At 66.9% G+C, this 54311-nt stretch carries 59 protein-coding genes (1 of these 59 cut by a window edge); 30 read left to right on the plus strand and 29 right to left on the minus strand.

Features of this window, described 5'->3' with window-relative positions; translation table 11 throughout:
* Positions 1–1053: the 5' portion of a hypothetical protein gene (locus ACQUQR_RS10770; RefSeq protein ID WP_435196476.1), read on the minus strand. 45 nt of this gene lie to the left of the window's left edge; only the first 1053 of its 1098 coding nucleotides appear in the window; the start codon lies at positions 1051–1053; the stop codon falls past the left edge of the window.
* Positions 1054–1342: 289 nt separating this feature from the next.
* Here ACQUQR_RS10770 and ACQUQR_RS10775 point away from each other — a divergent pair, with 289 nt between their 5' ends.
* On the plus strand, positions 1343–1546 hold the full coding sequence (locus tag ACQUQR_RS10775; RefSeq protein WP_435196477.1) for a hypothetical protein: 204 nt from the start codon (positions 1343–1345) through the stop codon (positions 1544–1546).
* A 6-nt stretch (positions 1547–1552) separates the two neighbouring features.
* On the opposite strand, the gene ACQUQR_RS10780 is transcribed toward ACQUQR_RS10775, so the two are convergent.
* Positions 1553–2017 carry a DUF7384 family protein gene (locus ACQUQR_RS10780; protein ID WP_435196479.1) on the minus strand — a complete coding sequence of 155 codons (465 nt, stop codon included), beginning with the start codon at positions 2015–2017 and terminating at the stop codon, positions 1553–1555.
* Positions 2018–2112: 95 nt separating this feature from the next.
* Positions 2113–3207: a putative sulfate/molybdate transporter gene (locus ACQUQR_RS10785; protein WP_435196480.1), complete on the minus strand. Its 1095-nt coding sequence runs from the start codon at positions 3205–3207 to the stop codon at positions 2113–2115.
* Between the two features lie 132 nt (positions 3208–3339).
* Here ACQUQR_RS10785 and ACQUQR_RS10790 point away from each other — a divergent pair, with 132 nt between their 5' ends.
* From ACQUQR_RS10790 to ACQUQR_RS10800, 3 genes are read left to right on the plus strand one after another with little or no spacing between them, the layout of a single operon-like run.
* Complete coding sequence (locus ACQUQR_RS10790) at positions 3340–4272, plus strand: substrate-binding domain-containing protein (RefSeq protein ID WP_435196481.1); 933 nt, start codon at positions 3340–3342, stop codon at positions 4270–4272.
* Between the two features lie 22 nt (positions 4273–4294).
* Positions 4295–4969, plus strand: coding sequence for an ABC transporter permease (locus ACQUQR_RS10795; RefSeq protein ID WP_435196482.1), 675 nt, complete (start codon positions 4295–4297; stop codon positions 4967–4969).
* Entirely contained in the window at positions 4966–5715 is a 750-nt protein-coding gene (locus tag ACQUQR_RS10800; RefSeq protein WP_435196484.1) for an ATP-binding cassette domain-containing protein, read from the plus strand. The genes ACQUQR_RS10795 and ACQUQR_RS10800 overlap by 4 nt, the downstream gene beginning before the upstream one ends.
* Positions 5716–5896: 181 nt before the next feature.
* On the opposite strand, the gene ACQUQR_RS10805 is transcribed toward ACQUQR_RS10800, so the two are convergent.
* From ACQUQR_RS10805 to ACQUQR_RS10825, 5 genes are read right to left on the minus strand one after another with little or no spacing between them, the layout of a single operon-like run.
* Entirely contained in the window at positions 5897–6559 is a 663-nt protein-coding gene (locus tag ACQUQR_RS10805) for a potassium channel family protein (RefSeq protein ID WP_435196485.1), read from the minus strand.
* Positions 6560–6608: 49 nt separating this feature from the next.
* Positions 6609–7202: a DUF7411 family protein gene (locus ACQUQR_RS10810; protein ID WP_435196486.1), complete on the minus strand. Its 594-nt coding sequence runs from the start codon at positions 7200–7202 to the stop codon at positions 6609–6611.
* Positions 7202–7552 (minus strand): DNA-binding protein, encoded by a 351-nt coding sequence (locus ACQUQR_RS10815; protein WP_435196487.1) that lies wholly within the window; start codon positions 7550–7552, stop codon positions 7202–7204. The genes ACQUQR_RS10810 and ACQUQR_RS10815 overlap by 1 nt, the downstream gene beginning before the upstream one ends.
* 42 nt (positions 7553–7594) lie before the next feature.
* Positions 7595–8050 carry a 30S ribosomal protein S19e gene (locus ACQUQR_RS10820; RefSeq protein WP_435196488.1) on the minus strand — a complete coding sequence of 152 codons (456 nt, stop codon included), beginning with the start codon at positions 8048–8050 and terminating at the stop codon, positions 7595–7597.
* 49 nt (positions 8051–8099) lie between these two features.
* The gene (locus tag ACQUQR_RS10825) at positions 8100–8447 is read right to left on the minus strand and encodes a hypothetical protein (protein ID WP_435196489.1); all 348 of its coding nucleotides are present in this window, start codon (positions 8445–8447) and stop codon (positions 8100–8102) included.
* 86 nt (positions 8448–8533) lie between these two features.
* On the opposite strand from ACQUQR_RS10825, the gene ACQUQR_RS10830 reads away from it, so the two are divergent.
* The 3 genes from ACQUQR_RS10830 (at position 8534) to ACQUQR_RS10840 (ending at position 12038) form a co-directional block, all read left to right on the plus strand.
* On the plus strand, positions 8534–9631 hold the full coding sequence (locus ACQUQR_RS10830) for a tRNA (guanine(26)-N(2))-dimethyltransferase (protein WP_435196490.1): 1098 nt from the start codon (positions 8534–8536) through the stop codon (positions 9629–9631).
* Positions 9632–9883: 252 nt separating this feature from the next.
* On the plus strand, positions 9884–11152 hold the full coding sequence (locus ACQUQR_RS10835; protein WP_435196491.1) for a YhjD/YihY/BrkB family envelope integrity protein: 1269 nt from the start codon (positions 9884–9886) through the stop codon (positions 11150–11152).
* Between the two features lies 1 nt (position 11153).
* On the plus strand, positions 11154–12038 hold the full coding sequence (locus ACQUQR_RS10840) for a phosphatase PAP2 family protein (protein WP_435196492.1): 885 nt from the start codon (positions 11154–11156) through the stop codon (positions 12036–12038).
* 304 nt (positions 12039–12342) lie between these two features.
* On the opposite strand, the gene glnA is transcribed toward ACQUQR_RS10840, so the two are convergent.
* Positions 12343–13713, minus strand: a complete 1371-nt coding sequence (glnA, locus tag ACQUQR_RS10845) for a type I glutamate--ammonia ligase (protein WP_435196494.1) — start codon at positions 13711–13713, stop codon at positions 12343–12345.
* Positions 13714–13841: 128 nt separating this feature from the next.
* On the opposite strand from glnA, the gene lrp reads away from it, so the two are divergent.
* Complete coding sequence (gene lrp, locus ACQUQR_RS10850) at positions 13842–14297, plus strand: HTH-type transcriptional regulator Lrp (RefSeq protein ID WP_435196496.1); 456 nt, start codon at positions 13842–13844, stop codon at positions 14295–14297.
* Between the two features lie 86 nt (positions 14298–14383).
* Positions 14384–14773 carry a DUF6276 family protein gene (locus ACQUQR_RS10855; RefSeq protein WP_435196497.1) on the plus strand — a complete coding sequence of 130 codons (390 nt, stop codon included), beginning with the start codon at positions 14384–14386 and terminating at the stop codon, positions 14771–14773.
* Between the two features lie 22 nt (positions 14774–14795).
* Here the strand turns inward: ACQUQR_RS10855 and prf1 are convergent, their stop codons facing one another.
* Positions 14796–16040, minus strand: a complete 1245-nt coding sequence (gene prf1, locus ACQUQR_RS10860; RefSeq protein WP_435196498.1) for a peptide chain release factor aRF-1 — start codon at positions 16038–16040, stop codon at positions 14796–14798.
* Positions 16041–16199: 159 nt separating this feature from the next.
* Between prf1 and ACQUQR_RS10865 the strand changes: the two genes are divergently transcribed.
* On the plus strand, positions 16200–16331 hold the full coding sequence (locus ACQUQR_RS10865) for a hypothetical protein (RefSeq protein WP_435196499.1): 132 nt from the start codon (positions 16200–16202) through the stop codon (positions 16329–16331).
* A 5-nt stretch (positions 16332–16336) separates the two neighbouring features.
* Here the strand turns inward: ACQUQR_RS10865 and argS are convergent, their stop codons facing one another.
* A complete protein-coding gene (gene argS, locus ACQUQR_RS10870) occupies positions 16337–18088 on the minus strand; it encodes an arginine--tRNA ligase (RefSeq protein ID WP_435196500.1) in 1752 nt (583 codons plus the stop codon).
* Positions 18089–18207: 119 nt separating this feature from the next.
* On the opposite strand from argS, the gene twy1 reads away from it, so the two are divergent.
* The 4 genes from twy1 (at position 18208) to ACQUQR_RS10890 (ending at position 21657) form a co-directional block, all read left to right on the plus strand.
* Positions 18208–19176: a 4-demethylwyosine synthase TYW1 gene (twy1, locus tag ACQUQR_RS10875; RefSeq protein WP_435196501.1), complete on the plus strand. Its 969-nt coding sequence runs from the start codon at positions 18208–18210 to the stop codon at positions 19174–19176.
* Between the two features lie 144 nt (positions 19177–19320).
* Complete coding sequence (locus ACQUQR_RS10880; protein WP_435196502.1) at positions 19321–20016, plus strand: DUF120 domain-containing protein; 696 nt, start codon at positions 19321–19323, stop codon at positions 20014–20016.
* Positions 20003–20677: a 3,4-dihydroxy-2-butanone-4-phosphate synthase gene (gene ribB / locus ACQUQR_RS10885; protein WP_435196503.1), complete on the plus strand. Its 675-nt coding sequence runs from the start codon at positions 20003–20005 to the stop codon at positions 20675–20677. Before ACQUQR_RS10880 ends, ribB begins: the two co-directional genes overlap by 14 nt.
* Before the next feature lie 44 nt (positions 20678–20721).
* On the plus strand, positions 20722–21657 hold the full coding sequence (locus tag ACQUQR_RS10890; protein WP_435196504.1) for a branched-chain amino acid transaminase: 936 nt from the start codon (positions 20722–20724) through the stop codon (positions 21655–21657).
* 201 nt (positions 21658–21858) lie between these two features.
* Here the strand turns inward: ACQUQR_RS10890 and ACQUQR_RS10895 are convergent, their stop codons facing one another.
* Entirely contained in the window at positions 21859–23424 is a 1566-nt protein-coding gene (locus ACQUQR_RS10895; protein WP_435196505.1) for a DUF4382 domain-containing protein, read from the minus strand.
* Between the two features lie 150 nt (positions 23425–23574).
* On the opposite strand from ACQUQR_RS10895, the gene rnz reads away from it, so the two are divergent.
* From rnz to ACQUQR_RS10910, 3 genes are read left to right on the plus strand one after another with little or no spacing between them, the layout of a single operon-like run.
* Entirely contained in the window at positions 23575–24498 is a 924-nt protein-coding gene (gene rnz / locus ACQUQR_RS10900) for a ribonuclease Z (protein ID WP_435196506.1), read from the plus strand.
* Positions 24499–24547: 49 nt separating this feature from the next.
* A complete protein-coding gene (locus tag ACQUQR_RS10905; RefSeq protein ID WP_435196507.1) occupies positions 24548–26530 on the plus strand; it encodes a DUF460 domain-containing protein in 1983 nt (660 codons plus the stop codon).
* Positions 26527–26706, plus strand: coding sequence for a hypothetical protein (locus ACQUQR_RS10910; protein WP_435196508.1), 180 nt, complete (start codon positions 26527–26529; stop codon positions 26704–26706). Before ACQUQR_RS10905 ends, ACQUQR_RS10910 begins: the two co-directional genes overlap by 4 nt.
* Here the strand turns inward: ACQUQR_RS10910 and ACQUQR_RS10915 are convergent.
* Both ACQUQR_RS10915 and ACQUQR_RS10920 read right to left on the minus strand, forming a co-directional pair.
* Positions 26703–26891, minus strand: a complete 189-nt coding sequence (locus tag ACQUQR_RS10915) for a DUF7470 family protein (RefSeq protein WP_435196509.1) — start codon at positions 26889–26891, stop codon at positions 26703–26705. The genes ACQUQR_RS10910 and ACQUQR_RS10915 overlap by 4 nt on opposite strands.
* Before the next feature lie 41 nt (positions 26892–26932).
* Positions 26933–28000, minus strand: a complete 1068-nt coding sequence (locus ACQUQR_RS10920; RefSeq protein ID WP_435196510.1) for a zinc-dependent alcohol dehydrogenase family protein — start codon at positions 27998–28000, stop codon at positions 26933–26935.
* 179 nt (positions 28001–28179) lie between these two features.
* Between ACQUQR_RS10920 and eif1A the strand changes: the two genes are divergently transcribed.
* The 7 genes from eif1A to thsA all read left to right on the plus strand — a co-directional run bounded on the left by eif1A (position 28180) and on the right by thsA (position 34153).
* The gene (eif1A, locus tag ACQUQR_RS10925) at positions 28180–28476 is read left to right on the plus strand and encodes a translation initiation factor eIF-1A (protein WP_435196511.1); all 297 of its coding nucleotides are present in this window, start codon (positions 28180–28182) and stop codon (positions 28474–28476) included.
* Positions 28476–29318, plus strand: coding sequence for a serine/threonine-protein kinase Rio1 (gene rio1 / locus ACQUQR_RS10930; protein WP_435196512.1), 843 nt, complete (start codon positions 28476–28478; stop codon positions 29316–29318). The genes eif1A and rio1 overlap by 1 nt, the downstream gene beginning before the upstream one ends.
* A gap of 128 nt (positions 29319–29446) precedes the next feature.
* Positions 29447–30307 carry an ArsR/SmtB family transcription factor gene (locus ACQUQR_RS10935; RefSeq protein WP_435196513.1) on the plus strand — a complete coding sequence of 287 codons (861 nt, stop codon included), beginning with the start codon at positions 29447–29449 and terminating at the stop codon, positions 30305–30307.
* Between the two features lie 25 nt (positions 30308–30332).
* The gene (locus tag ACQUQR_RS10940) at positions 30333–30824 is read left to right on the plus strand and encodes a GNAT family N-acetyltransferase (protein ID WP_435196514.1); all 492 of its coding nucleotides are present in this window, start codon (positions 30333–30335) and stop codon (positions 30822–30824) included.
* A gap of 108 nt (positions 30825–30932) precedes the next feature.
* Positions 30933–31646: a hypothetical protein gene (locus ACQUQR_RS10945; protein WP_435196515.1), complete on the plus strand. Its 714-nt coding sequence runs from the start codon at positions 30933–30935 to the stop codon at positions 31644–31646.
* A gap of 142 nt (positions 31647–31788) precedes the next feature.
* Positions 31789–32346: a KH domain-containing protein gene (locus ACQUQR_RS10950; RefSeq protein WP_435196516.1), complete on the plus strand. Its 558-nt coding sequence runs from the start codon at positions 31789–31791 to the stop codon at positions 32344–32346.
* A gap of 136 nt (positions 32347–32482) precedes the next feature.
* Positions 32483–34153 carry a thermosome subunit alpha gene (gene thsA / locus ACQUQR_RS10955; protein ID WP_435196975.1) on the plus strand — a complete coding sequence of 557 codons (1671 nt, stop codon included), beginning with the start codon at positions 32483–32485 and terminating at the stop codon, positions 34151–34153.
* A 100-nt stretch (positions 34154–34253) separates the two neighbouring features.
* Here the strand turns inward: thsA and ACQUQR_RS10960 are convergent, their stop codons facing one another.
* The 10 genes from ACQUQR_RS10960 to ahaH all read right to left on the minus strand — a co-directional run bounded on the left by ACQUQR_RS10960 (position 34254) and on the right by ahaH (position 44397).
* Positions 34254–35519, minus strand: a complete 1266-nt coding sequence (locus tag ACQUQR_RS10960; protein WP_435196517.1) for a hemolysin family protein — start codon at positions 35517–35519, stop codon at positions 34254–34256.
* Positions 35520–35562: 43 nt separating this feature from the next.
* The gene (locus tag ACQUQR_RS10965; protein ID WP_435196518.1) at positions 35563–36252 is read right to left on the minus strand and encodes a V-type ATP synthase subunit D; all 690 of its coding nucleotides are present in this window, start codon (positions 36250–36252) and stop codon (positions 35563–35565) included.
* Between the two features lie 118 nt (positions 36253–36370).
* Positions 36371–37783, minus strand: coding sequence for an ATP synthase subunit B (locus tag ACQUQR_RS10970; protein WP_435196519.1), 1413 nt, complete (start codon positions 37781–37783; stop codon positions 36371–36373).
* A gap of 2 nt (positions 37784–37785) precedes the next feature.
* Complete coding sequence (locus tag ACQUQR_RS10975; protein WP_435196520.1) at positions 37786–39543, minus strand: ATP synthase subunit A; 1758 nt, start codon at positions 39541–39543, stop codon at positions 37786–37788.
* A 1-nt stretch (position 39544) separates the two neighbouring features.
* Positions 39545–39868, minus strand: coding sequence for a V-type ATP synthase subunit F (locus ACQUQR_RS10980; RefSeq protein ID WP_435196521.1), 324 nt, complete (start codon positions 39866–39868; stop codon positions 39545–39547).
* Entirely contained in the window at positions 39865–40923 is a 1059-nt protein-coding gene (locus tag ACQUQR_RS10985; RefSeq protein ID WP_435196522.1) for a V-type ATP synthase subunit C, read from the minus strand. The genes ACQUQR_RS10980 and ACQUQR_RS10985 overlap by 4 nt, the downstream gene beginning before the upstream one ends.
* Positions 40920–41504 (minus strand): V-type ATP synthase subunit E, encoded by a 585-nt coding sequence (locus ACQUQR_RS10990; protein WP_435196523.1) that lies wholly within the window; start codon positions 41502–41504, stop codon positions 40920–40922. Before ACQUQR_RS10990 ends, ACQUQR_RS10985 begins: the two co-directional genes overlap by 4 nt.
* Positions 41505–41525: 21 nt before the next feature.
* Positions 41526–41783, minus strand: a complete 258-nt coding sequence (locus ACQUQR_RS10995) for a hypothetical protein (RefSeq protein ID WP_435196524.1) — start codon at positions 41781–41783, stop codon at positions 41526–41528.
* Between the two features lie 156 nt (positions 41784–41939).
* Positions 41940–44078 (minus strand): V-type ATP synthase subunit I, encoded by a 2139-nt coding sequence (locus ACQUQR_RS11000; protein ID WP_435196525.1) that lies wholly within the window; start codon positions 44076–44078, stop codon positions 41940–41942.
* The gene (ahaH, locus tag ACQUQR_RS11005) at positions 44065–44397 is read right to left on the minus strand and encodes an ATP synthase archaeal subunit H (protein WP_435196526.1); all 333 of its coding nucleotides are present in this window, start codon (positions 44395–44397) and stop codon (positions 44065–44067) included. Before ahaH ends, ACQUQR_RS11000 begins: the two co-directional genes overlap by 14 nt.
* A 145-nt stretch (positions 44398–44542) precedes the next feature.
* On the opposite strand from ahaH, the gene ACQUQR_RS11010 reads away from it, so the two are divergent.
* Positions 44543–45184 carry a methyltransferase domain-containing protein gene (locus ACQUQR_RS11010; RefSeq protein WP_435196527.1) on the plus strand — a complete coding sequence of 214 codons (642 nt, stop codon included), beginning with the start codon at positions 44543–44545 and terminating at the stop codon, positions 45182–45184.
* Here ACQUQR_RS11010 and ACQUQR_RS11015 read toward each other — a convergent pair.
* The gene (locus ACQUQR_RS11015; RefSeq protein WP_435196528.1) at positions 45181–45642 is read right to left on the minus strand and encodes a type IV pilin; all 462 of its coding nucleotides are present in this window, start codon (positions 45640–45642) and stop codon (positions 45181–45183) included. The genes ACQUQR_RS11010 and ACQUQR_RS11015 overlap by 4 nt on opposite strands.
* 31 nt (positions 45643–45673) lie before the next feature.
* Entirely contained in the window at positions 45674–46912 is a 1239-nt protein-coding gene (locus tag ACQUQR_RS11020) for a DUF7096 domain-containing protein (protein WP_435196529.1), read from the minus strand.
* A 154-nt stretch (positions 46913–47066) separates the two neighbouring features.
* Between ACQUQR_RS11020 and ACQUQR_RS11025 the strand changes: the two genes are divergently transcribed.
* The 5 genes from ACQUQR_RS11025 to ACQUQR_RS11045 all read left to right on the plus strand — a co-directional run bounded on the left by ACQUQR_RS11025 (position 47067) and on the right by ACQUQR_RS11045 (position 51437).
* Positions 47067–48128, plus strand: a complete 1062-nt coding sequence (locus ACQUQR_RS11025) for a helix-turn-helix transcriptional regulator (protein WP_435196530.1) — start codon at positions 47067–47069, stop codon at positions 48126–48128.
* Between the two features lie 108 nt (positions 48129–48236).
* Positions 48237–49031, plus strand: coding sequence for an electron transfer flavoprotein subunit beta/FixA family protein (locus ACQUQR_RS11030; protein WP_435196531.1), 795 nt, complete (start codon positions 48237–48239; stop codon positions 49029–49031).
* The gene (locus tag ACQUQR_RS11035; RefSeq protein WP_435196532.1) at positions 49028–49993 is read left to right on the plus strand and encodes an electron transfer flavoprotein subunit alpha/FixB family protein; all 966 of its coding nucleotides are present in this window, start codon (positions 49028–49030) and stop codon (positions 49991–49993) included. Before ACQUQR_RS11030 ends, ACQUQR_RS11035 begins: the two co-directional genes overlap by 4 nt.
* 102 nt (positions 49994–50095) lie before the next feature.
* On the plus strand, positions 50096–50935 hold the full coding sequence (locus ACQUQR_RS11040; protein WP_435196533.1) for a polyprenyl synthetase family protein: 840 nt from the start codon (positions 50096–50098) through the stop codon (positions 50933–50935).
* A complete protein-coding gene (locus ACQUQR_RS11045) occupies positions 50925–51437 on the plus strand; it encodes a GrpB family protein (RefSeq protein ID WP_435196534.1) in 513 nt (170 codons plus the stop codon). Before ACQUQR_RS11040 ends, ACQUQR_RS11045 begins: the two co-directional genes overlap by 11 nt.
* A 170-nt stretch (positions 51438–51607) precedes the next feature.
* Here the strand turns inward: ACQUQR_RS11045 and ACQUQR_RS11050 are convergent, their stop codons facing one another.
* From ACQUQR_RS11050 to ACQUQR_RS11060, 3 genes are all read right to left on the minus strand, one after another.
* Positions 51608–52225, minus strand: a complete 618-nt coding sequence (locus tag ACQUQR_RS11050) for a hypothetical protein (RefSeq protein ID WP_435196535.1) — start codon at positions 52223–52225, stop codon at positions 51608–51610.
* Between the two features lie 435 nt (positions 52226–52660).
* Entirely contained in the window at positions 52661–53647 is a 987-nt protein-coding gene (locus tag ACQUQR_RS11055) for a winged helix-turn-helix domain-containing protein (RefSeq protein ID WP_435196536.1), read from the minus strand.
* 6 nt (positions 53648–53653) lie between these two features.
* Positions 53654–54283, minus strand: coding sequence for a hypothetical protein (locus tag ACQUQR_RS11060; RefSeq protein WP_435196537.1), 630 nt, complete (start codon positions 54281–54283; stop codon positions 53654–53656).
* Positions 54284–54311 lie beyond the last annotated feature (28 nt).

A 54311-nucleotide genomic window follows, 5' to 3' on the forward strand; every position in this document is an offset into this window, starting at 1 on the left:
ACCGTGGCGGGACAGGTCTAGTTCGTTCTGGAATCCGCCGTACGAGCGGAACTCGAGGAGATCGTACTGCCCGCAGGAGTGTTCATCCACCTCGCAGGTGCTTCCAGGTTCGAAGCCCATTGTACTCTCTCGGTACTGATTGCCCCAGATCTGCCACTTCCATTCAGCTCTGGGAACTGTGAAGTCTGTGTTCGTGTGCAGATCCGTGTTGTTGACGGGGAAGCTCCAAGAGAGTGGCTCCGTCGACGTACCGATAGAGATATTGTAGCTGGAGCCGTCTTGAGTGTACGGGTCCCACTTTCTGAGTTCGGGGTTCGTTTGCTCACCCCGGTTCCACCAATGGTACGCTTTCGCGTACTCGTTCTGCCACTCGCTCTCACTGCCGCCCCACTTCGACTTACCCGGAATCATGGCGTGATACTGGTGGATTGCGTGCGTGTCGCGGCCGTACTCCTCTTGGGAGTTCGTGAGTTTCCACCAGTCGAAGTTGTTCTGGACGGCCCCGTAGGGATACTCCGAGTAGTATCCCTCGTCGTCGGTTGGGGTGACATTGTTCCACCCGCTTCCGGTTTGCGAGATCGACACCAAGCCATCCGAGCCGTCGGATGAGCTTCCGCCTTGATCCTGACCTCCGTTCTTGAAGGCTTGTGCCTTCTCTTGAGCACGGGCATGAACGTCATCGACGGACTGAGGATTACCAGCAACACCGATGAATTGCCGCGGTATACCGTTTCCACGAGGAGTGACGATATAGTCGACAATTCGACCATTCTCAGGGAAGGCTGGATTGGCCGATCCCTTAACCTTCTGACTATTCCCTCTCTGGGCAGCTTTCTGGCGAGCTTCACGGATACGCTCAAACGGAACGGGACTATCGTAGCTTCCGCGGAGGTAGATGATGTTCTCTGACGAGATCCCACTCGCGAGTCCAGGAACCGTGGTTCCGATGACTGCGGTCGCACCGAGCGCTTGAAGAACTGAGCGGCGAGTTGGTCTTCGCCTTAGTCGCTGGCTATACGGCTGGTCCGTGGCGTTAGCGTTTTGTTCTCTCATGATGACACCGCACTCTCCAGATTAGGCCACAGTAATTTCACATTAATTACTGAAAAATATATCATAAAATGAAATAGTTCTCAATTGTGGAAGAATATTAGCATTACAAATATATGTTCTGGCAGTTGAAATGAGACCACGTTTCGGGACTCATCTCAAAGAGTGAGATCATCCCAAAGCGTACCTGCTCTCGCTGTCCGAAGCGCTCGCGGAGGAGTTCGACGGTGAAATTCGGGTCTCCGCGCTCTGTCCCGGTCCCGTCGCCACGGAGTTCCAGTCGCGCGCGGGGATGGGAGACGCGACCATCGGGAACCCCGATTCGGGACTCATGCGCTGGCTCGACGCCGAGACGGTGGCCGAGGCGGGGTATCAGGGGGTGATGAACGGGAAGCCGGTCGTGGTTCCCGGTATCGAGTACAAACTGCTCTCCGTGGTGACGCGGCTGCTGCCCCGGGGCGTCGTGCGGAAGGTCGCAGGCGCGATCAATCGCTGACCCGACTCAGGCCCGCGGGTCCCGGTCCGGCCCCGGATACTCCCCACCCACGATCTCGGGGTACATCCGCTCGGGATCGAACAGCTGGACGTAGGCGTCCGGGTGCTTCACCGACACCTCGACGTACTTTCGGATCGTCACCCCGCCCTTCGCGCTCGTCAGGCGGTCGTCGAAGGAGAGCAGTTGGACGGCGTCACCGTGGAGCGCGGAGGCGAGACCGGGGTGGTCCCCCGGCGGCTGCTCGACGGGCGTGCGCAGGTCCTCGATGGCCTCGCGCCAGTCCGCGGCGAGGCCCGGGTCCGCGAGGTCGGCGATGACGGCCTGTGCGTCGTCGAGGAGTTCGTCGGAGGCCACGAGCTGAAGCCACGAGTGGCTTCGCACCAAATCGAGCGCGTCGCGGGCGGGGCCTCCAATGAGGAGGTCGGCGGCGAGCACGTCCGCGTCGGCGACGACCTTCGAGAGGTCAGTCATCCCGGACCCTCTCCAGTGAGGCCTCGATCTCCTCTACCGTCACCGCGTACGACTCCGCCCGGCGAAACAGTGCGTCCCAGCTCATGCGTCCCAGCTCATACTCCTGCTTCGCGCAGGCGGGGCAAAACGCCTGCGGCGCGGTGGAGGGCGAGGCCGACGACGAACGCGATGCCGACGTTCGTGGCGAGCGCGAGGACACCCATCCCGGTGACGAGCGCGAGCACGTCGGTGTCGAGCGCGACCCGGGCGAGGGAGGCCGCGACGACCAGCAGGAGGACGCCCAGCATGGCGAGGGGGAAGCCCGTCCAGAGCCCCGCGACGAGCGCCGCGGCGAGATACAGCACCCCGAGGATGACGTTCGCGCCACCCGTGCGCGCGCCGAAGGCGTGTTTCCCGGCGAGGCCGCCGGAGCCGTGGCACATCGGAATCGCCCCGAACGGGACGGCGAGCAGGTTCATCACGCCCATCGAGCCGGCGAGCTCGTCGGGCGACACGTCGGCGTCGTAGAGGTCCGAAAAGAGGAGGGAGGTGGCGACCGCGGCGTTGCCGACGGTCATCGCCAGCTGGCCGAGCAGGCCGTCGAACGCGGCGACCGAGAACCGGGGAGCGGTGGGAAAGAACGTTAGCGAGGGCAGGGCGACGGTGGGCACGCCGTCGACGGCCAGCAGGGTGCCGACCGCGAGGACGGCGAGCGCGCCGGCCTTCGGGTAGACGAGCGCGGTGAGGCCGGCGACGGCGACCCCGAGGAGCGCCAGCGGGAGGTCGCCGCCCGCGAGGCCCAGCCCGGCCTGCGCGAGCAGGAGGGCGACGGCGAGTTGGACCCCGCGGACGACGGGGCGGCCGACCAGCGAGCCGATGCGGCCGACGACGCCCAGCCGGGACGCGCCGAGGAGGACGACCCCCGCGAGGAGGCCCGCCGCGACGAGCTCGCCGTAGGTGAGCGTCCCCGCGATGGCCAGCCCCGCGAGGGCCTTCATCGGCTCGACGGAGACGGGCAACCCGTATCTGAGCCCCCAGACGATCTGAAAGACGCCGAAGCCGACGAGCGCGCCCGCGAGCGACACCTCCGTCAGCGCGGCGAGCGCGACGACCACGGGGAGGACGGTAACCGAATCACCCAACGCGCCGAGCAGTTCCGAAGCCGAGAGCTCGACGGCCCAGCCCTTCCGGTGTACGCGCGTGACGGCCACGGTACGGTGTTCGTGGGAGGCCACTTCGTTCTTGTCAGAGATCAGAAACAGTCACGAATCCGCGAGAGATAACTGATTCCAGTTACCCTCTCAGTCGGAACGGCTAAGTGTCCTACTGCGTTTGATATGTCCATGTCGACACAACGTAGGGACGTCCTGCGGGCGGCGGGTGCGGCCGGTGCGCTCGCGCTCGCTGGCTGTCTGGGTACACAGGTCGAGGGAAGTTCGAGCGACGAACAGGGAAGCCAGTCTCAGTCGGCCAGCATCGGTGACGGCGAGCTCGTGCTGGCGACGACCACCTCTACCTACGACACGGGGCTGCTCGACGCGCTCAATCCCGTCTTCGAGAAGCAGTACGACGCGACCGTGAAGACGCTGCCGCAGGGCACCGGCGCGGCCATCCAGACCGCGGCGAACGGCGACGCCGACGTGATTCTCGTGCACGCGCGCGGCGCGGAAGACGAGTTCCTGAAAGCCGGTCACGGCGTGAACCGGCGGGACGTGATGTACAACGACTTCGTCGTCGTCGGGCCCGCGGACGACCCCGCCGGCATCTCGGGGATGGAGAGCGCCACCGAAGCGTTCGCCACCATCGCGGAGACGGAGTCGCTGTTCGTCTCCAGGGGCGACGACTCCGGAACGAACAAGAAGGAGCTGAACGTCTGGGCCGAAGCCGGCATCGACCCCTCGGGCCAGTGGTATCAGGCGGTCGGGAAGGGGATGGGTGACACCCTCGTGCAGGCCGACCAGTCCGGCGGCTACACCCTCTCCGACCGCGGGACCTATCTGGCGACGAAGGACAACATCTCCCTGGAGATTCACGTCCAGGGCCCCCTCGAGGGCGGCCCCGAGATCCTGAAGAACCCGTACGGCGTCATCCCGGTGAACCCCGCGAAACACGAGGACACGAACTACCAGCTGGCGATGGCGTACGCCGGCTTCCTCACCAGCCCGCAGGGACAGGAGCTCATCGCGAACTACGAGGCGAACGGCTCACAGCTGTTCTTCCCGAACGCCCTCTCGGAGGACCCCGGGTTCGACGAATACGTGCCGCAAGACTCTTAGACGCCCTCGATTCCCTACCACTGTGGACCTCACGCCCGAGACCGTTCGCTACGTCCTGAGCGTACTCGTCGTCTCGCTTCGCGTGAGCGGTGCGGCCGTCGCCATCGCCACGGGGATCTCGCTCGTCACCGCGGTCACCGTCGCCTTCACCGACTTCCCCGGCAAGCGCGCCGTCACCACCGTCATCAACACCGGGATGGGCTTCCCGAGCGTCGTCGTGGGACTCGTCGTTCTCCTCGCCCTGTCGAACTCCGGGCCGCTCGGCTCGCTCGATCTCCTCTTTACCCAGCGCGCGATGGTCATCTCGCAGGTCATCCTCGCGACGCCCGTCATCACGAGCGTCGCACTCTCGGCCATCGAGGGGGTCGACGACACCCTGCAGGACGCCGCGTTCGCCGCCGGAGGAACGAGACGCGACGTGCAGCTCGTCACCATCTCCGAGGCGCGCTACGGCATCGTCACCGCGATCCTGGCCGGGTTCGGCCGCGCCATCAGCGAGGTCGGCTCCGTCCTCATCGTCGGTGGGAACATCGTCCTCTCCGACGGCACCTCGCTCACCCGCACCCTCACCACGGCAATCACCGTCGAGGCCCGACAGGGGAACTTCGAGGCCGGCATCGCCCTCGGCGGGGTGCTGCTCGTGCTCGCGCTCGGGGTGAACGCGCTCGGCTCGTACGTCGGGAGGCTGGACCGATGATCCGCGCGCGAGAAGTGACGTTCGGCTTCGACGCGCCAGTCCTCGAGGACGTGACCCTCGGGGCCGAACCGGGCGAGACCCTCGCGGTCATCGGTCCCTCCGGCACGGGGAAGACCACCCTCCTCCGACTCATGGCGCTCTTCTCGAGACCCGACGAGGGGACCGTCGAACTCGACGACGAGGACGTGTGGACGCTTCCGGAGGCGAGACGCAGAGCGCTCCGACGACGCGTGGGCTACGTCGCACAGGACCGCGCGCTCTTCTCCGCGACCGTCGGGGAGAACGCGAGCTACGGCCTCCGCGTCCGCCAGTCGTGGCGCGAGCGGGTGCGCGGCTGGCTCGTCCGCGAGGCACCCCCGGCGACCGTCGTCGAGGCGCTCGAGACGGTGGGGCTCGCCGACCGCGTCGACTCCCCCGCGAGCGACCTCTCATCAGGGGAGGCCCAGCGTGTCGCGTTCGCCCGCGCGCTCGCAACGGACCCGGACGCCCTCCTCCTCGACGAACCGACCTCGAACCTCGACCCGCGGAACACCGCGGTGATCGAGGCCGCCGTCGACCAGGCCCGCGCGGAGGGGATCGCCGTCGTCCTCGCCACCCACGACATGGCGCAGGCCCGCCGGGTCGCCGACCGCGTGGCCGTCCTCCTCGACGGCGAGTGCATCGAGCGCGGCCCCGCGAGCCGCGTGTTCGAGCGACCACGAGACGACCGCGCCCGCGCGTTCATCGAGGGGGAGCTGGTCTACTGATAAAGATACGAGCGCATATCCCCGTCTGGGATGGCACTCACCCGCGATAGCGCTTCCCTCGTGCGATCGTCGCACAGTCGTCTGACGCAGGTTTATACGCCCTCGTGAAGAGGGGACCACTGGGCGCGCACTGACGGCCTCGAACTCCCCATCCTCCCCGCGCGCCCGGACCGTTCTCACCTCAGGCAGCGCCGCCGCGGACCGCCTCCTGCACCGTGCCGATGGCGTCGTGTGGCGCGAGCACCGCGAGGTTGTCCCCCGCCTCGATGACCGTCTTCGGCAGCGGGATCTCCATCGGCTCCTTGTCGTGGCCGTGGGCGTAGATGCGGGCGTCACCCGGGAGCTCCACCTCGACGACGCGCTTCCCGATGAGCGGCGACCCGGGATGCACGTCCAGGGTCGCGACGGTGAACTCCTGGGTGAGGTCCGCGAGGACGTTCAGGTCACCACCCAGGAGGGCGGTCTTCGCCCCCGCCGCGCCCAGCCGCTCGGGGTAGACGATCTCGTCCACGTCGGCCGCGTACCGCTCGTAGATCTCCTGGCGGTAGTCCTCGTCGATGCGCATGACGGTCCGGCAGCCGAACCCGTTGGCGATGACGCAGGCCGCGAAGTTCACGTTCAAATCGCCGGTGAGCCCGCCGACCGCCTGTGCGTCCTCCAGCCCGGCATCGAGGAGCACGCGCTCGTCCTCCCCGTCACCCTCGATGGCGTCGAAGCCGTCGCGCCGCGCCCACTCCACCCGCTCGGGGTCGTGTTCGACGATGACGACCTCGTGGCCCTCCGACTGGAGGATGTGTGCAGTCCGGCGGCCGACGCGCCCATAGCCGACGATGATGAAGCTCATATCCGTGTGGTACGTCACCACGGGTCAAAAACGTACGCCCGCGTTCGGACTACTCCCGCCGGCCGGTCACGCGCGTCTGGACGTGGTCCGGGAACGTCTCCCTGACGGCCTCGGGACCCGCCTGCTCGCGGATGAGCGCCCGCAGGTCGGCCTCGTAATCCCCCTTCTGCAACTCCTCGGAGGGCGCCTCCTCTACCTCCAGGGTCGCATCGACCATGTCGTCGACCGCGCGCCGCCCGAACCCCGCGAGCGGGGAGAGGTAGTCGATGTCGTGGCGGTCCTCCAGCGACTGCGCCCACGCCCGCGAGATGGTGGGTACCCGGTCGTCGCGGCGCGTCCCGTCCGCGACGGCGTCGTACCCCTCGGCCGCGACCCGTTCGAGCGCGTGCTCGTGGACGGACTGGATACCGTTGCGTGGGAACCCGTCCTCCAGGATCGTCTCTACGGCTCTCTCCGCGACGACGCGGTCGAGTTCGATCGCCTCGAAGGGGAACCCGAGCGCCTCGGCCGCCGCCTCGGCGTGGCTAGCCGCGTCGCTCACGCCGAAGCCGGCGTGGACGAGCGTCACCTCGTAGAACGGGTCGAGCAGCAGCGCGGCGAGCGTGGAGTCCTTCCCCCCACTGAACAGGACACCCGCGCGCATCAGCGCCGCTCGATGTTGAACTCCGTCTTGTCGGGCTGGAGCTCCTTCAACAGCGACCGCATCTGGTCGTCGTCGATCTGCCCCTGCAGTCGCCCGGACTGCGCGAGCGCGACGACCTGCTGTTCCACCTGCTCCGCGAACTGCGGCTTCGACATCCGGACGGAGTTGAGCCGCTTGCGCGCCGAGTCGGTGAGCGCCTGCCGGAGCAGCGCCTTCTTCTGGGCCTCCTGCTTTTGACGCTGGGCCTCCATGGCCTCCTCGTCGGCCTGCCCGCCCTGTTTGTCCTGCAGCTGCTGCATCTTCTTTTTCCGGAGCTCTTCGAGTTCGTCCTCGTTGGGCTGACCGCTCATAGTAGTGTGTTTTGGATGCGGGAGAAAAACCGTTTCGCCGCGTTACGCGTAGCGTTCGAGCTCGGGACGGTCGAGCGCCTCGATGACCTCACCGGCCGTCGTGTCGAGCAGCGAGCGACCCTCGCCGGTGACGGCGCGGCCCTGGCCCTCCTGCGTCAGGATGTAGCCGGCCTCCTCGAGCTGCTGGAGCAGCGTGCGGATGACCTTCCCCGACGCGTTCGTCTTCTGGTACGGGCGGACGCGGTAGCGAGAGGTCCCCTGCTTCGCCCCACCGTAAGCGTTCTGGAGGCGGTCGACGCCGACCGGGCCGTCCATCGCGACCTTCCGCAGCAGCGAGGCGCCGCGGATGGCCCAGAAGTTCTCCTGCTCCGGGGGCAGCTCTCGCGAGGCGCCGGTCTTCGCGAACTCGGCCCACTCGGGCGTCTCCAGTTCGTCCTCGAGCTTCTCGGCAACCGCCGCGATGAGCTCGTCAGCGGGTGCGTCGTAGAGTGTCGCCATTACCGTTCTGTTCCCCAGCGCGGCGTTTAACTCTGTTGTTCTTCCCCCGTTAGAGGAACTCCCTGACCTCCGAATACCACATATCGTGGTGGTCGACGGCACCCACACGCCGGGCGATCGCGACGGCGATGACGTGCCAGCAGAGCTGGTCCGGGTCCTCGCTGTCGAGGTTGTACTGCGCGTCCCGACACTCACACGCGCCGTCCTCCACGATGTACTCCTCGGCGTGGCCCACGACGACGGTGAAATCCCGGTACTCCTTCACCCGGCTCTCCCCCACCGCCTCGATGGCGGTGGCTCCCCGCTCCCCGTGTGTCGTCAGGATGGCGTCGACGGCGGCCGGCGAGAGGCGCCCCTCCTCGGCCAACAGCGCCGTCCACTCGTCGACCCCAGTCACGTCCCTCGGTTCAGTCGGTGCGGGGAAAAGGGGTTCGGTGCGCACGCTTCCGCATCCCTTTTCGCCCTCCCCGACCGCCAACGAGTATGCAAGTCAGCGAGGGTGCGGTCCACCTCGACGTGCCGGAACAGGACGGCACCGCCGACGCCGACGTCTTCTTCAATCCCGTCCAGGAGCTGAACCGCGATCTGACCGTGGCCGTGCTCCGCGCCTACCGCGAGCGACGCGACGTGGACTCGTATCTCGACGCGATGGCCGCCTCGGGCATCCGGGGGCTGCGCGCCGCACGCGAGGGGTACGAGGTCACCGCCTGTGACGTGGACCCCGAGGCCGTCGAGCTCGCCGAGAAGAACTTCGAAGCCAACGACCTCCCGGGCGAGTGCCTCCGCGCGGACGCGAACGCCCACATGCACGAGCAGTGGTACGACGTGGTGGATATCGACCCGTTCGGCACCCCCATCCCCTTCGCCGACGCCGCGTTCAACAGCGCCCGCCACCTGCTGTGTGTCACCGCCACCGACACCGCCCCCCTCTGCGGCGCGCACTTCGGCTCCGGGGTCAGGAAGTACTCCACCGTCCCCCGGAACACGGACTTCCACGCCGAGATGGGCGTTCGGGTCCTCCTCTCCGCGCTGGTCCGCACCGGCGCGCGCTACGACGTGGCCGCCACGCCGGTCCTCACCCACGCGACGAACCACTACGTCCGCACCTACCTCGAGCTCGACTCGGGGGCGAAACGTGCGAACGCCCAGATCGACGAGCTGGGGTACGTCGACTGGTGCCCGCAGTGTCTCTGGCGCGAGTCCTCGACGGGGCTCATCGCGGACCCCCACGCGTCCTGCCCGAACTGCGACGCGAACGTCAAGACCGCGGGACCGCTCTACCTCGGCCACCCCCACGACCGCGAGTTCGTCGCGAGCGTGCGCGAGCAGGTCACCGACGAGATGGGGTCGAAGAAGCGCGCGCTGAAGCTGCTCGACCGGCTGGAGGGCGAACTCGACACCCCGACCCACTACGACCAGCACAAGCTCTACAAGTCGTGGACGGAGCCCGCAATCGCGCTCGACGACTTCTTCGACCTCCTCGAGGAGGGTGGGTTCGAGGCCTCCCGGACCCACTACGGGGGAACGACGTTCAAGTCGGACGCGTCGGTGTCGGAGATCGAATCGCTCGTGGTCGACTAAGCGTCTCGCCGGCACGACAGCGCGCCCCCGTGGCGCGCTACTCGCTTGCGGCGGGCGGAAGCGTCTCGCCGGCACGACAGCGCGCCCCCGTGGTGCGCTACCCGCTTGCGGCGAGCGAAAGCGTCTCGCCGGCACGACAGCGCGCCCCCGTGGCGCGCTACCTGCTTGCGGCGAGCGGAAGCGGCTCGCCGGTCCGAGGCCCCGCCACGAGGTAGCGCCGCCTATATGTAGTTCTCTCGTGAAACGCAGGGCGTGAACCGAACCGCTGGCGTCGTGGACATCGCCAAGGCCGTCGTCCACGGCGTCCAGTCCGACCGCATCACGTTCATCGCCGCGAGCCTCGCGTACTACGCGTTCATCTCGCTTCTCCCCCTGTTGCTGCTCGCGCTCGTCGCCGCGGCCGTCTTCGGCGGGCCGACGCTCGTCGACGCCGTGGCCGAGCGCGTCACCGAGACGCTCGGGCCGCAGGCGGGAACGCTCGTCATCGGCGCGCTCACCAACGCGGCCGGCCGCGGGGGCGCGACGCTCGTGGGACTGGCCGTCCTCCTGTGGTCCGCGCTGAAGCTGTTCCGCGGGCTGGACGTGGCGTTCTCCATCGTCTACGGGGCCGCGGAGGGGAGCTTCTTCCACCAGCTCCAGAACGCGACCGTCACGTTCCTCGCGGTGGGCGTCGGCGTCGCGGCCACCGTCGTCGTCGGCGCGCTCATCGCGCTCGTCGACCTCTCCGTCGTGGTGGCCGGTATCGACCTCCTCGACATCGCCGCGACGCTCCTGCTTCTCGCCGGGCTGACCGTCACCTTCCTCCCGCTGTACTACGTGCTGCCCGCCCGCGGCGTCACCGTCCGCGAGGCGCTTCCGGGCGCCGTCTTCGCTGCGCTCGGCTGGACCGCGCTCCAGACCGGCTTCCGGCTCTACGCGAGCATGGCCGGGAGCTACGAGGCCTACGGCGTGCTGGGGGGCGTGTTGCTCCTCATCACGTGGCTCTACTTCGGGGCGCTCGTCCTCCTCGTGGGCGTCGTCCTCAACGCCGCGCTCGCCGGGCGCATCTCCGACGACACCGACCTCGACAATCCTGCAACACCCATGGGCGACGACACCGACTCCGACAACCGCATCGACCGAGAGATCGACCGTGACCGCGCTCCCGACGAGCTCACCGACGAGGAGCTCGCCGACGAGCTCGAACGGCTCCGCGTCCGCGTGGCCACCTTCGAGGAGCAGGTCGACGACCGCACCGTCCACCGCGACGAGATCGAACGCGACCTCAAACGCTACGTCCGTCGCCGGGTTCGGAGTGGAAAGGCCCGCGGCTGGGGGCCGTATCTCGTGCTCCTCTACGGGACGGCGATGACGCTCGGCGCGTTCTACTGGCTCTCCTCCGGCTGGGCCGTCCTCGCAATGCTCGTCATCTGGCTCTCCACGCTCGGGCTGTACGCGCTGATGCTCATCGTCGGCGCGGGGCTCTCCGTCGCGGGCGTCCCCGGACGCCTGCGTGACCGCATCCAGGAGCGACGGAACTGACATGGGACACGGCATCGGTGAGGAGGCGTTCGTCGAGGCCGTCCCCGACGCGATCTACCTCCTCTTCGCGATACTCACCCAGCTCGGCGACGTCTGGTTCTACGTCCTCGCGCTCACGCTCGCGTACGCGCTCGGGGAGACGATAGACGAGGACGCGCTCTCCCGCGAGCGCGTCGCCGTCGTGATGGCCGTCGCGCTCGGGGCCATCGCCGTCTCCGCGCTGTTGAAGGAGACGTTCGCCCACCCGCGGCCCCCGGGTGCGGGCTCGCTCCGGGAGATCGCGTGGCTCCCCTCGATACTCGTCCCCCTCTTTGCCGACTTCGCCACCGCGGACGGCTTCTCGCTCCCCTCGGGCCACGCCACCGGGAGCGCCGCCACCTACGGCGCGGCCGCGCTCCTCCTTCGGTACGGCCGTGACCGAATCCGGTATCTCCTCGCCGGCCTCGCCGTCCTCGTCATCGCCGCCTCCCGCGTCGTCATCGGCGTCCACTATCTCGGCGACGTGCTGCTGGGCGTTCTCGCCGGGAGCGCCTACCTCACCATCGTTTACTGGGCCACCGACCGTGGCGCGCGCGTCAAACGCGCGTTCTCCTTGGCCGTCCTCGTCGCCGCCGTCGGCGCGGCCGCCCACTTCTCCTTCGAGACGATAGCCGCGCTCGGGGGCGCGCTCGGCGGGCGCGTCGGCTGGACGCTGTTCGGCCCGCGCGCCACGGAGGGCACGGTCACCCGCCGCGAGGGCACGCTCGCCGCCGCCATCGCTATCCCCGTCGGTGGCGGCCTCGTCGGCGCGGCCTACGCTCTCGACGCACCTGTGTCGGGCTTCCTCGGGAGCGCGCTCGGTATCGCCGTCATCCTCAGCGCCCCGCTCGTCGCGCGGCGGCGCTGAGCCGTCGCTCCTCGGTTTCTGAGCCCGCCCCAAGCGGGGCGGGCGGACACTCGCGGGAGCACGACCATCGCGAGTGCCGGGCGCAGGGCTGAGCCCTGCACGATGCACGGAAAGAAGGACGCGCACGGAGCGCACGTCGTGACGGGGCGGTCTGCGGTCAGGCGCGAGCATCCGAGCGAGCGCGGGGCACTCGCTCGGTTCCCCGACTCAGCCCGACGGGCTGAGTCGGCCTTTTTTGGTCCAGCTTTTTTGGCGGGGGTTGAGCGCGCCGGAGGCGCGCGAACCCCCCGTGAAAAAAGGTGGGTTAGAAGGTCTCGAGGTACTTCTCGAGTTCCCACTCGCTCACTTCGATGAGGTACTCCTTGAACTCGGCCTTCTTCGCCTCGACGAACTTCGGCCCGATGTGGGGGCCGAGCGCCTCGTAGACGGCCTCGTCGGACTCCAGCGCGTCGACGGCCTCGCCGAGGTTCGTCGGGAGCGTGGTGATGCCGTACTCCTCGCGTTTCTGTTCGTCGAACTCGTAGATGTTCTCGCGGACCGGGTCGGGGCAGCTGAGCTCCTGTTCGATGCCGTCGAGACCGGCGTGGATGAGAACGGCGAGCGCGAGATACGGGTTACACGACGGGTCGGGGAAGCGCGCCTCGATACGCGAGGCGGCCGGGACGCGCGCGGCCGGCTTGCGGATGAGCGCCGAGCGGTTGCGGTCGGACCAGGCGACGTAGACGGGGGCCTCGTAGCCGGGGACGAGCCGCTTGTAGCTGTTGACCGTCGGGTTCGTCACGGCCGCGAGCGCGGGCGCGTGATCGAGGATGCCGGCGGTGAACTGCTTGGCCTCCTCCGAGAGGTTGAACTCGTCGTCGTCGTCGTGGAACGCGTTCTCGCCGTTCTGGAACAGCGAGATGTGGGTGTGCATCCCCGAGCCGTTGATGCGGGCGATGGGCTTGGGCATGAACGTCGCGTGGAGGTCGTGCTGCGCCGCGATGGCGCGGACGACGGTGCGGAACGTCGCGACGTTGTCGGCCGTCGAGAGGGCGTCGTCGTACGTGAAGTTGATCTCGTGTTGCCCCTCGGCGACCTCGTGGTGGGAGGCCTCGATGTCGAAGCCCATGTCCTCCAGGCCGTAGATGATATCGCGACGCACGTCGGAGGCGAGGTCCTTCGGCGCGAGGTCGAAGTAGCCGCCGGCGTCGTTGGTCTTCGTCGTGGCGCGCCCGTCCTCGTCCTCCTCGAAGAGGAAGAACTCCGGTTCGGGGGCGGCGTTGATGTCGTAGCCCATCTCCTCGGCACGGGCGATGGCCTGCTTCAGGATGTAGCGCGGGTCACCCTCGAACGGCTCGCCCGTCGAGGTGTTGATGACGTCACAGATGAGGCGTGCGGAGGCGTGCTCCTCGGTGTTCCGCCACGGGAGCACGGCGAACGTCTCCGGGTCCGGCTTCAGCCGCATGTCCGACTCCTGGATACGGACGAACCCCTCGATGGAGGAGCCGTCGAAGTAGATCCCCTCGGTGAACGCCTTCTCGGCCTGGTCGGCCGGGATGGAGACGTTCTTTACCGTCCCCAGAATGTCGGTGAACTGGAGCCGGAGGAAGTCGACGTTCTTCTCCTCGATCTCGTCGAGGACGTCCTGTGCAGCCGCGGAGAGGCCACCGTCGGTGGCAATAGTGTCGGTTGACATCGTTCTTGGACACCTGTTCCGTTGAAGCCTATTACTAAAGCCCTGTTGTTCTGTGCAAGCCTCACCGCTCTTCCGCGAAAATTGGATGTTCGTAAAATTCTAAAGGGTGGGGGACGGTAGGGGAACTAATGACGTACGAAAATCTCGATGAGAAGTTGGTGAACGCGCTTCTGAACGACGGTCGGGCCTCCCTCCGCTCCCTGGCCGAGCAGCTCGGCGTCTCCGTGACGACGGTGTCGAACCACCTCTCGGACCTCGAAGACCAGGGGATCATCAAGGGGTATACCCCCATCGTCGACTACGGCGAGCTGGGCTACGACGTGACGGCCATCATCCAGCTGAAATGCGAGGGCTCCGCCCTCCCGGACATCACCGAGCGCCTGCGCGAGCACAAACAGATGGTCTCCGTCTACGAGGTGACGGGGAACCACGACGTCATCGCCATCGGGAAGTTCACCGACACGGACCACATGAACAGCCAGATCAAGGAGCTGCTCATCGACCCCGACATCAAGGAGTCGAACACGAGCGTCGTGCTCAACACGGTAACGGAGAACGAGCAGTTCGAGCTGGACTACGAGTAGCTCGGAACGCCTCGCGTACGCGCGGCCGGCTCGCTGCGGTCGAGCCGCTTCTATACGCTTTTCCGCGTCCTCGTCGAACCTCGAGTATGCACTGTTCAGCCTGCAACGGCTCCGCCGTGAGCTTCGACGTGCCCGAGGAGCTCCGGGCGTACGCCCCCGACGAGACCGACACCGCCGCGTTCTGCACCCGCTGTCTGCGCGTCGAGCCCTCGGAGACGGGCGGGAGTCCCGACTTCACCCTCATCTCCGATGAGTTCCCCGCGGACGCAGACAGCGCCATCCCGCTCGCGCTCGCCATCGGCCAACTCGGCTCGCTCGCGCTCAACCGCCGGAGAATCGAGGCGCTCATCGAACGCGTCGAGAAGAACGGGACGGACGCGCTGCTCGTGCTCGACCGACTCAACGCACAGGGGAACACCGCGCCGCACTTCGACGTGCCGCGCCGACGGGCGCAGTTGGAGCAGCTCAGGGAGTAGAACGCGAGACGAGAGAGCGGGCTTAGACGCCCGTCGAGTACCGCAGAATGCCGGCGACGCCGCCGAACGCCGTCATCAGCTGTTCACCCTTCTCGAAGTCGGTGGAGATGAACTTCGTCTCGGAGCCGCGCTGTTCGGCGAGCTCCATCAGATGCTCGATGACGTCCTCGCGTTCGCCGTCGGCGACCGTCTCACCGCATTTCGTACACTCGTGCTCCGGGGTCTTGTGCCGGCGGTCGACGACCTCGCGTTCCTCGTGGCCGTTCTCGCAGGTGTAGGTGATCACGTCCTGCCGGAGGTCCTCCGAGAGGAGCAGGCGGTCGACGGCACCCATCATGAGGTTCTTGCGGGTGGCCTCGAAGCCGTAGGTGGCCTGCTTGCCGTTGTGGAGCTGCTCGAAGAACTCCTCCATCTCGGCTTTGTCCTTCATGATCTCCGTCTCCGCGAGCACGTCCTGTGCCGCGTCGACGAGGTCGTAGAGACCCGACTCGTCCGTGTAGGAGACGTCGAACTTCCCGAGGACGATGTCGCCGAGTTCGTGGTGGAGGTACTCACCGTCGATGAACTCGTCTTTCGTGGGCGACGGCCCACCGACGAGCACGCCGTCCATCTCGTGGCGCTTGGGGACCATCAGGTCGTTCGCCATCTCCGCGACCTCCTGATAGAAGTTGTCGATGGCCTCTAAGCGGAGGCGGGCGAACCGCTGGGCGGACTGGCCACCTTTCCGCTGCTTGCCGGGGACGAGCGACGACGCGCTCTTCACGGGCTCGACGCGTTTCCCCTTCAGCCAGCCGACGTTCGCCTCACGCCGGTCGAGGACGATGAGGCCGTAGAGCCCCTTGTCCTCCAGCATGTGCTCTAAGGGTTCGGTGAGGAACGCGGAGTCGCAGTGATATCTAAAGGACTCGACGGGGTCCGGCGGGCTCTCCAGCACGCGCGTCACCATATCCGTCTGGCCACCGCCGGCGTCGATGGCGCCCGAGAAGAGGACCATCCCGTTTTTCGGCGGGGTCTTGTAGTAGCGCAGGCGGTCCTTGATGGAGGTGAGCGCGTCCTGGACTGCCGTCCGGGTCTGCTTGGATTTGATGTTGGAGGCCTCGGAGTGCTCCTGGGTGACGTGGGCGACCACGTCGCTGATCTGTCGGTCCTCGGGCACGTAGATACTCACCAGCTGGGTCCCGGAGCCGGAGTAGTCCTGTAGCTCCTCGATGACCTTCTGGAACTCGTATCGTTGCCGTTCGGACTGTTCCGCTTCCGTCTCGCTCATTGCCGGTGCTAAGTTCAAGAGGGGTAAGTATGTGTTGACCGACGCGTGCGCGTGACTCCACGGCCCCGCGGTCGCCCGCAAGCGGGGAGCACACGGCCCGGGAGGACCCACCGGGAGAATCCAATAGTCGTTTAACCCACGGCGTTGCAACCCACGCACATGGCCGAGTCCGATTCGTCAGTCAAGCTCTCGTGGATCGTCATCTTCCTGCTTCTCACCCTGGGACTGGGTGCGGCCGCCGTCCTGTTCGTCGGCGGGTCGCTCATCTCCGGGTTCATCCCCCCGCTGTAACCGGGTTACATCGACTCGGGGGCCGCGACTCCGAGCACACCGAGGGCGTTCGCGACGGTGGCGCGGGCCGCGGCCACGAGCGCGACGCGCGCCTTCCGGAGCTCCTCGTCCTCCGCCGAGAGCACCGGGCACTCGCGGTAGAACGTGTTGAACTGCTCCGCGATCTCGCGGGTGTAGGTGGCGACCTGATGGGGCTCCAGCTCGTCCGCGGCTTTGTCGACGACGCCGGGGAACCGCGCGATGACGCGCAGCAGGTCGCGTTCGGCCTCGGTGTCGAGCAGCGTCGAATCGACCTCGTCGGGGAGCTCTCCCGCGTCGTCGAGGATGCCACAGCAGCGCGCGTGGACGTACTGAACGTACGGCGCGGACTGCGCCTCGAAGTCGAGCGCCTGGTCCCAGTCGAAGGTGATGGTCTTCGTCGGCTGCTTGGAGACGATGTCGTAGCGGACGGCCCCGATGCCGACCTGCTCGGCGATGCGGTCGATATCGTCACTGGAGAGGTCGTCGTCGCGCTGGCGGGTGTCGAGGCGTTTTTCCACCTCGTCGCGGGCGCGGGAGACGGCCTCGTCGAGGAGGTCGTCGAGGTCCACGCCGGTGCCGCGACGGGTGGACATCCCCTCGCCGCCCGGGAGGTTCACCCACGAGTAGAACGTCGAGGTGAGCTGGCTGGTGTCGTTGCCGAGGAGTTCGAGTGCGGCGTCGAGCTGTTCCGCCTGCAGTTTGTGGTCCTCGCCGAGCACCGTGACCGCGCGGTCGTAGTTGGCGAACTTCCACTCGTGGTGGGCGAGATCGCGGGTCGTGTAGAGTGAAGTCCCGTCCGACCGCAGGAAGACGAGGTTCTTTTCGATGCCGAACTCGTCCAGCTCGAGCTGCCACGCCTCCTCCTCGTACACCGCCTGGTCGAGTTCCTTCAGCCGCTCGACGAGGTCGTCGGTGGAGCCGTCGCGCATGAACTGCGACTCCTTGACGAAGCGGTCGAACTCCGCGGGGAGGCGGGCGAGACACTCGGTCATCCCCGAGAGCACCTGGTCGACCACCTCGGCGACGCGCTCGAACGTCTCCTCGTCACCTTCTTCGAGGCCCTGCATGATGGCCTCGATCTCGGCTTCGGCCTCGGAGACCTTCGCGGGGTCGCCGTTCTCCAGGAAGTCGTTCCCCTTCCGGTAGTAGCGCACGAGGTCGTACTCGATGCGGTCGCGGGCCGGCTCCTCTTCTAAATCGGACTCGTCGAACGTCTCGTACGCCCAGGTGAAGACGGCGACCTGCCGGCCGGCGTCGTTCACGTAGTAGTGGCGCTCCACGTCGTAGCCCGCGGCGTCGAGGAGGTTCGCGATGGCGTCGCCCGTGATGGGGTTGCGCGCGCGGCCGACGTGGACCGGGCCGGTCGGGTTCGCGGAGGTGTGTTCGACGACGACGCGCTCCTCGCGCGAGTCGAGGTGGCCCCACGTCTCGTCGGCGGTGTTGACCGTGTCGCCGAAGTAGGCCTCGCTCGGGAGGAAGTTGATGTACGGCCCCTGGGTCTCGACGGTGCCGATGTACGTTTTGTCGCTGATATCGAGTGCCTCGGCCACCTCGCTCGCGACCTGCGGCGGCGGGGCTTCGGCGACGCTGGCGAGGCGGAACGCCGCGCTGGAGGCGAGCACCGCGTCGACGTCCGCGGGAGGCTGTTCGATGCCGAGGTCGTCGGTCGGGTAGCCGCACGCCGAGAGCGCGTCGGCGAGGGCCGTCTCGACCTCGTCACGGAAAGCGATGAACATGGCTGTGGGTTCACGGCGTCGAATAAAGGGGTTTCCGAAGCGGGTCGGCTCGCGGCTGTGGGTGCATCGCGGCGCGGACAGGTGACAACGTTTTCAACACTCCCCCTCCACCCTCGGGTATGAGCGACTCGGGGCCCAAGCAGGTGGATTCGCCCGACTACCACCACGTGAACCACACGGCGGCGCAGACCTGCGGGTGGACCGCCAACGCCCTCCGGGGGGAGGGGCGGTGCTACAAGAACCACTTCTACGGCATCCAGTCTCACCGGTGTATCCAGATGACCCCCGTCGTGAAGTGCAACGAACGGTGCGTCTTCTGCTGGCGCGACCACGCCGGCCACTCCTACGAACTCGACGGGGTGGAGTGGGACGACCCCGAGGCCGTCGTGGCGGCGAGCATCGAGCTCCAGCGCAAGCTCCTCTCCGGGTTCGGCGGGAACGAGGAGGTCCCCGAGAAGGTGTTCGAGGAGGCGATGGAGCCCCGGCACGTCGCCATCTCGCTCGACGGAGAGCCGACGCTCTACCCGTATCTTCCCGAGCTCATCGACGCGTTCCACGACCACGGCATCACCACCTTCCTCGTCTCGAACGGGACCGACCCCGAGATGCTCTCGCGGTGTGACCCCACGCAGCTCTACGTGAGCGTCGACGCGGCCGACCGGCAGACGTTCCAGCGAACCGTGAACGCCGTCGAGGACGACGCGTGGGACCGGCTCATCGACACGATGGACGTGCTCGCCGAGAAGGAGGAGACCCGGACCGTCCTGCGAACGACGCTCGTGAAGGGCGTGAACATGCACACCCCCGAGTGGTACGCGGGGTTCTACGACCGCGCGGACCCCGACTTCGTCGAGCTGAAGGGGTACATGCACGTCGGCCACTCGCGCGGGCGGCTGGACCGCGACGCCATGCCGTATCACGACGAGATCCGGGCGTTCACCGAGGAGGTACAGGAGTACCTGCCCCAGTTCCCCGTGCTCCGCGAGGTCGAAGCCTCCAACGTCACCCTCCTCGCACAGGACGAGGACACGTGGGTTCCCAAGCTGAAGGGTGGCAGCGACTTCTGGGCGGAGAACCCCTACGCCTGACTCACCCCCTCTGCCCCAATCGAGGGGTTCATCACGGACCCGTGCTCAGTCACGGATACGGAACGGTTCTCCACCATTTATCACGTTTTCGTGATGCGTGCCACATTCGTTACGCTTATCCGGTGGACTTGCTAATTCGTGGGCATGGCAGAACAGGTCGCGTCCGTCGGCCCCGCCGAGCTGGCGACGCTCAAGCACCTCGCGCTGGAGGGCGCCCTCGACGCGCGGACGACGGTGACGTGCGCCGCGCTGGCGGCCCGGCTCGATGCCTCGAACCAGACCGCCTCGCGCCGGCTCCAGCGACTGGAAGACGCCGACCTCATCGATAGGGAGATCGTCGGCGACGGCCAGCGCATCACCATCACGGAGGCGGGCGAGCGCGCCCTCCGCCGCGAGTACGAACTCCTGCGGCGCGTCTTCGAGCGCGATTCGGCCGTGACGCTCACCGGCGTCGTCACCTCCGGGATGGGCGAGGGCCGACACTACATCTCCCTCTCGGGCTACAAACGGCAGTTCATCGATCGCCTCGGCTACGAGCCGTTCCCCGGCACGCTGAACGTCGATCTGGACGACGCGAGCGTCGAGGCCCGCGCCCGCATGGACGCGCTCGACCCCGTCCGCATCGACGGCTGGGAGGACGACGAGCGGACCTACGGCCCCGCCTTCTGCTGGCCCGCGACGGTCGAACACGACGGCCAGCGCTACGAGGAAGCGCACGTCGTCGCGCCCGAACGGACCCACCACGGCGCCGACCAGCTCGAACTCATCGCCCCCGACAAACTGCGCGAGGAACTCGCGCTCGAGGACGACACGGAGGTGACCGTCCATGTCGGAGAGTGACGTGACCCGCGGGGACGGGGTCACCGCCGTCGAGCGCGCCGTCGCCGCCTTCGAGCGCGGCGAGCCCGTGCTCATCCACGACGCTGCGGACCGCGAGGGGGAGACGGACCTGGTGTACCCCGCCGCGAGCGTCGATAGCGAGGCCGTCCGCCGGCTCCGCAACGACGCGGGTGGGCTCATCTGCGTCGCGCTCTCCGATCGGGTCTCGGAGACGTGGGAGCTCCCCTTCCTCCAGGAGACCATCGACCACCCGCTGGCCGGTGACCACCAGCTCGGCTACGACGAGCGCTCCTCGTTCTCGCTGACGGTGAACCACCGCGACACCTTCACCGGCATCACGGACGACGACCGGGCACTCACCATCTCCCAGCTCGGCGAGGCGGCTCGCGCCCCCGAGGGCGTCGACTTCGCCGGCGAGTTCCGCGCGCCGGGACACGTCCACCTTCTGCGTGCGGCCCCGAACCTCCTCGCCGACAGAGAGGGCCACACGGAGCTCGGTATCGCCCTCTCCGAGGCCGCGGGCACCGAACCCGCCGTCGTCGTCTGCGAGATGCTCGACGACCGGACCGGCAAGGCGCTCACCCCCGCCGACGCCCGCGCGTACGCGGATCGCCACGGCTTCCCCTACGTCGAGGGGGCCGCGCTCGTCCGCGACCTCTGAACGGAACCGCCAACACTCATTATCGATGCCCCCAATCGGCACCTATGAGCTTCGCCGATATGGACGTCGATACGATCTGGATGGACGGCGAGTTCGTGGACTGGGAGGACGCCCAGATCCACGTGCTCTCCCACGCGCTCCACTACGGGACGGGTGTCTTCGAGGGCATCCGCTGCTACGACACCGAGGACGGCCCCGCAGTCTTCCGGTTCGACGAGCACCTCGACCGGCTCTACGAGTCGGCGAAACCCTACAATCTCGACATCCAGCACACCCCCGAGGAGCTGAAGGAGGCCACGCTGGAACTCATCCGCCGGCAGGACATGGAGTCCTGCTACATCCGGCCGCTGTCGTTCTTCGGCTACGACTCGCTTGGCGTCTCCCCGAAGAACTGCCCGACCCGCACGATGGTCGCCTGCTGGCCGTGGGGGACCTACCTCGGTGACGAGGCGCTGGAGAAGGGCGTCGACGTGATGGTCTCCTCGTGGCGGAAACACTCCTCCTCGCAGATCCCGACGAACGCGAAGGCGACCGGCCCGTACATCAACAGCCTGCTCGCCGGCGAGGAGGCCCGCTCGAACGGCTACGTCGAGGCCATCGTCCTCAACAAGGAGGGGAACGTCGCGGAGGGCCCCGGCGAGAACATCTTCATGGTGAAAGACGGGGAGATCTACACTCCCGGGCTCGCCCAGTCCATCCTCGACGGTATCACCCGGAAGACGGCCATCACGCTCGCCCGCGAGAAGGGCTACACGGTCCACGACGAGGCCGTCATCTCCCGGAGCCAGCTCTACACCGCCGACGAGCTGTTCTTCACCGGCACCGCCGCCGAGGTGACGCCCATCAAGACCGTCGACGACAACGAGATCGGCTCGGGCACCCGCGGCCCGGTGACGAAGGACATCCAGCAGACGTTCTTCGACCTCGTCGAGGGCCGGCTCGACGGCTACGACGAGTGGTTCACCTACGTCGACGAGTAGTCCCTCCCCGTTTTCCGTTTTTTCACCCCCAGAGCCGCGGCTCCGGAGGTTGAAATACCAGAAGGAAGCAGCGTCCCCGTGACCTGAACTCGGTCACGGCGCGCGAGCGGGGGTCGCCCCGCGATCACGGGTGTGCGACGGCGCGCGTCGTGTGCGGTGGTCCGTCGCCTGTTCGCTCTCGGCTGTGCTCAGTGCGAGCCGTTACGCCGGCGTCGGCGTGGCCGTCTCGGTCGTGTTCGCGCCCTGCTCGCTCGTGCCGTCGTTCGATCCGTCGGCGGTCGGCGTCGGCTCCTCCTCACCGAACTCGACGGCCAGTTCGACCTCGGCGCCCTGGTAGGTGACGGTCACCTCGACCTCCTCCGCGTCTTCGGGGACCGCGACGGTTACCGTCCCGTTCGCGTCGGTCGTGTAGTCCGTCCCGTCGTAGGTGACCGTCGCGTTCTCGGCAGCGGAGCCGTTGTAGCGCACGTCGACGGTGGCGTTCTTGCCCGCCGTGACGGTGCCGACGAAGCTAGCGGTGAGGTTCCCCGCCGCCTCCTCGTCAGCCTCGTCGTCTTCGACGGGCTCGCCGTCACGGTCCACCTTGTCGATGGGAACGTCCGTGCCGGACTCGCTCACGACCGGCTTGATGTTGTAGCTCCCCGAGTTGCCACGCTTCACGACGGTGATGTCGTAGACGAAGTCCACGTCCTCACCGGCGGTCACGTTGAACCGCTCGTTGATCTGGAGCTTCGAGGAGGGGAGCTTCACGTCGGTCGTCTCGCCGTTCGTGAGCGTGCCGTCCACGTCGCTTACGTAGACGAACACCTTGTCGTACGACCCCTCCGAGATGTTCACCTCGGAGAGTAGCGTGGCGTTGTTCCCCTTCAGCGTCGTGAGGTCGACGGTCCCGTTGTCGACGGCGTACTCACGCCAGCCGTCCTCGCCGTGGACGCCGATCTCGGTGACAGTGACGTTCAGGTGGGCGAAGTCGTCGATGGCGTTCTTCTCGTCGGAGACGTAGAAGTTCATCGACGCCTGCCCGTTAGCCGCGGCACCCTCGGAGTCGTTCTCGGGCGTCTCGCTCGGCTCGGGCGTCCCCTCGTCCTCGTCAGCGTCCTCGGCATCGTCCGACTCGTCGTCGACGTCCTCGATGGGGACGTCCGTGCCGGACTCGCTCACGACCGGCTTGATGTTGTACTTCCCGGAGTTCCCGCGCTTCACGACGGTGATGTCGTAGACGAACTGCACTTCCTCGCCGTCACCGACGGTGAACGCCGTGTTGATATGCATCTTCGAGGAGGGGAGTTTCACCTCCACCTGCTCGCCGTTCTTCAGCGTCCCCTCCACGTCGCTCACGTACACGAACGCCTTGTCGTACGTTCCGTTGGGCACGCCGAACTCCGTCAGCATGGTGGCGTTCGCGCCCTTCAGCTCGGTGAGGTCGATCGCCCGGTTGTCGACGTCCTGTTCGACCCAGCCAGTCTCGTCCTCGTCATCGGCTTCCGTGGCCTCGGTTTCAGTCTCCGTCTCGTTTTCCACCTCCGTCTCGTTCGGTGTCTCGGTTTCCGCGTCGTCCGACTCGTTCGCGTCGGCCTGGTGGAGGCCGACCTTCGTGATCGTGACGTTCAGGTGCTCGAAGTCGTCGATCGCGTTGTTCTCGTCGGAGACGTAGAACTGAATCGTCCCCTCACCGCCGGGCGCGTTCGAGCCCGGAGAGACCGGGGCCGAACAGCCGGCCAGCACGAGCATCGCCGTGAGGGCGATGGCAAGCAGTGGTCGTGTCATCACCAGTGGATACTGGCAGAAGGCGTGTTAAGCCCGGTGGCCGTTCGGGTGGGTTCAAACCACCACACGGGAGCGCGATAAACGGTATGAACGACGCGAACGACGCGTTCCGACAGCCGTTTATCCGTCCCCCGTCGAACCCGAGTATAGATGTCCTTGCGCGTGACGTTTCTCGGGACCAGCGGGGCGATTCCGACCACGACGCGGAACACGAGTGCCGTGTTCGTCCAGCGGGAGGGCGACCGCTTCCTCTTCGACTGCGGGGAGGGGACCCAGCGCCAGATGATGCGGTTCAACACCGGCTTCACCATCGACCACGTCTTTCTCACCCACACCCACGGCGACCACGTGCTGGGGCTGCCCGGCCTCCTCCAGACCCTCGACTTCAACGACCGCGAGGAGCCACTCGCCATCCACACCCCCTACGGCACGCGCAAGCTCGTCGAACGGCTCACGCGCGTCACCGGCGCGAGCCCCTCCTACGCCGTCCGCGTCAACGAGGTCCACCCGGGCGACACCGTCCTCGACAGCGGGGAGTACACCGTCGAGGCGTTCGAGACGGACCACCGCGCCCGGTCGGTTGGGTACGCGCTCGTCGAGGAGGACCGCAAGGGGCGTTTCGACCGCGAACGGGCCGAGGAGCTCGGCGTCCCGGTCGGCCCGGCGTTCTCGAAACTCCACAACGGCGAGCCCGTCGAACTGGACGACGGGAGCGTCGTGCAGCCGGAACAGGTCGTCGGCGAGCCCCGTCCCGGCCGCACGGTCGTCTACACCGGCGACACCCGACCCACGGGCGCGACCGTCGAGACCGCCGACGGGGCCGACCTGCTCATCCACGACGCCACCTTCGCCGAGGACCGGGCCGAGCGGGCGGGGATGACCGGCCACTCCACGGCGAAGCAGGCCGCGGAGCTGGCGAACCGCGCCGACGTGAAGCGGCTGGCGCTCACCCACGTCTCCTCCCGGTATGCGGGCCGGGAGTCCGTGATCCAGCGGGAGGCCCGCGAGGTGTTTCCCGAGGCCTTCCTCCCGGACGACGGCGACGACCTGGAGGTACCGTACCCGAGCGACTGAGCCCGAAACCGGCAGGCAATTTATCTCTCGGCGTTTCCAAAGACACCCCGTGAGCACCCGCACGCGTGCGCTCGATGCCGTCGTCTTCGGCGTCGACGTACAGAGCGGCGACGTTCGCGGCGACGCGCCCTCCTACGCCGTCGTCGCCTTCGACGGGGAGCACCTCGACCGCGACGTCGTCACCCACCGCAAGCTCCGACGGCTCATCGACCGCGAGGAGCCCGGTATCGTCGCCACCGACAACATGTACGAGCTGGCGGCCGACAAGGACGCGCTCGTCCACTTCCTGCGTGAGTTGCCCAGCGAGACGAAGCTGGTACAGGTCACCGGCGCCGAGCGCCCGGAACCCCTCTCGCGGGTCGCGGGGCGCCACGGCGTTCCGTACGGCAAGAAGCCGATGAAGGAGGCGGAGGCCGCCGCCCGACTCGCCGCGGCCAACGTCGGCCACGAAGTGTCGGCGTTCACCGACGTCACGGAAATAAAGGTCTCGCGGGGGCGCTCGACTGGAAAAGGGGGGTGGAGTCAGGACCGGTACACGCGACGGATTCACGGGAACGTCAAGCGCGCGGCCCGCGACATCGAGTCGGACCTGAAGGAGGCGGGTCTGGAGTTCGAGAAGGACGTGACCGAAAAGTACGGCGGCTACTCGCAGGCCCGCTTTCGTGTTCACGCACGACCGAGCGAGATTCCCGTTTCGCGGGGACGAGCCGGTGACGTACGTGTGGAAATCGAGCGTGAACGGCGCGACGGCATCGAGTTCCAGCCGCTCGTCAAGCGCCGGGACCACGTCATCGTCGGTATCGACCCCGGCACCACGACCGCGGTGTCCATCGTCGACCTGGACGGGAACGTCCTCGACACGCTCTCGACCCGCACCGCGGATACGGCCGCGGTCATCGAGTGGATCATCGAGCGCGGGCGGCCGCTGCTCGTCGCCGCGGACGTGACCCCGATGCCCGAGACGGTCGAGAAGTTCCGTCGGAGCTTCGACGCCGCGGGGTGGGCGCCCGAGACGGATCTCGCCGTCGACAGCAAACAGCACCGCACCCGCGAGGTGGGGTACGACAACGACCACGAGCGCGACGCGACGGCCGCGGCGCTGTTCGCCTTCGACGCCCACGAGGACCAGTTTTCCAGGATCGCCCGGAAGATCCCCGCACAGTTCGACCGAGGGGAGGTGACGGCCCGCGTGCTTCGCAACGAGGAGCCCGTGGAGGCCGTCATCGACGATTTGACCGAGGACGAGTCGGGCGAAGAGGAGGAGTCCACCGAGCACACCCCGCGTGAGCTGACGGCGGAGGAGAAGGAGATCAAACGCCTTCAGTCGCGCATCGAGCGGCTGGAGGGCCACGTCGAGGACCTCCGAGAGACGGTGACGGAGAAGACCGAACGCATCGCGGAGTACGAACAGAAGCTCTCGCGGGCGCGCTCACAGGAGCGCCAGGAGGTGCGCGAGCGCCGCGAGGTGAGTCGCCTGAAACGCGAGAACGAGCGGCTGAAAGGGGAACTGGAGGAGGAGCGGCAGGCGAACGAGCAGTTGGAAGGGAAGCTCGAACGCCTGAAGGAGCTGTGGAAGCTCGACCACTCGAACTTCGCGGACGTGGCGGAGGGGCGGAACCTGGTCCCCGTCAAACCCATCGACCAGTTCACGACGGGGGCCATCGAATCGGCCCAGGAGGCCTACGGCATCGCGTCGGGTGACGTGGTACTCCTGCGGGACGCCTCGGGGGCGGGGAAGGCCACCGCCGAACTGCTGGCCGACTGCGAGCCGCGGGTCGTCCTCCGGCACGGCCAGCTCTCCGAGCAGGCCGATGCCGTGCTGTTCGACCACGGGATCCCCGTGGGTTCCGCGGAGGAGGTGTCGATACAGGAGATCGACGAGCTCGCCGTCGCCAGCGAGAGCGACGTGGAGGAAGTCATCGACGACTGGGAGGCCCGCGCGGAGGAGCGCCGGAAGGCGGAGCAGTCCGAACAGCTCGACCAGCTCATCAGCGAGCACCGGGCCGAGCGCCGGAAGGAGCAGCGCGGATGAGCACGCTGGACGCGCTGGTCGTGGTGTACCTGTTCGCGCTGGGGCTCGGTATCGCCGTGGCTGCGGGCGTGTATCTCACCACGGACGACCCCGCCCTCGCACGCTCCCGGGCGCTCCGGGCGCTCGCGTGGGGCGTGGTGGGGCTGTTCCCCGTTCCCTTGCTCGTGTACCGTTAGAGCATCCCGCCCATCCCCATCGAGTTGAGGAGGGAGCCGACCAGCCCTTTCACCGTGAGCGCGAGACCGACGAGCACGAGCGCCATCCCGCCGGCGACGACTGGGGCTTTCCACGCGACGATGGCGAGGCCGGCGACGAGCAGGAGGAGGCCGGCGACGCCGATGGTACCGAGTTTGTCGAGCATACTCGGGCCTGTCGCGGTTCGGGCTTAAAAACGGTGATTCCTCAAAAGGAGTTGCAGACCGGAATCCCGACCGTGTCGTACTCCCCCATCGAGGCGATGGTGTCGGGGACCTCGTCGAGCGAGATCGTTTCGGAGACGATCTTCCCGGGTGAGAGCTTCCCGGTCGCCATCATCCGGAAGATCTCGTCGTACTCGTGGGCGGGCATCCCGTAGGAGCCGAGGAACTCGCGTTCGTCGAAGACGATCTGGTCGACTGGCAGGGAGACCTCCCCCTCCTCCTCGCTCGTGGTGAGGCCGATCTGGAGATGCTGGCCGCCCTTCCCGATCGAGTTGATGGAGTTGCGGCAGGTGGCGGCGATGCCGAGGGCGTCGACCGACACGTCCGCGCCGCGCGAGCGCGGGGTGTGTTTCTTGACGGCCTGCGGGACGTCCTGCACCTCGTCCACCGTCACCGTCTCGTCGGCGCCGAGTTCGACGGCCTTGTCGAGGGCGGCCTGTTTCACGTCGACGGCGATGACGTTCGCGCCGAGCGCGTCCGCGACGTGGATCGCGGAGAGGCCGACCCCGCCACAGCCGTGGACGGCGACCCAGTCCCCTGGCGCGATATCGACCCGGTGGGCGATGCCGTGGAACGCCGTGGCGAACCGGCAGCCGAGACCCGCCACGTCGACGGGATCCACGCCGTCGGGAATCTTGACGAGGTTCGTGTCCGCGTAGCGGACGGGGTACTCCTCCGCGAAGGCGCCCTTCGAGAACTCCACGAACCCCATCGGGACGGAGCGCTCGCAGGTGTTCTGGTGGCCCTGTTTGCAGCGGTGGCAGGTGCCGTCCGCGAGGTTGAACGGGTTGGTGACGCGGTCTCCTTCCGAGAAACCGGAGACGTTCTCGCCCACCTCGACGATGCGCCCGACGGGTTCGTGCCCGAAGATGAGCCCGGGCGTGGACATGACGCCGATCCACGACCAGTCACCCTGCCACGCGTGCCAGTCCGACCGGCAGACGCCGCAGGCTTCGGTCTCGACGACGACCCCCTCGGGATCGCAGTCGGGGCGGTCGACCTCCTCGACCGTGAGCGGTTCACCGGGGCCATGAAAGACGACGGCTCGCATGCCCCGGAGTTCCGAGCGGGTGAGTATAACTGTTGGTACCCGGTCGCACAGTCCCCACGCGAAGGACGGAATCCGGTGACGGCGTGGATGACGAGAGCGAAGCCGGCGGCTGTGGACCTGCGGCGGCCGAAACCGGGCAGTTTACAAGAGTTATACGTCTCCCTCACGAACGAACGCACATGAGCGAGAACGAAGGTGGACGGCAGAACCTCCGGATGCCCGACGAGGGCGAGGTGTTCGCCATCGTCACGGAGATGCTCGGGGCGAACCGCGTGAAGGTACGGTGCATGGACGGGCAGACACGGACCGCACGCATCCCGGGCCGGATGCAAAAGCGCGTCTGGATCCGCGAGAACGACGTGGTGCTCGTCTCGCCGTGGGACTGGCAGGACGAGAAGGGGGATATCGAGTGGCGCTACGACAAGCAGGCCGCGGACCAGCTGCGTGAGGAAGGCCACATTCAGGACTCCGTCTGATGGGGGACTACGACCTCCTCGCCGACGCCGAGGGCACCCCCGGTGACGAGTGGGAGGAGATCGACGTCACCGACACCGAAGCCGACCGGATCGCCCGCAAGCGCGACCGGCAGTTCCTCGAGTTCACCGAGCGCATCAAGGACGCAGACCAGTTCAAAGTCGAGGACTCCGTCTTCGACGAGGCCACCCTGGGCGCGCTCTACAAGCTCGTCCAGGACGGGCATATCGACGCCTTCGGCGGCCCGCTCTCGACGGGGAAGGAGGCGAACGTCTATCTCGCACAGGGGCCCGACGCCGAAGTCGCGGTGAAGATCTACCGGATCAACGCCTCCGACTTCCGCGCGATGCGCGACTACCTCGACGGCGACCCCCGGTTCGAGGGGATCGGCTCGGACAAGAAGAAGGTCGTCGTCGCGTGGACGAAAAAGGAGTTCGCGAACCTCTCGCGCGCTCGCGACGCGGGCGTGCGCGTTCCCGACCCCATCGCCACGGAGCGGAACGTCCTCGTGATGGAGTATCTCGGCCAGGGCGACGACCGCGCCCGCCGGCTGAACGAGGTGGAGGTGGAGAACCCCCAGGTGGCCTACGAGGTCGTCCGCGAGTACATGCGACGGCTCCACCGCGCGGGGCTCGTCCACGGCGACCTCTCGGAGTACAACATCGTCGTCCACGAGGGCGAACTCACCATCCTCGATCTGGGTCAGGCCGTCACCGTCCACCACCCCAACCACCAGGAGTTCCTCGAGCGCGACTGCCGGAACGTCGCGGCCTTCTTCGCCCGGCAGGGGGCCGACGCCGACGCGGACTCGCTGCTGGAGTTCGTCACGAGCGAGGGCGAGTGAAGCGAGCCCTCGGAATAGCGAACGGGGAACGAAGTGACCCGTGAGCCGCGAGGGCGAGTGAAGCGAGCCCTCGGAATAGCGACGAAGAGGAGTAACGGCTTTCACCGCTGGCGACCCCCTATTTCCGAATGAGCGACACGATTCACGTCGAGCACCGCCCCCCGGAGGCGGTGTTCGCCCTGCTCGGCAACGAGACCCGCGTCGACATCCTCCGGGCGCTCGCCGAAGCCGACGGTCCCCGAAGCTTCTCCGCGCTCCGCGAGCGCGTGGGAATGCGCGACTCCGGGCAGTTCAACTACCACCTCGGAAAGCTCGTCGGCACCTTCGTCACCGACGGCGAGGCGGGGTACGAGCTCTCGATGGCCGGCCGGCAGGTCGTCGGGGCCGTCATCGCCGGCACCTACACCGCCGAGGCCACGATGGAGCCCATCGCGGTGGACGACCCCTGTCCGACGTGCGGGAAACGGCCCCTCGTCGCGACCTACGAGGACGAGCACGCGCGCCTCGAATGCCCGACCTGCGAGGAGTGGCAGAACCGCTTCGGCTTCCCACCGGGGACGCTCGACCAGTACGCCCCCGAGGAGCTCCCGGCGGCGTTCGACCGCTGGATGTACAGCCTGTTCGAACGCATCACCTCCGGGTTCTGTGCGAACTGCGCCGGGCGACTCGCCGGCGTGCTCGACACCGAGGCGGACCCGTTCGTCATCCGCTGGATCTGCGAGCGCTGCGGTGACGAGGCGCGCTCGTCCGCGACCTCCCCCCTGCTCTACCATCCGGCGACGCAGGGGTTCTTCTACGACCACGGCATCGACCCGACGGCTACCCCCTCGTGGCGGCTCGTCTCCATGCGGGACATCGCGGAGGAACGCACCGACGACGGCCGGGTGGCCGTGACCATCACCCTCGACGGGGACACCCTCAGCGCCCACATCGAGACGGACGGGACGGTGACTGACGTGGAGCGCTCCGACCGTGACCCCGCAGGCTGATTACGCGTCACCCCGGAGTGGGGATATGCCCATCCGACCCGCCCGAAGCGAGGATATCGACGCCATCCGCGCGGTGACCCGCGCCGCGTGGGAGGCCGCCTACGCCGGCTTCATGACCCACGACGCGCGCGAGGAGGCGCTCGAGGACGGCTACGACCCCGAGTTCCTCGAACGAGTCCTCGAGGAGCGCGACGACCTCCTGTTCGTCGTCTACGAGCGCGACGGCGAGGTGGTGGGGTTCGCCAGCGCCCAGCAGACCTGGGCCGACGAGGTGGAGCTCCACACGCTGTTCGTCCACCCCGACCACTGGGAGGCGGGCGTCGGCTCCGAACTCCTCGGGACCGTCGCGGACTCCGCGGAGGCGAGCGGCGTCGACCGCATCCGTGCCGCCGTGTTCGCGGAGAACTACGTCGGGCAGGGGTTCCTGCAGGCGAAAGGGTTCGAGGAGATCGACGAGGACCGCCGCGAGATGGCGGGGGTTCCGTACCGCGAACTCGTCTTTGAACGGTCCATCTGAGTTCATTCCGTTCAAACCCCCGAAAACGGGCTCGAACGGCCGAAATCGATGAAACAGCGCTGAACGGCTGACCCGGTTTATGGGGGTGTCTCGACTACGAGGGAGTGCATGAAGACGAAAGCACTCGCGGTTGCCCTCGCGGCGATGCTGACCGTCGTCGGCGGGGCGGCCGCCGTGAGTAGTACCGGTTCGGTGTCGGACGCCGAGACCGGTGGGACCGCACAAGCCGCGGCGAACGCTGACGTGAGCGCGACGTACGACAACGGCACCGTCTCGCTCACCGTGACGAACGACGGCGAGGCCGTCTCGAACGCCTCGGTGTACGTCGACGACGAGCGGGTCGGCACCACCGACGCGAACGGCACGCTCACCTTCGAGCACACGGGCGAGGAGGAGCTCGAACTCGAACTCGTGAGCGACGCGTTCACGGGCGAACAGGAGTACGCGGTCGAGAACGGCTCGCTCGTCCTCCTCGAGGAGGAGTTCGAGTACCCCGGTGAGGTCGAGGAGTCCGAGGGGCCGAACGAGCACGCCGACGACGAGGCCGAGGACGGTGCCGAGAACGCCGACGACGAGGACGCCGAGGCCGACGACGAGGCCCACGAGTCCGAGCGGGCTGAGGAACACGAGCACGACGACGACGACCACGCCGCTGACGAGCACGACGACGACGACTCGGAGGAGGCTGACGACGAGGACAGCGACGAGGCCGACAGCTCGGCAGACGTCGAGGCGAACGCGCAGGCCGACGCTGACGCGAACGTCGACGCCGGCACGTCCGTCTCCGCGGGCGTGAACGCCATCGTCTCGCTGTTCGCGTAACGGCACGTGAAACGGGCAAACGGAGGCACCCACAGCGCGCGGGGGACGGCTGCCAGCCGGGTGACGCCGCGCGCCACTACGTCACATCCCCTGTTTTCGGTAGGAACGAACGCTTAACCGTCCGTAGTGAATACGGGCGATTATGCAACACGTGACGATTCCGCAGGACCGTATCGGCGTCCTCATCGGCGAAGGTGGGGCGACGATGCGGGAGATCGAATCCCGTGCGGAGGTCCGTCTCAACATCGACTCCGAGACGGGGTCGGTCGAAGTGGAGAGCGTCGGCGACCCCATCACGGCGCTCAACGGTCCGGACATCGTCCGCGCCATCGGCCGCGGCTTCGCCCCCGAGGACGCCCTCACCCTCCTGGAGGACGACCTGACGATGTTCGACCTCCTCGACCTGGACAAAGCGACCCGCAACAAACGCGACCTGAAACGGAAGAAGGGCCGACTCATCGGCGAGAACGGCCGCACCCGCCAGCTGATGGAGGAGCTCTCCGGCGCGAAGGTCGTCATCTACGGCTCGACGCTCGGCATCATCGGCACGCCCGAGCAGGTCGAGGCCGTCCGGTCGGCGACGGACATGATCCTCGACGGCGCGCCTCACGGCGCGGTCTACTCCTTCCTCGAACGCAAGCACAACGAGATGAAATCCGAGACGCTCGGCTACCACGAGTTCGGCGCCGGCGAGCGGTGAGCCCGTAAGTACCCCGCCCGATTTGTGCTAGCAGTTCACACGATAATCGCTAGCCTGCGGCGGGTTCGAGTATTCCCGTTAGGGAAATGTTTATATAGAATCGCATACAATCGTTCGACTGACTATGGCTCAGCAGATGGGTAACCAACCCCTTATCGTACTCTCGGAGGACAGCCAGCGAACCTCTGGCCGTGACGCCCAGTCGATGAACATCACGGCGGGGAAGGCCGTCGCCGAGTCCGTCCGTACCACACTCGGCCCGAAAGGGATGGACAAGATGCTCGTCGACAACTCGGGCAACGTCGTCGTCACGAACGACGGCGTCACCATCCTGAAGGAGATGGACATCGAGCACCCCGCGGCCAACATGATCGTCGAGGTCGCGGAGACGCAGGAGGACGAGGTCGGCGACGGCACCACCACCTCCGTCGTCATCTCCGGTGAGCTCCTCGCGAAGGCCGAGGACCTGCTGGAGCAGGACATCCACGCCACCATCCTCGCACAGGGGTACCGGCAGGCCGCCGCGAAGGCGAAGGAGATCCTCGAGGAGATCGCCATCGACGTCGAGCCCGACGACGAGGAGCTCCTCCAGAAGATCGCCGCGACCGCCATGACCGGCAAGGGCGCGGAGAACGCGAAGGACCTCCTCGCGGGGCTCGTCGTCGACGCCGTCCTCGCCGTCGCCGACGAGGACGAGATCGACACGGACAACATCAAAGTGGAGAAGGTCGTCGGCGGCTCCGTCGACCAGTCCGAGCTCGTCGAGGGCGTCATCGTGGGCAAAGAGCGCGTCCACGACAACATGCCCTACTTCGTCGAGGACGCCAACATCGCGCTGCTCGACACCGCGATCGAGGTCAAGGAGACCGAGATCGACGCCGAGGTCAACGTCACCGACCCGAGCCAGCTCCAGCAGTTCCTCGACCAGGAGGAGAAGCAGCTGCAGGAGATGGTCGATCAGCTCAAAGCGGTCGGCGCCGACGTCGTCTTCTGCCAGAAGGGCATCGACGACATGGCCCAGCACTACCTCGCGAAGGAGGGCATCCTCGCCGTCCGCCGCGCGAAGAAGTCCGACATGAAGGCGCTCGCCCGCTCGACGGGCGGTCGTATCGTCTCCAGCGTCGACGACATCACCGAGGATGACCTCGGCTTCGCCGGCTCCGTCGCCGAGAAAGAGATCGGCGGCTCCACCAAGATCTTCGTCGAGGACGTCGAGGAGGCCCGCGCGGTCACGCTCGTCCTCCGCGGTGGGACGGACCACGTCGTCGACGAGGTCGAGCGCGCCGTCGAGGACTCGCTCGGCGTCGTCCGCGTCACCCTCGAGGACGGGAAGGTCCTCCCCGGTGGCGGCGCCCCGGAGACCGAGCTCGCGCTCGGCCTGCGTGACTACGCCGACTCCGTCGGTGGGCGCGAGCAGCTGGCCGTCGAGGCGTTCGCCGACGCCATCGACGTCATCCCGCGCACTCTCGCGGAGAACGCCGGGCTCGACCCCATCGACTCGCTCGTCGACCTCCGCCAGACGCACGACTCCGGTAACACCACGTTTGGCCTCGACGCCTACACGGGCGACGTGGTCGACATGGAGGCCGACGGCGTCGTCGAGCCGCTCCGCGTCAAGACGCAGGCCATCGAGAGCGCCACCGAGGCCGCCACGATGATCCTCCGCATCGACGACGTCATCGCCGCGGGCGACCTCAAGGGTGGCCAGAGCGGCGACGACGGCGGCGACGACGAGATGCCGCCGGGCGGCGGTGGCATGGGCGGCGGCATGGGCGGTATGGGCGGCGGCATGGGCGGCATGATGTAAGTTCGGTTTTACGTCACCACCCACCACCGACCCACCCCCGCACCGCACACCTGAAAACGAGTATTCTTTCGACGCGACGACGAGAGCGACGCGTCCGACGCTACTCCGCCAGCGACGGCTCTCCCTCTTCGCGCTGGATGAAGACGCGAACCACGCGGTTCCCGACCACGCCCGTCACCGTCATCGCCACGCCGTCGATGGTCACCGTCTCGTCCACCTGGGGCACGCGGCCCAGCGTCTCCACGACGAGCGCCGCGACCGTCCCGCTCTCCGGCGCGGGGAGTGCTGTCCCGATCGCCTCGTTCACGGCCTCCACGCGGGTCTTGCCGCGCGCGCTCACGCTGCGGTCGTCCACGCGCACGAGCGTCCGCGGCTCCCCCACGTCGAACACGTCCCCCACGAGCTCCTCGACGATGTCCTCCGCGGTGACGAGCCCCTCGACCGCGCCGTACTCGTCGAAGACGATGGCGAGTTCGAGCCGCTCTTCTTGAAACTCCGCGAGCAGGTCGTCCACCTCCCGCCCCTCGAACACGTGGAGGATGGGGACGAGGAGGTCGCTCCCCCCGACGGTGGCCTCGGGGTCGGCGTTCACGAGGTCCCGGAGGTCGACGTAGCCGACCACGTGATCCTCCGTCTCCTCGTACACCGGCACCCGGGAGAGCCGCGCGTCGCCGCAGACCTGGATCGCGTCCGCGACAGTGGTCCCTTTCTCGATACTCACGAGGTCCGCACGCGGAACCATCACGTGGCGGACGGGCACCGAATTGAATCGAAAGACCCGCTGGATGAGCGTCTGCTCGTCCGCGTCGATGACGCCGAGTTTGCTCGCCGTCCCGACGAGCGCCGCGATCTCCTCTCTCGTCACCGAGGGGGGTTCGATCTCCTCGTCCCCGCCGATGACCCCCGAGAGCGCCTCGTTCACCCGGTCGAACGCGATGACGAGCGGGTAGAGCAGGACCTGCAACGCCGCGACGGGGCGGGCCACCCGCCGGGCGAGCGACGGGGCGTTCGCCACGCCGTACGACTTCGGGAGGATCTCGCCGAACAGGAGGACGACCGTCGACCCGACCACCGTCGCGACGAGCGCGACCCGCGAGGGGGCGACGTAGCTCGCGACCAGCGTCGTGACGACAGTCGCGATGGCGATGTTGACGACGTTGTTCCCGACGAGGATCGTAATCAGGAGCCGGTGGGGGTCCTCGTGCAGCCGCGCGACCGCCTGCGACCCCGACCGCTCGTCCGTCCCGAACGACTCCAGCTGTCGGCTATCGAGCGAGAACAGCGCGATTTCGCTTCCCGAGAAGAACGCGGAGAGCGCGAGCAGCCCCGCGACCACGACGAGCCCGACGAGGAGTTCGCTGACCATACCCCCACCTCACAGGCGGGGTGTAAAACAGATGGCGAAAAGGCTAGTCGTCCGCGGGCGTCGCGGCCTCGACCTCGAGTTCGGCCTCCTCCTCCTCTTTGGCCTCCTCCTCTTCCTTCTTCGCTTTGATCTTCTTCATGCGGAAGATCTCCTCACGCTCCTGCTCTTCGAGCTTCTGCTCGATGAACTCCTGAGCCTCGTAGAGCTCGGGGAGGAGCTTGAACTCCAGCGCGTTGACACGCCGTTTGGTCGTCTCGATCTCCTCGATCATCTTCTTCATCGCCGTCTCCACCTCGGCGGCGAGGATGACGTTGGCCAGCAGCTCCTCGTAGGCGTCCGCGGCCTCGTCGATGCGCGCGGAGGTACCGAGCACCCCGTAACCCCGCTCGTCGAGACTCTTTTTCACCTTCGAGGACTCGATCTGCGGCACGACGACGCCCATGATGTTCTTGGATTCCGTCGTGATCTCCGGGTGCTCTTTCAGCGCCGACGCGGCCCCACGAACCGCCACGTCGCCCTCCATCGCGCGCGCCATGTTGATCGAACGCTGGGCGTGCTCGTAGCTGTCGTTCAGGTTCGACCGGACGTCCTGCGCCTGATCGAGGATGTCCATGAACTCCATGATGAGGCCGTCCCGTTTCTTCTCGAGGGTGCCGTGTCCGCGCTCGGAGAGCTCGATGCGATCCTCGATCGCCATGAGGTTCTTCCGAGTCGGTTTGACGTCCTTGGCCATTTGCCGAAGGATTCCTGCCGAAGGGGGTTAGGTGTTTCCGTTCGGGGCCACGCGACGGTCGCCAGCGCCGCCGCTGGGCGGCGTGAAGAAAGGGGAAAAAGGGAAGAAAGCGAAGCCGTCAGTCCGCGGCGACTTCTTCCGCGACTTCCTCGTGGTAGTACTCCTCGATGAGCTCCTCGTCGATACGGTTGAGCTCCGCCTTCGGGAACGTCGAGAGCAGTTCCCAGGCGATGTCGAGGGTCTCCTCGATGGAGCGGTTCGTGGTGTACCCCTGCTGGAGGAACTCCTCTTCGAACCGGTCCGCGAAGTCGAGGTAGCGGCCGTCACGCTCGGAGAGCGCTTCACGACCGACGATGTTCACGAGGTCACGCAGGTCCGACCCCTCCGCGTACGCGGCGTAGAGCTGGTCGGACACGTCGGCGTGGTCCTCGCGGGTGAGTCCCTCACCGATACCGTCGTCCATCAGACGGGACAGCGACGGCAGCGGGTTGATCGGGGGCTGGATACCCTGACTGTTCAGGTCACGGTCCATCACGATCTGGCCCTCCGTGATGTAGCCGGTGAGGTCCGGAATCGGGTGCGTGTCGTCGTCACCCGGCATCGTGAGGATGGGAATCTGCGTGACTGAGCCGTCGCGCCCCTCGATACGACCGGCACGCTCGTAGAGCGTCGCCAGGTCGGTGTACATGTACCCGGGGTAGCCACGGCGGCCGGGCACCTCCTCACGCGCCGCACCGATCTCGCGGAGCGCCTCACAGTAGTTCGTCATGTCCGTGAGGATGACGAGGACGTGGTAGTCCTTCTCGAACGCGAGATACTCGGCGGTGGTGAGCGCGAGCCGCGGCGTGATCGTCCGCTCGACGGCGGGGTCGTCCGCGAGGTTCATGAAGACGACCGACCGCTCGAGTGCACCCGTGCGCTCGAAGTCGTCCATGAACGCGTTCGCCTCCTCCGCCGTGATACCCATCGCGCCGAAGATGACGGCGAACTCCGAGCCCTCACCGCCCTCGGCCTCCTCCTCGGGCACCGTCGCCTGCCGGGCGATCTGGAGCGCGAGGTCGTTGTGCGGCAGCCCCGACCCGGAGAAGATGGGGAGCTTCTGGCCGCGAACAAGGGTGTTCATCCCGTCGATGGCGGAGACGCCGGACTGGATGAACTCCTCGGGGTACTCCCGTGCCGTCGGATTGATGGCCGCGCCGACGATGTCACGGCGCTCCTCGGGTTCGATCTCCGGGCCGTCGTCGATCGGCTGGCCCGACCCCGAGAGCACGCGACCGAGGAGGTCCTCGGTCAGCGGCATCTTCAGGGTCTCGCCCAGGAAGCGGACGGAGGACTTCCGGTCGATACCGTCCGTCCCCTCGAACACCTGGATCGCGACGTACTCGCTGGTCGACTCCAGCACCTGACCGCGACGCGTCTCACCGCTGGGTGTCTCGATCTCGACGATCTCGTCGTATCCGACGGGCTCGTCGACCTCGGCGAACACCAGCGGGCCGCTGATCTCCGTGATAGTCTGGTATTCCTTCTGCATGGTTAGTACAGCTCCCGGAGCTGCTCCGTGATGTTCTCCTCGAGGTTCGGGATGAACGCCTCGTAGTCCTCGGCCGTCCCCATGCGGTTGAGCTGGGGGGCAGCCTCGATGCTCTGGATCTCGTCGACGGGCGCGCCGGCTTCCAGCGCCGAGAACGCCTCGTCGTGGAACGTCTTGATCGCGCCGAGCATCATGTAGATCTTCTCGGGCTCACAGTACGTGTCCACGTCGTGGAACGCGTTCTGCTGGAGCCACGCCTCGCGCAGGTAGCGGGCGACCTCCAGCGTGAGCTGCTGGTCGTCCGGCAGCGCGTCCTTCCCGACGAGCTGGACGATCTCCTGGAGCTCCTGCTCCTCGTCGAGGATGTCCACGGCCCACTGCCGCTGCTCCGGGAAGTCCTCCGCGACGTTCTCGCGGTACCACGGGTCGAGCTGCTCCTTATACAGCGAGTACGACTCGTTCCAGTTGATAGCCGGGAAGTGACGACGCTCGGCGAGGTCCGCGTCCAGCGCCCAGAACGTCTTCACGATACGCAGCGTGTTCTGCGTGACCGGCTCCGAGAAGTCACCGCCCGGCGGGGAGACGGCCCCGATGACCGAGACGGACCCCTCCGTGCCGTTGATGTTCTGGAACAGCCCGGCACGCTCGTAGAACTCCGAGAGACGCGCGGAGAGATACGCCGGGTAGCCCTCCTCACCGGGCATCTCCTCCAGCCGGGAGGAGATCTCGCGCATGGCCTCGGCCCACCGCGAGGTGGAGTCGGCCATGAGCGCCACGTCGTACCCCATGTCGCGGAAGAACTCCGCGATGGTGATCCCCGTGTACACACAGGACTCACGCGCAGCGACCGGCATGTTGGACGTGTTCGCGATGAGGCACGTCCGGGACATGAGCGGCTTGCCCGTCAGCGGGTCCTCCAGCTCGGGGAAGTCCTCGATGACCTCGGTCATCTCGTTGCCCCGCTCCCCACAGCCGACGTAGACGACGATGTCCGCGTCGGCCCACTTGGCGAGCTGGTGCTGGGTGACCGTCTTGCCGGAGCCGAACGGCCCCGGAATCGCGGCCGTCCCACCCTTCGCGATGGGGAACAGCCCGTCGAGGATGCGCTGCCCCGAGACGAGCGGCTTCGTCGGGGTCTGCTTGTCCTGTGCGGGACGGGCCTTCCGGACCGGCCACTCCTGGTGCATCGTGACCTCTTCACCGGAGTCGAGTTCGACGACGGTCTCTTTGACCGTGAACTGGCCCGCCTCGACGGCGACGACCTCGCCGCCCTCGTAGTCCGGCGGGACCATCACCTTGTGCGTGATGGACTCCGTCTCGGGGACCTCACCCACGATGTCGCCGGCCGACACGTGGTCGCCCTCGCTGACGACGGGGGTGAACTCCCACTTCTTCTCCATGTCGATCCCGGGGGCGTCGACCCCACGGTCGAGGAACGCACCCATCTGCTCTTCGAGCACGTCCAGCGGACGCTGGACACCGTCGTAGATCGCGTCCAGCATACCGGGTCCGAGGTCGACGGCCAGCGGCTCGCCCGTGTTCTCCACGGGTTCGCCGGGCGCGACGTCGGACGTCTCCTCGTACACCTGGATGGTGGTGATGTTCCCCTCGATTTCGATGACCTCGCCCATCAGTCCTTCGTGGCCCACGTAGACCACGTCGTTCATCCGGGCATCGAGGTCCGCGGCGGTCACGACAGGACCGCTCACGCTTTCGATGACGCCGTCCTGTGCGACGTCGGATTCGGTGGCTTGACTCATATTATTCTTCCTCCATTAGGTCGATACCGATCGCCCGTTTGATCTGCTCGCGGAGGCCACCACTGCCGGCGCCACCGCCGAGCGTCACGAGGACGGGTTCGACGCTTGTTTCGACGGTCTGTCGGACGGTACGCGAGAGGTGATCGAGGTCGTCGTTGTGCATCACGATGATGCCGACCTCGTCGTCATCGAGCATCGACGAGACCGCCTCGTCCAGCTCGTCGTCCTTCTGTTCCTCGGGAACGTTCTCGAACCTGCGGACGCCCGCAAGTCGGAACCCCGTCGTGAACTCCGGACTGCCGATGACACCGATCTCCTGACTCATAGGATCACCAGCTCCTCTTCGATCTCTTCGTTGTCGAGGCCCGCCTCACGGCCACGCGCGATGGCGCGGATGTTGTCGACCTCGCGCTCCTTCGCGAGCACGTAGGCGAGCACCGGGCACACCGACAACGGGTAGCGGTTCGAGAGCTTGTCCGAGAACTCGAGCAGTGCCTCGTCGAGCGCGTGCTCGAACGCGATGAGGCCCGACGCCTCCTCCAGCGTGTCGAGCGCCGCGTCCAGCTCGTCACCGTACGTCGACTCGCGGATGCGAGCGACGAGCTCGTCCGGGTTCGTGGCAAGCTGGCGCAGCGCGTCGGAGTCGAACAGCCGACCGCCGGCGATGTAGTACTCCGCGGGGTCGATATCCGCACCCGAGCGGGCCAGCCGCAGCGCGTTCCGGATGTTCCGGAAGTCGATCTCCGCACGGAGGAAATCGATGTACAGCTCCGTCGCGCGGTCCGGCTCGGAGGGGAGCCCCTCCAGCAGCCGTTCGTAGAAGGCGCGGTCCACGGCGTTCTCGAGCGGGACGAGCACGCCCTCCTCCTCGTAGCGCTCGTAGGCCGCGGCGAGCGGCTCGCCGAACATCGTCCCCTCGAGGAGGTCGACGACCGCCTCGATGGACTCCGCCTTGGTGAGCTCCGTGAGGAACGCCTCGGAGAACTCGCCCGCGCGGATGAGGTCGTCGTCGATCTCGCTCCGGTCCGCATCGGAGTAGAGCCCACGGATGACCGTCTTCACGTTCCACGCGTCGAACTTCCGGAGGTACCGGGCGACGTAGTCGTACAGCTTCCCGTCCGCCCAGTCGAGGAGGTCGTCGAAGTGCTTCGCGAGGTTGCGGTTGAGCGCGTACTCGATGAGGTCGACGCCACCGTAGCGCGCCCCGAGCGCGTTCATCTCCTCCTCGTACTCCGTCTCCTCCATGAACCGCGAGATCTCGCCGGGGCCCATACGGACGAGCTTCCGGTAGTCGTCCGCGTCGAACAGCGAGGCACGCCGGGACCGCACACGGGCGGTGACGTACTCGTAGTTCGCGCTTCCCTCGGCTTTGACCCTCATCGTTCCTCGAAGAGTTTCGTGCTGATCGCGCGGAGGTTCTCCTCCCAGACGTCTTCGAGCACGGAGTCGAAGGTGTTGTTCACGCGGACGCGCGAGCCCTCGGCCTCGACGACGACGCCGCCGAGACAGTCGTACTCGCCAGCGTACTCGTAGCCGTCGTAGTCCGCGAGGACTTCCTCGAGCAGCTCCTCGTCCCCGGCCGCCCCGTAGACGTGGACCTCCTCGGCGTCCTCGAACTCGGCCGCCGCCGCGTCGAGCAGCGTTTTGGTCAGCTCCGCACGCCGGTCGCCCTCCAGGGTCGCGATTGCCTCCTCGACCTGCGCCTTGACGTCCTGGAGGACCTCGCGGCGCGCCTCGAGACGCTGCTGTTTCGCCTCGAGTTTCGCGCTGGAGAGCGTCTGCTCGCGCTCCTGTTCGATCTGTCGTTCAACGTCCTGTTCTGCATCCTCGACGATCTCCGTGGCGTCGGCTTCGGCCGCCTCGAGGATCTCCTCGGCGCGGGCCTCACCCTCGGCGCGTATATCCTCCGCACGCGCGCGGGCTTCGTCTCGGATGTCCTCTACAACCGTATCAAGGCTCATTGTTGAAAGAAAGGGGTGCGTTTACAGCGTGAGGAACACGACGACGAGCGCGAGAATCACGAGCGTCTCCGGCAGGACCGTCAGGATGAGGCCCCGACCGAACATCTCGTCGTCCTCGGCGATCGCGCCGACTGCAGCCGCGCCGATGCCACGCTCCGCATAGCCCGCACCGAACGCAGCCAGACCGACTGCGATGGCGGCGGCGGAGGTCGCCGGGATGGCGGAGTGTTCCGTGAGCGGTACGAGCGTGTTGACAAGGGCCGTAACGAGTTCCATCATGTTGGTAGTGTCCTCTGGATTCTGCTATCCGAACAAGGCTAACTCGTCGTAAGAGACTCATAAAACTTCCCAAACGCCCGCGAGGCGACGCCTAACACCCGCCGACCAGACGCGTGGCTACCGGTGTCAGAAGTCGGAACGGTTCGGGGGAGTCCGTTACTCCTCGGCCGTGTACTGCCGCTCGTAGCCGAACGGCGTGTACTTGCGGCCACCGCCCTCGTAGAACTTCCCGAAGAACTCCACGTACTCGAGACGCACCGCCTGCAGGCCGGCGGAGGTGATCCCCAGCACGAGCACGAGCAGGTGCCCGAGCACGAGGATGACGAGCCCCGCGAGCCCGCCGAGGATGAGCTCCGGCGCGCTGGAGCCGTTGAGGAGCCCGTAGAAGATGACCTCCGGCGCGTCGGGTGCGGGCGGGTGGTCCGAGAAGAAGATGAGGTGGAACTCACCCTCCTCCGAGTACGCCCCGAACACGAGGAGGTTCACCGCGAGCGCCATCCCGGCTTTCGCCAGCAACACGGCGGCGATCCGCGTGTAGGAGATGACGTGCCCGAACGCCTCCGTGATGGATTCGATGAGCGCGATGCCACCCTCCGCGTAGATGGCGAGCACGAGCCCGAGCGCGGCGAGCCCGGCACCGGCCCACCCGACCGTCGGCGAGAAGCCGGCGAAGCCGAGCGGGACGGCCGCGGCCTCACCCGACGAGAGTACCTTGAACATGAACGGTGGCTTGGCGCTCTTCCCGACGGTGGAGAACACCCACAGCCACGTCCCGATGGTCATCATGACCCACGAGAGGCTCTCGACGAACGCCTCGCCGACGCCGTGGTGGAGGTTGTTCACGAAGTCGAAGACGCGCCCCACAGTCATGTGGAACACGCCGGCGACCACGGAGAGCAGGAGCCACGCCTGCGCGTACTTGATGTAGGCGGGCTGGAGCCCCTTGTGGATCGGCGGGTGTCCGGCCCACAGGATCTCACCGAGCTGGTGGAGCCCGAAGAACTCGCCGTACAGGATACCGAAGATAGCGGTGAACAGCCCGGAGAGGACGCCCACACCACCGAGCGACCGGATGATATCCGAGTCGAACCTCGTCATCAGGGCGTAGCCGAGCCCCATGTAGAGGAGCCCGTAGCCCAGATCACCGATCATGAATCCGAAGAACACCGGGAAGGTGAGGAACAGGACCACGGTGGGGTCGAGCTCCGAGTACTTCGGACGGTTGATGACCTCGACGAGTGCCTCGAACGGCTTGACTGCGCCGGGGTTGTTCTGGATCACCGGCGGCAGACCGCCGGACATGGCGACATCCGTGCCGCCGTCCGCGGCGACGGCCTCGCCGACCGGCTCCGAGCTGTGCGCGTGGCCGTCCTCGTAGTCGGACCGCTCCAGCTCCTCGATCTCGATGTGGTCGCCGACAGCCTCCTGCAGCGCCTCCGCGAGGTCGACGAAGCGCTCCGTGGGGATCCACCCCTCGGCGACGAAGGCGTTCTCCGTCGTCGCGAAGGAGAGCGGCGCCTCGCGCTTCTGGACCTCGATGGAGAGCTTCTCCTCGGCCGCCAAGAGGAAGCCGCCCACTTCGAGTTTCAGCTCCTCCAGCTCGTGTTCGACCGTCTCGAGCTTGGAGTCGAGCTGCGATTTGCGGCTCTCGAGCTCCGCAACGTAGGACACCGGGTCCTCGTCGGCGTCGGGGATCTCGATCGCGGTGAACGAGGCGCTGACGAGCGCGTCCGAGAGGGCGGCATCGGACGGGTAGGCGAACACGGCGAGGACGCCATCCTCGCCGAACACGTCGAACGCCTCGATCCCGTCGGCCTCGACGAGGGCGCGGCGGATCGCGTCCTCGTCACCCTCGCCGACCGCGACCTGCAGGGTGTCGTACCCCTGCAGGAGGTCGAGGTCGATTCCGAGCGTGACGAACGGCTCGACGGCGTCGAGCTGCTCCTCGACGGACCGGCGCTCGTCTTCGAGCTCGTCACGGCGGTCGTCGAGTTCGTTCGCGCGCTGGCGAGCCGCCTCGAGCTCCTGTTCGAGCTCCTCGTCGTCGAGCCCGCGGGCAGGCCCCGCAGCGTCCTCGTCGACGTCGAGGATGGATTCGAGCGACCGGACGGTGACGAGCTTCTCGGAGGCGTCCTCGGCACCCTCGGCCGGGTCGCCGGGCTGGAACCCCTCCCAGGCCCCGTCGTAGTCGGTCATGTCGAACAGCCGCAGGTCGTGGATGGTCTCGATGGTCTCGTCCATCACGCGCTTGGACCCCGTCACCGAGACCCGGCTCATTCGCTCAGGTCTGAGCATGCACCGCCTCCTCGAAGAGGTCCACGACGTGTTCGACCACCTCGTCCTCGCGCTCGACCGCGCGGGCCTCGAGCTTCTCGCGTTCGGCCTCGCCTTCCTCGACGATGACCTGTCGCTCCTGCTCGATCTCCGAGCGGGCCTCCGCCAGCCGCTCCTCTCTCAGTTCGGCGGCCTCCTCCTCGGCGGCCTGTCGGATGTCCTCGGCCTCCTCGCGAGCCTCCGAAATCAGTTCTTCGCGGTCCGCTTCCGCGTCCGCGATGATCTCGTCCGCGGCTTGCTCGGCCTCCTTGATTCGGTCTAAAACCTCTGGCCTCGCCATACTTATATCACGAGATGGTTCGGAAAGCGTCTATTTGGTAGTTGCGAAAAACCTCGCGTGCGCGAGTCCGTAGTTCACGCGCTCCTGGCCCACCTCCCACACCGGAAACCGCAGAATTATGCCGCCGCCGTTCCAACGTCGCCCAATGGGAATCCTCGAGAACAAGGCTCGCGCGCGGCTGTTCTACAAGTACCTCTCGAAGGTGTACGACGAGATCAATCCCTTCATCTGGAACGAGGAGATGCGCGACCAGGCGCTCGAGTGGTTCGACGTGAGCGAGGAGGACCACGTCCTCGACGTGGGCTGTGGGACCGGCTTCGCCACCGAGGGGCTGCTCCAGCACACGAACCACGTCTACGGGTTAGACCAGTCGATCCACCAGCTCCAGAAGGCGTGGACGAAGTTCGGGAAGACCGACCAGGTGCGCTTCTTCCGCGGTGACGCGGAGCGACTCCCGTTCGCCGACGACTCCTTCGACGCGCTGTGGTCCTCCGGGAGCATCGAGTACTGGCCGAACCCCGTCGCCGCCTTGGAGGAGTTCCGCCGCGTGGTCAAACCCGGCGGGACCGTCCTCGTCGTCGGCCCGGACTACCCGAACGCCACCGTCTTCCAGAAGCTCGCGGACGCCATCATGCTGTTCTACGACGAGGCGGAGGCCGACCGGATGTTCACGGAGGCGGGCTACACCGACTTCGAACACCACATCCAGCAACGCCGCCCCGGCTCCCCGCGGGCCATCACCACCGTCGCGCGCGTCCCCGAACTGACAGAGGAGCTGGAGGCCTAGGCGGTCGTCTCCGCGACCACGACCAGCGTCTCGCCCGCGTAGATCCGTATCTCAACCGTCGACCCCGACTCGACGAGCGGCGCGTTCGTGCCCGCCAGCCGGAGCGTCGCCGTCTCCCCCGCCGTCCACACCCCGTCGTCCGCGCGGTTGAACGGCCCCGAGGGCGCCCCGCGGAACCCCCGCGCCCCGACGAAGGGGACCGGCGGCTGATGGCGCAAGGGTTCATCGTCGATGCGGATGTTCACGGCCAGCGAGCCCGCGTCGAGCGTGTCACCCCCGGCGTGTGTCACCGAAATCGTGTCCTGCGCGGCGTCCGCACTCACGTCGAACGTCGCCTGTGCCGGGGCGGCTGGCGGGGCGAACGAGAGCGCGCCGGCGCCCACGACCCCCGCGAGCGTGACGGTGACGGCGAGCAGGCTCACGACGCCGATGACGGGGGAGACCCCTCTGGTGTCCATGGGGGCGCTGGCCCCCTCTTCGTACAAGAAGCTACGCTGGGAACGTCGTGGAGTCGACCGTGACGTTGGCGCTGCGGCCGGCCCACGTCGCGCTGACCGTCGTCGTCCCGCGGGGCGCGATGATCCAGCGGTCGCCGTTCTCGTCGACGGTCCCGACGCGCTGGTCGCCGACGTAGATGACGGCGTCGCGCGGCAGGCCCGTGGAGGCGTTCGTGACGGTGACCTGCGCCGGGCCACCGGGGTGTGTCGCCCGGACCCGGACGCGGAAGCCGTCCTCGGAGACGTTCGCGACCGTCGTCGTCGGGACGCGCTCTACGTCCTTGTACTGCACCTCCCGGAACACCTCCCCGGTGCGGTTGTCGTAGTACGCGACGAGGTCGAACCGCTGGTCCGTCCCCTGCGGGTGGTTCACGCCGAACGCGTACACCCCGGCGTCGAGGTAGTACGGCGCGTTCGTGAACAGCCCGATGTTGTAGACCCCCTGCTCGATGGCCCACGGGTAGAGTCCGAACAGCTCCTCGCGGGCCTCGTCGAACGTCACCCGCGGCTCGTCGTCGGGGGCGAACGCCCCGCCGTCGTACGTCTCGCGGACGTAGGTGGTGCCGAACTCGCCGCGAGAGAGCGTGGTGAGCGTCACGCCGTCGCTCGAAGTCTCGATGTATACGCGGACGGACGACTCACCGGTGAAGCCGGCGGCGATGGCGCTCCGGACCGGCCCGTCGAACGGGAGGAGCCGGGCTTTCATCCGGGCGATACGCGACTGCTCGACCGGCTCCCCGACCGCCCGGCTGAGCGAGTAGAGCCGGGCGATGGCGGTCTCCAGCGCCTTCGCCTCCGCGTTGACGGCGGCGAGCTCGCGGAGGTAGCCGCGGGCCGACAGCTGGTCGCTGTTGTAGGCGACGAGCGCCTCGCGCTGCCGGCTGTGGAGGGCGTCGATGCGGTCGTCGATGCGGTCGGCCGCCTCGCGGACGACGGCGCGACGCGCGTCACTGCTCTCTGCGGCGCGATACGCCTGTTGTAACCGCGTGGCCTCGTACTGGCCCCGCAGGCGGGCGTTGTCGACGGCGAGGCTCCCGCCCACATCGAGCGTGACGACGTCGAACCGTGTGGTCCGGATGTCGTCGGCACCCAGCGAGAGATACGACGTGGTGTTCGCTTCCTGTTGGACCGGTGTCGAGAGGGCGTCGACCGAGCTGGAGGACCCGGGGGCGGCGACGGCGGTCGCCGAGAGGACCACGAGGAGGGCGAACGCGACCGGTGCGGCGTCCATATCCCCCCATCCGTGACCGGAGCACAAAAAGCCGCTCGTTCCCCCGGTCCGTCCGACGAGACCGCCTGAGAGGCGGCGAGACCATTCACGGAGCCCGGAGACGTTTCATCACCCGATGGAAAGCGTTTTCCCGCCGGGGACTGCATGAACGGCCATGCGGTCTGGGCCGCCTTCCGCCCTCCTGTGTGTTCTCGCCCTCCTCGCGGCCACCGTGGTTGCAGGCGGTGCCGGAGCCACGGCTCTCCAGACCACCACCGACCCGGGCGAGATGACCATCGAGGTCGCCCTCCAGCCGAACGGTGACGCCCGATGGACGGTCACCACGACGTTCCCCCTCAACGACACCGACGACACGCGGGCGTTCGAGGCGCTCGCCGAGCGGTTCGAGTCGGACGAGGAGGACACCGCCTACGGCATCGAGCCGTTCCAACGCGCCGCCACCGAGGCGAGCGAGGCCACCGGCCGACGGATGGCGATCACGGACGTTCGCTACTCCTCGGAGATCGAGTCCGCCGGGAACAACTCCACGGGCCGGCTCGTCCTCTCGTTCACCTGGACGCAGTTCGCCACGACCGACGGCGAGGAGTACGTCGTCGGCGACGCGTTCAACACCACCGACGGGACGTGGCTCACCGGCCTCAGCCCCGACCAGACGCTCGTCGTTCGGACGCCACAGGGGTACGGCGTCTTCGACGCGCCGAAGCAGGTCGAACAGGGCGCGCTCGTCTGGGAGGGCCCCACCTCGTTCGAACCCGGTGAGCTCCAGATCACCTACACGCGCTCCGCGAACCCCACGACCCCGACGCTGACGCCGACCCCCGGCGAGCCGGGAGAGAACGGGACGCTCCTCCTCGTCGCCCTGCTCGCGCTCGGACTCGGAGGACTCGGGGTCGGTGGGTATCTCTACACCCGGCGGTCGGACGGCGGGGAGGAGCCCGACCCCGCGCCCGCCGCGGAGCCGGAGCCGGCCGCGGACGCCGAGGACGAACCCGACTTCGAGCTCCTCTCCGACGAGGAGCGCGTGGAGTACATGCTCGAACAGAACGGCGGGCGGATGAAGCAGGCGAACATCGTGAAGGAGACGGGCTGGTCGAACGCGAAGGTCTCACAGCTCCTCTCGGCGATGGACGAGGAGGGGCGCATCGACAAGCTCCGGATCGGCCGTGAGAACCTCATCTCGCTGCCGGACGAGGAGATCGCCGACTTCGACGAGTGACGGAACCGACCCACGGCGCAGGACCCCGCGTTTCGGCGGCTGTATTTGCCGCGTTGCGCCATTCGGAAACGTTTAACCCCGAATGGTCGTGAATTGTAAGCGACAACGATGAAAATACTCGTCACCGTTAAAGAGGTGGCCGAGGTCGAAGACGAGTTCGAGATCGACGGACTCGACATCGACGCCCGGTACCTCGATTACGACCTCAACGAGTGGGACGACTACGCCGTCGAGGAGGCGGTCCAGATTTCCGAGGAGAACGACGACGTGGAAGTCGTCACGGTCACCATCGGCCCGGAGCGCTCGGAGGAGACCATCCGCATGGCGCTCGCGAAGGGCGCCGACCGCGCCATCCGCGTGTGGGACGACGACCTCGAGGCCGCCCAGTTCCTCGATGTCTCCACGAAGGCCGACCTGCTGGCCGCCGTCGTCGAGGCGGAGGAGCCGGACCTCGTCCTCACCGGTGTGCAGGCCAACGACGACTCCTTCGGCGCGACGGGCGTCGCCCTCGCCGAGGCCATCGACTTCGAGTGGGGCGCCGTCGTCAACGCCCTCGACCTCGACCTCGACGGTGGCGTCGCGAGCGTCCACCGCGAGCTCGAGGGCGGGGTCGAGGAGCTGACCGACATCCAGCTCCCCGCCGTGCTCACCATCCAGACCGGTATCAACGAGCCGCGCTACGCCTCCCTCCGCGGGATCCGCATGGCCCAGCGCAAGGAGCTCGACGTGCAGACGCTCGGTGACCTCGGGCTGGACGCCTCCGTCACGGAGACGCCCGTCGAGCGCACCTCGATGTACGAGCCCGAGTCCGAGGGCGACGCCGTCGTCTGGGAGGGCTCCGCCGACGAGACCGCCGGCGAGCTCGCTGCGTTCCTCCGCGACAAGGGGGTGGTCGAAGGATGACGGATGTGCTTGCAATCACCGAACACCGTCGCGGCAGCCTCCGTGACGTCTCCTTCGAGATCATCACGGCCGGCCGACAGCTCGCCGACGACCTCGGCGGCGACCTCCATCTCGGTGTCATCGGCGGCGACGTCGACGACTTCGCCGAGGAGCTCGACCGCGAAGGCGTGGACGCAATCCACACCGTCGCGGAGGGCGAGGAGTTCAACCACGACATCTACGTGCAGGCCATCGAGCAGCTCTACGCGGCCTCCGGCGCGTCGGCGCTCCTGATGCCGAATACGGTCAACGGCCTGGACTACGCCCCGGCCGTCGCCGGCTCGCTGGAGCTCCCGCTCGTCACCGACGTCGTCGGCTTCGACGGCTCGGGAACCCTCGAGGTCACCCGCGAGCAGTACGCCGGCAAGGTCGAGACCACCCTCGACGTGAACGCCGACGCGTTCGCGCTCACCATCCGCCCGGCCGAGTGGCCGAAGGCGGAGGGCGCCGGCTCCGCCTCGGTGGAGGCGTTCGACGCCGACATCGACGAGTCGCGCGTCCGCTCGACCGTCACCGGCTTCGAGGAGGTCGGTGGCGGCGACGTGGATATCTCCGAGGCCGACGTGCTCGTCTCGGTGGGCCGCGGTATCGAGGAGGAGGAGAACCTCCCGCTCGTGGAGGCGCTCGCCGACGCGCTCGGCGCGACGCTCTCCTCCTCGCGACCCATCGTCGACAACGGCTGGCTGCCGAAGAACCGGCAGGTCGGCCAGTCCGGGAAGGTCGTCACGCCCGACGTCTACATCGCCATCGGCATCTCCGGCGCCGTCCAGCACGTCGCCGGCATGAAGGGCTCGGACACCATCATCGCCATCAACACGGACCCGAACGCCCCCATCATGGACATCGCCGACTACGCCATCGTCGACGACCTGTTCGACGTGGTCCCGCACCTCATCGAGGAGTTCGGCGGCGAAGCGCCGTAACCCGGCTCCCGTCTCTTCTCTCTTTCCGGCTGCCGAGGCCGGCACCGTCCCACCTCTCCCGTTCCGTCACCTACTTGCACCGTTCGGGCCCAACTACCGGTAATGGAGTATCTCGAACGCCGCCGGTCGCGCATCGAGTCGCGGCTGGAGGCGGTGCTCGACGGGGTCGAGCCGAGCGAGCTACGCGAGGAGGTGGAGCACGTCTCCTTATCAGGAGGCAAGCGCGTCCGTCCCACGGTGACCGTACTCGCCTGCGAGGCCGCGGGCGGAAAAACGGAAGACGCCGTCGACTTCGCCGTCGGCATCGAACTCGTCCACAACGCCTCGCTGGTCATCGACGACATCATCGACGAGGCCGACGTGCGCCGCGGCGTCGCGGCCGCCCACGCCGCGTTCGGCTTCGGCCCGGCCATCATCGCCTCCGACGGCCTCCTGGGGGAGGCGTTCGCCCTCTTTTCATCCGACGACCGCGCGATGCAGACCGTCGCGGACGCGATGGTCGAGCTGGGCGAGGGCGAGGCGACCGAACTCGTCGCCCAGCCGACGAACGAGGCCGAGTACATGGAGCTCGCCCGCCGGAAGACGGGGGCGCTGTTCCGCGCCGCCGCGGAGCTGGGGGCCATCGCCGCCGACGCGGACCCCGAGACGGTTGACGCCTTCGGCGAGTACGCGGAGAAGGTCGGCATCGCCTTCCAGATCCGCGACGATGTCCTGGATGCGACGGCCGACCCCGACGAACTCGGCAAGCCCACCGGCCTCGACGCCGAGATGGAACGCCCCTCGCTCGTGCAGGTGACGGACCTCTCGCCCGAGGAGGCGAACGAGCGGGCCCGCGCGCAGTCGGACGAGGCGCTGGAGGCGCTCGAGTCCGCTGCCCAGGAGTCACAGGCGATGGAGTATCTCCGCGACCTCGCGGAGTTCGTCGTCGTCCGTGAGCGATAGTCTGGGACTGGCGCGGGGGACCGTTTCCCTTCGAGAGTACGACCCCGCGTGGCCGAAACTGTTCGAGGCGGAACGGGACCGGCTCCGCGAGTGGCTTCCCGACGCCGTCGCCATCGAACACGTCGGCTCGACGGCGGTTCCGGGCCTCGCCGCGAAACCGGTTCTCGACATCACCGTCGCGCTCCCGTCGCTCGCGCACGCCCGTGCACACCGCGCTCGACTGGAAGCCGAGGGCTACGAGTATCGCCCGAACGACCCCGTCATCGACCGCGCGTTCTACGCGAAGGGGCCCCGCGACTGCCGGACGCACTACCTCTCGCTCACCGCCTTCGGGAGCGACACGTGGCGCGACCAACTCGAATTCCGGGACGCACTTCGCGGGAGCGAGGAGCTTCGAGCCGAGTACGAAGCGCTGAAACGACGGCTCGCGAGCGCACACGCTGGAGAGCGGGGGCGCTACACGCGAGAGAAAGCCGATTTTATCGAGCGCGTCCTCGACTAGTGGTGTTTCAGGTCTGTTCTCGTGAGCTCATCACTCCGATCGTGAGAAGAGTAGTACCAACATCTGACAGAGATAGCGTGACCGATAGAGAGGATAGATGCATCACCACTGTCCACTGTGTGCTCCCGACAACGAGCGCCGTGAAGTGCCACGATCACGTCAGCAGACGGTCACGCGGCCGTATCGGTCGGCGTCACACGGTCTTTTGCGATGGTATCCGTTCGAAGTGTGTACCCGATAGCGAAATGAATCAGGGCTTGCACGCTGCCGAGGACCACAGCACTACCAGACGTGGCGTAGCCGGTAGCTACGGTCACGATCATCACCGCGAGTACAGCCGGTACTGCGATCAAGAGCAGGCCAACGGTCCGTGAATGGACACCAGCACGGAGGCTGGCAACTCCGAACGGGAGGTATCCGAGGAACTGCCCAAGTACCATCCCGGCGGGGAGCGCGGCGAAGAAGGCCGGAGTCACCGCTGGAGCCACCCAAATCCCAACGTGCCATATCGATGTGATTGCAGAGGCCACCAATCCGATAGTCGCGAAGACAGCACCAACCTGCGTCAACCATCGGGCCCGATCCACGAGACGTGGATACAATCCGAACATCCCGAGGAATGCGAAGGCGAATCCGGCGGGGCCGAAAATATCCTTCGGTGCGGATTCGTTCATGAACGCCTCGACGCCGTGGAGCGCCGCGAAGACGACGAACAGTCCACCGGCAATCAGGAACAGTAATCCCGTTCGCCCGTTGATTGATTCCAGTACCCCATCACTGTCTCCCATTTTCAGTCACCTCCGGACTGTTGTCGCTGATGTCAGTGGTCGGTTCGTGTGACGATACGCCGGACGAGTACGCTATCTGTTGTGTCATAGTTGGTATGGTTCAGTCGGATGCGGCGGGCGATTCGGATTCTCATCCCGAGTGGCGTCGGGTCGCTGGAAGATCACGGACACGCGAGTATTCCCCAACGATATCAGTGAGTGCTCGCCAGACCACTACCGAATTTTTCCGAGATGCCGATACCATCTTGCTGGTCTTCCCCCACGGTTCCAATTACTTGGACTGCGGTGGGATACCACAACTGTGGGAGTGAGATGTAATAAATATCATTTGGATGATATTCCAATAATATATCTTACATTTCCTTGGTGGCGGCCTTACAACAATCTCGAGAAGACGAGGTGTCCGTCGAAAGCTGGCCAGCGATCAGACCGTGCTCACCGACGGACATCAACGACGCTGGCGGTCTCGTCGAAGGTCAGGTGAACCTCGTTCCCGTCGATAGCAGCTGTGACAGTGACTTGCGGCGGATTCACGGAAACGATGTCCAGCTCGTGATCATACACCAAACCGAAGACGCGTCTCGCACTCTGGAAATCGGCGGCGTGGACCCGCGGCGACACCCCATAGTCATCGTAGAGAGCGACCACTGCCGGGTGGAACAACGCGAGCCACTTCGGATTCGGGACTGCGTAATGTTTGCAGATCCGGCACTCGAGGTGTGCCCACGCACCGATTATTCGCCCGCAGTTCGCGCAGTCACTGGTTGGCTCGTGGTTCGGACAACACTCAAGACGCCCCACAACCGGCCCCGAACAGGTCGGGCAGAGTCCATTGAAGAGGGTCCGCGCGCGTCGCACTGACGCAGCAACGCTTGCGGCGTGCAGTTCCTCAGGAGATCTGCCATTCACCCCCGCCGGTTCGAAATAGTTTCCCAGAAGCACGCTCTCGATGTCCGCTTTGCCGGGCGCTACTCCCTCACACTCGGTACAGGTGAGAAACATGACGCCCTCCCGGTAGGCAATCTCCGTCGGAGCATCACACAGTGGACACGGCTGGTCGATATCCGTCGGTTCAAGGGTGGCGTCACTCACTCCTGTTCCCGCGATAATCGTCCGTACCAGTTTCAGCCCGGGAATCGTGAGTTCGTATCCCCCGCGTTCGGTGTGCTGAGTGATGAACTGCCCTTCGAGTTGATCGAGGTGATAGCTGAACGTCCCACGGTCATCGCAATTGACTCGCTCGAAGAGTCGAGAGAACGGTACGGTGTTGTCCTCTGCGAGTGGGACTTGTTTCTCCCAAATCGCCAGCAAGATGTTCAGTCGCGTCTCGTTTCCGAGGAGCGCGAAGGCTTCGGATATGTGTTCGTCGGCGGGCCCGGTGTCGGCCTCTCGATCAAACCCGATCCCGCTCGTGTCAGACATGGCTTTTCACCCCGCGACCACATCGCTTGGTGAGGCGGCGTGGTCTGTCGGACGGTCCCACGTTCGGAGCGTGTATCCGAGCGCCATCATAGACAGGGCCAGTCCTCCCCCGATGAACACCCCATCCAGAGCGGACACGCCGGTGAGGACCGAATCAACGACCAGGGCGGCGGTCAGGATGCTCGGGACCAATACGAGGAGACCGATGCTCCGAGAACTGTCAATACGCAGGGTAGCAACGCCGAACAGGCCGTACGTGAGGATCGTTGAGGCGAGCACGATGACAAAAAAGACATCTGGGAGCGCGTCGCCTAATGAGGAGACGATTCCAGCGAGTTCGAAAAAGCGCACGACAGTCATAACGAACCAGCTCACGAGTGCGACCACACCTGTGGCGGCAGCGGCCCGTGCCAGCCTGGGCGTCCTGTTGGCGAGTACCGGATAGAGTCCGAGTAACCCGACGAGCGCGACGAAATGACCTGTGGTAACGAATGCGTCCGGTGGTGTGACTATGTCAGTGAACGCGTGAACGGCGGACATCGCAGCGTGGCCGATCAAAAGGCTCCCGCCGACGAGAAATAAGGTCGGACTCCACTGTTCAACCGAACTCCACTGTGTCGTGTGATCACTACCCATACAGAACGTAGGAAAACCAACTATAAAT

Origin of the sequence: Natronomonas sp. EA1 (genome assembly GCF_051195035.1) — an archaeon.
Lineage (GTDB): Archaea > Halobacteriota > Halobacteria > Halobacteriales > Haloarculaceae > JBNTJV01.

Coding starts and splice junctions, on each gene's coding strand:
- ACQUQR_RS11050 (WP_435196535.1), bottom strand. CDS start 52,225: ATGGGAGACAGTGATGGGGTACTGGAATCAATCAACGGGCGAACGGGA.
- ACQUQR_RS10995 (WP_435196524.1), bottom strand. CDS start 41,783: ATGATGGAACTCGTTACGGCCCTTGTCAACACGCTCGTACCGCTCACG.
- ACQUQR_RS10830 (WP_435196490.1), top strand. CDS start 8,534: ATGCAAGTCAGCGAGGGTGCGGTCCACCTCGACGTGCCGGAACAGGAC.
- ACQUQR_RS10790 (WP_435196481.1), top strand. CDS start 3,340: ATGTCGACACAACGTAGGGACGTCCTGCGGGCGGCGGGTGCGGCCGGT.
- ACQUQR_RS10865 (WP_435196499.1), top strand. CDS start 16,200: ATGGCCGAGTCCGATTCGTCAGTCAAGCTCTCGTGGATCGTCATCTTC.
- ACQUQR_RS10915 (WP_435196509.1), bottom strand. CDS start 26,891: ATGCTCGACAAACTCGGTACCATCGGCGTCGCCGGCCTCCTCCTGCTC.
- lrp (WP_435196496.1), top strand. CDS start 13,842: ATGACGTACGAAAATCTCGATGAGAAGTTGGTGAACGCGCTTCTGAAC.
- glnA (WP_435196494.1), bottom strand. CDS start 13,713: ATGTCAACCGACACTATTGCCACCGACGGTGGCCTCTCCGCGGCTGCA.
- ACQUQR_RS10780 (WP_435196479.1), bottom strand. CDS start 2,017: ATGACTGACCTCTCGAAGGTCGTCGCCGACGCGGACGTGCTCGCCGCC.
- ACQUQR_RS10960 (WP_435196517.1), bottom strand. CDS start 35,519: ATGGTCAGCGAACTCCTCGTCGGGCTCGTCGTGGTCGCGGGGCTGCTC.
- ACQUQR_RS11015 (WP_435196528.1), bottom strand. CDS start 45,642: ATGGACACCAGAGGGGTCTCCCCCGTCATCGGCGTCGTGAGCCTGCTC.
- ACQUQR_RS10890 (WP_435196504.1), top strand. CDS start 20,722: ATGAGCTTCGCCGATATGGACGTCGATACGATCTGGATGGACGGCGAG.
- ACQUQR_RS11010 (WP_435196527.1), top strand. CDS start 44,543: ATGGGAATCCTCGAGAACAAGGCTCGCGCGCGGCTGTTCTACAAGTAC.
- ACQUQR_RS10935 (WP_435196513.1), top strand. CDS start 29,447: ATGAGCGACACGATTCACGTCGAGCACCGCCCCCCGGAGGCGGTGTTC.
- ACQUQR_RS10990 (WP_435196523.1), bottom strand. CDS start 41,504: ATGAGCCTTGATACGGTTGTAGAGGACATCCGAGACGAAGCCCGCGCG.
- ACQUQR_RS11030 (WP_435196531.1), top strand. CDS start 48,237: ATGAAAATACTCGTCACCGTTAAAGAGGTGGCCGAGGTCGAAGACGAG.
- ribB (WP_435196503.1), top strand. CDS start 20,003: ATGTCGGAGAGTGACGTGACCCGCGGGGACGGGGTCACCGCCGTCGAG.
- ACQUQR_RS10815 (WP_435196487.1), bottom strand. CDS start 7,552: ATGAGCGGTCAGCCCAACGAGGACGAACTCGAAGAGCTCCGGAAAAAG.
- rio1 (WP_435196512.1), top strand. CDS start 28,476: ATGGGGGACTACGACCTCCTCGCCGACGCCGAGGGCACCCCCGGTGAC.
- ACQUQR_RS11060 (WP_435196537.1), bottom strand. CDS start 54,283: ATGGGTAGTGATCACACGACACAGTGGAGTTCGGTTGAACAGTGGAGT.
- ACQUQR_RS10855 (WP_435196497.1), top strand. CDS start 14,384: ATGCACTGTTCAGCCTGCAACGGCTCCGCCGTGAGCTTCGACGTGCCC.
- ACQUQR_RS10910 (WP_435196508.1), top strand. CDS start 26,527: ATGAGCACGCTGGACGCGCTGGTCGTGGTGTACCTGTTCGCGCTGGGG.
- ahaH (WP_435196526.1), bottom strand. CDS start 44,397: ATGGCGAGGCCAGAGGTTTTAGACCGAATCAAGGAGGCCGAGCAAGCC.
- ACQUQR_RS11055 (WP_435196536.1), bottom strand. CDS start 53,647: ATGTCTGACACGAGCGGGATCGGGTTTGATCGAGAGGCCGACACCGGG.
- ACQUQR_RS10920 (WP_435196510.1), bottom strand. CDS start 28,000: ATGCGAGCCGTCGTCTTTCATGGCCCCGGTGAACCGCTCACGGTCGAG.
- ACQUQR_RS10775 (WP_435196477.1), top strand. CDS start 1,343: ATGGGAGACGCGACCATCGGGAACCCCGATTCGGGACTCATGCGCTGG.
- ACQUQR_RS10940 (WP_435196514.1), top strand. CDS start 30,333: ATGCCCATCCGACCCGCCCGAAGCGAGGATATCGACGCCATCCGCGCG.
- ACQUQR_RS11020 (WP_435196529.1), bottom strand. CDS start 46,912: ATGGACGCCGCACCGGTCGCGTTCGCCCTCCTCGTGGTCCTCTCGGCG.
- ACQUQR_RS10805 (WP_435196485.1), bottom strand. CDS start 6,559: ATGAGCTTCATCATCGTCGGCTATGGGCGCGTCGGCCGCCGGACTGCA.
- rnz (WP_435196506.1), top strand. CDS start 23,575: ATGTCCTTGCGCGTGACGTTTCTCGGGACCAGCGGGGCGATTCCGACC.
- ACQUQR_RS10970 (WP_435196519.1), bottom strand. CDS start 37,783: ATGCAGAAGGAATACCAGACTATCACGGAGATCAGCGGCCCGCTGGTG.
- thsA (WP_435196975.1), top strand. CDS start 32,483: ATGGGTAACCAACCCCTTATCGTACTCTCGGAGGACAGCCAGCGAACC.
- ACQUQR_RS10965 (WP_435196518.1), bottom strand. CDS start 36,252: ATGGCCAAGGACGTCAAACCGACTCGGAAGAACCTCATGGCGATCGAG.
- ACQUQR_RS10975 (WP_435196520.1), bottom strand. CDS start 39,543: ATGAGTCAAGCCACCGAATCCGACGTCGCACAGGACGGCGTCATCGAA.
- ACQUQR_RS10840 (WP_435196492.1), top strand. CDS start 11,154: ATGGGACACGGCATCGGTGAGGAGGCGTTCGTCGAGGCCGTCCCCGAC.
- argS (WP_435196500.1), bottom strand. CDS start 18,088: ATGTTCATCGCTTTCCGTGACGAGGTCGAGACGGCCCTCGCCGACGCG.
- ACQUQR_RS10945 (WP_435196515.1), top strand. CDS start 30,933: ATGAAGACGAAAGCACTCGCGGTTGCCCTCGCGGCGATGCTGACCGTC.
- ACQUQR_RS11000 (WP_435196525.1), bottom strand. CDS start 44,078: ATGCTCAGACCTGAGCGAATGAGCCGGGTCTCGGTGACGGGGTCCAAG.
- ACQUQR_RS10985 (WP_435196522.1), bottom strand. CDS start 40,923: ATGAGGGTCAAAGCCGAGGGAAGCGCGAACTACGAGTACGTCACCGCC.
- ACQUQR_RS11040 (WP_435196533.1), top strand. CDS start 50,096: ATGGAGTATCTCGAACGCCGCCGGTCGCGCATCGAGTCGCGGCTGGAG.
- twy1 (WP_435196501.1), top strand. CDS start 18,208: ATGAGCGACTCGGGGCCCAAGCAGGTGGATTCGCCCGACTACCACCAC.
- ACQUQR_RS10810 (WP_435196486.1), bottom strand. CDS start 7,202: ATGCGCGCGGGTGTCCTGTTCAGTGGGGGGAAGGACTCCACGCTCGCC.
- ACQUQR_RS10820 (WP_435196488.1), bottom strand. CDS start 8,050: ATGGCGACACTCTACGACGCACCCGCTGACGAGCTCATCGCGGCGGTT.
- ACQUQR_RS10950 (WP_435196516.1), top strand. CDS start 31,789: ATGCAACACGTGACGATTCCGCAGGACCGTATCGGCGTCCTCATCGGC.
- ACQUQR_RS10895 (WP_435196505.1), bottom strand. CDS start 23,424: ATGACACGACCACTGCTTGCCATCGCCCTCACGGCGATGCTCGTGCTG.
- ACQUQR_RS10980 (WP_435196521.1), bottom strand. CDS start 39,868: ATGAGTCAGGAGATCGGTGTCATCGGCAGTCCGGAGTTCACGACGGGG.
- ACQUQR_RS11035 (WP_435196532.1), top strand. CDS start 49,028: ATGACGGATGTGCTTGCAATCACCGAACACCGTCGCGGCAGCCTCCGT.
- ACQUQR_RS10880 (WP_435196502.1), top strand. CDS start 19,321: ATGGCAGAACAGGTCGCGTCCGTCGGCCCCGCCGAGCTGGCGACGCTC.
- ACQUQR_RS10800 (WP_435196484.1), top strand. CDS start 4,966: ATGATCCGCGCGCGAGAAGTGACGTTCGGCTTCGACGCGCCAGTCCTC.
- ACQUQR_RS11025 (WP_435196530.1), top strand. CDS start 47,067: ATGCGGTCTGGGCCGCCTTCCGCCCTCCTGTGTGTTCTCGCCCTCCTC.
- eif1A (WP_435196511.1), top strand. CDS start 28,180: ATGAGCGAGAACGAAGGTGGACGGCAGAACCTCCGGATGCCCGACGAG.
- prf1 (WP_435196498.1), bottom strand. CDS start 16,040: ATGAGCGAGACGGAAGCGGAACAGTCCGAACGGCAACGATACGAGTTC.